46 protein-coding genes (2 of these 46 running past the window's edge) are annotated in these 57,671 nt (G+C 70.1%); 28 read left to right on the top strand and 18 right to left on the bottom strand.

Annotated features, from left to right (window positions below; all coding sequences use genetic code 11):
• Together ACZ7LU_RS00645 and ACZ7LU_RS00650 are read left to right on the top strand one after the other, a co-directional pair.
• Nucleotides 1–38: the 3' end of a ferrochelatase gene (locus ACZ7LU_RS00645; RefSeq protein WP_471148510.1), read on the top strand. It extends 1,090 nt beyond the left edge of the window; 38 of the gene's 1,128 nt are visible here — the last part of the coding sequence; the start codon falls outside the window, past its left edge; its stop codon occupies nt 36–38.
• Nucleotides 39–56: 18 nt separating this feature from the next.
• Nucleotides 57–854, top strand: a complete 798-nt coding sequence (locus tag ACZ7LU_RS00650) for an inositol monophosphatase family protein (RefSeq protein WP_471916446.1) — start codon at nt 57–59, stop codon at nt 852–854.
• 77 nt (nt 855–931) lie between these two features.
• On the opposite strand, the gene ACZ7LU_RS00655 is transcribed toward ACZ7LU_RS00650, so the two are convergent.
• Complete coding sequence (locus tag ACZ7LU_RS00655; protein ID WP_361731879.1) at nt 932–1,105, bottom strand: hypothetical protein; 174 nt, start codon at nt 1,103–1,105, stop codon at nt 932–934.
• Nucleotides 1,106–1,417: 312 nt separating this feature from the next.
• On the opposite strand from ACZ7LU_RS00655, the gene ACZ7LU_RS00660 reads away from it, so the two are divergent.
• The 4 genes from ACZ7LU_RS00660 (at nt 1,418) to ACZ7LU_RS00675 (ending at nt 4,968) form a co-directional block, all read left to right on the top strand.
• On the top strand, nt 1,418–2,071 hold the full coding sequence (locus tag ACZ7LU_RS00660) for a response regulator transcription factor (RefSeq protein WP_365354778.1): 654 nt from the start codon (nt 1,418–1,420) through the stop codon (nt 2,069–2,071).
• 6 nt (nt 2,072–2,077) lie between these two features.
• Nucleotides 2,078–3,325: a sensor histidine kinase gene (locus tag ACZ7LU_RS00665; RefSeq protein ID WP_398305215.1), complete on the top strand. Its 1,248-nt coding sequence runs from the start codon at nt 2,078–2,080 to the stop codon at nt 3,323–3,325.
• A gap of 394 nt (nt 3,326–3,719) precedes the next feature.
• The gene (locus ACZ7LU_RS00670) at nt 3,720–4,016 is read left to right on the top strand and encodes a DUF4193 domain-containing protein (protein ID WP_055544889.1); all 297 of its coding nucleotides are present in this window, start codon (nt 3,720–3,722) and stop codon (nt 4,014–4,016) included.
• 13 nt (nt 4,017–4,029) lie between these two features.
• Nucleotides 4,030–4,968, top strand: a complete 939-nt coding sequence (locus ACZ7LU_RS00675) for a hypothetical protein (protein WP_471915227.1) — start codon at nt 4,030–4,032, stop codon at nt 4,966–4,968.
• 71 nt (nt 4,969–5,039) lie between these two features.
• Here the strand turns inward: ACZ7LU_RS00675 and ACZ7LU_RS00680 are convergent, their stop codons facing one another.
• Nucleotides 5,040–5,492: a DUF3093 domain-containing protein gene (locus ACZ7LU_RS00680; RefSeq protein ID WP_471915228.1), complete on the bottom strand. Its 453-nt coding sequence runs from the start codon at nt 5,490–5,492 to the stop codon at nt 5,040–5,042.
• A gap of 58 nt (nt 5,493–5,550) precedes the next feature.
• On the opposite strand from ACZ7LU_RS00680, the gene ACZ7LU_RS00685 reads away from it, so the two are divergent.
• From ACZ7LU_RS00685 to ACZ7LU_RS00735, 11 genes are all read left to right on the top strand, one after another.
• A complete protein-coding gene (locus ACZ7LU_RS00685; protein WP_398305224.1) occupies nt 5,551–6,135 on the top strand; it encodes a PaaI family thioesterase in 585 nt (194 codons plus the stop codon).
• Nucleotides 6,135–6,692: a dUTP diphosphatase gene (gene dut / locus ACZ7LU_RS00690; RefSeq protein ID WP_398306027.1), complete on the top strand. Its 558-nt coding sequence runs from the start codon at nt 6,135–6,137 to the stop codon at nt 6,690–6,692. The genes ACZ7LU_RS00685 and dut overlap by 1 nt, the downstream gene beginning before the upstream one ends.
• A gap of 1 nt (nt 6,693) precedes the next feature.
• Nucleotides 6,694–7,476 carry a DUF3710 domain-containing protein gene (locus tag ACZ7LU_RS00695; RefSeq protein ID WP_398305227.1) on the top strand — a complete coding sequence of 261 codons (783 nt, stop codon included), beginning with the start codon at nt 6,694–6,696 and terminating at the stop codon, nt 7,474–7,476.
• 129 nt (nt 7,477–7,605) lie between these two features.
• Complete coding sequence (locus ACZ7LU_RS00700; RefSeq protein ID WP_471915229.1) at nt 7,606–10,893, top strand: FtsX-like permease family protein; 3,288 nt, start codon at nt 7,606–7,608, stop codon at nt 10,891–10,893.
• 87 nt (nt 10,894–10,980) lie between these two features.
• Nucleotides 10,981–13,824 carry a hypothetical protein gene (locus tag ACZ7LU_RS00705; RefSeq protein WP_471915230.1) on the top strand — a complete coding sequence of 948 codons (2,844 nt, stop codon included), beginning with the start codon at nt 10,981–10,983 and terminating at the stop codon, nt 13,822–13,824.
• The gene (locus tag ACZ7LU_RS00710; protein ID WP_471915231.1) at nt 13,817–14,740 is read left to right on the top strand and encodes an ABC transporter ATP-binding protein; all 924 of its coding nucleotides are present in this window, start codon (nt 13,817–13,819) and stop codon (nt 14,738–14,740) included. The genes ACZ7LU_RS00705 and ACZ7LU_RS00710 overlap by 8 nt, the downstream gene beginning before the upstream one ends.
• Before the next feature lie 14 nt (nt 14,741–14,754).
• Nucleotides 14,755–15,423, top strand: a complete 669-nt coding sequence (locus ACZ7LU_RS00715) for an ABC transporter ATP-binding protein (RefSeq protein ID WP_471916447.1) — start codon at nt 14,755–14,757, stop codon at nt 15,421–15,423.
• 170 nt (nt 15,424–15,593) lie between these two features.
• Nucleotides 15,594–18,140: an ATP-binding protein gene (locus ACZ7LU_RS00720; protein ID WP_398305239.1), complete on the top strand. Its 2,547-nt coding sequence runs from the start codon at nt 15,594–15,596 to the stop codon at nt 18,138–18,140.
• A gap of 70 nt (nt 18,141–18,210) precedes the next feature.
• Complete coding sequence (locus ACZ7LU_RS00725) at nt 18,211–18,894, top strand: response regulator (protein ID WP_362992807.1); 684 nt, start codon at nt 18,211–18,213, stop codon at nt 18,892–18,894.
• 133 nt (nt 18,895–19,027) lie between these two features.
• Nucleotides 19,028–19,426 (top strand): OB-fold nucleic acid binding domain-containing protein, encoded by a 399-nt coding sequence (locus ACZ7LU_RS00730; protein ID WP_362992781.1) that lies wholly within the window; start codon nt 19,028–19,030, stop codon nt 19,424–19,426.
• A gap of 3 nt (nt 19,427–19,429) precedes the next feature.
• Nucleotides 19,430–20,158, top strand: a complete 729-nt coding sequence (locus ACZ7LU_RS00735) for a DUF3159 domain-containing protein (protein ID WP_398305242.1) — start codon at nt 19,430–19,432, stop codon at nt 20,156–20,158.
• Between the two features lie 156 nt (nt 20,159–20,314).
• Here ACZ7LU_RS00735 and ACZ7LU_RS00740 read toward each other — a convergent pair whose 3' ends face one another.
• The 4 genes from ACZ7LU_RS00740 to ACZ7LU_RS00755 form a co-directional block, all read right to left on the bottom strand.
• On the bottom strand, nt 20,315–20,983 hold the full coding sequence (locus tag ACZ7LU_RS00740; protein WP_362992296.1) for a potassium channel family protein: 669 nt from the start codon (nt 20,981–20,983) through the stop codon (nt 20,315–20,317).
• A complete protein-coding gene (locus ACZ7LU_RS00745; protein WP_356249822.1) occupies nt 20,983–21,651 on the bottom strand; it encodes a potassium channel family protein in 669 nt (222 codons plus the stop codon). The genes ACZ7LU_RS00740 and ACZ7LU_RS00745 overlap by 1 nt, the downstream gene beginning before the upstream one ends.
• A 128-nt stretch (nt 21,652–21,779) precedes the next feature.
• Complete coding sequence (locus tag ACZ7LU_RS00750; protein WP_398305244.1) at nt 21,780–22,019, bottom strand: hypothetical protein; 240 nt, start codon at nt 22,017–22,019, stop codon at nt 21,780–21,782.
• Nucleotides 22,019–22,369 (bottom strand): ArsR/SmtB family transcription factor, encoded by a 351-nt coding sequence (locus ACZ7LU_RS00755; RefSeq protein ID WP_398305246.1) that lies wholly within the window; start codon nt 22,367–22,369, stop codon nt 22,019–22,021. The genes ACZ7LU_RS00750 and ACZ7LU_RS00755 overlap by 1 nt, the downstream gene beginning before the upstream one ends.
• Before the next feature lie 238 nt (nt 22,370–22,607).
• Here ACZ7LU_RS00755 and ACZ7LU_RS00760 point away from each other — a divergent pair, with 238 nt between their 5' ends.
• From ACZ7LU_RS00760 to ACZ7LU_RS00770, 3 genes are all read left to right on the top strand, one after another.
• Nucleotides 22,608–25,022: an MMPL family transporter gene (locus ACZ7LU_RS00760; protein WP_471915232.1), complete on the top strand. Its 2,415-nt coding sequence runs from the start codon at nt 22,608–22,610 to the stop codon at nt 25,020–25,022.
• Between the two features lie 60 nt (nt 25,023–25,082).
• Nucleotides 25,083–27,137, top strand: coding sequence for an APC family permease (locus ACZ7LU_RS00765; protein WP_398305252.1), 2,055 nt, complete (start codon nt 25,083–25,085; stop codon nt 27,135–27,137).
• 136 nt (nt 27,138–27,273) lie between these two features.
• A complete protein-coding gene (locus ACZ7LU_RS00770) occupies nt 27,274–28,638 on the top strand; it encodes a class I SAM-dependent RNA methyltransferase (protein ID WP_468562685.1) in 1,365 nt (454 codons plus the stop codon).
• Between the two features lie 444 nt (nt 28,639–29,082).
• Here ACZ7LU_RS00770 and pcp read toward each other — a convergent pair whose 3' ends face one another.
• From pcp to ACZ7LU_RS00785, 3 genes are all read right to left on the bottom strand, one after another.
• Nucleotides 29,083–29,733, bottom strand: coding sequence for a pyroglutamyl-peptidase I (pcp, locus tag ACZ7LU_RS00775; RefSeq protein ID WP_471915233.1), 651 nt, complete (start codon nt 29,731–29,733; stop codon nt 29,083–29,085).
• A gap of 44 nt (nt 29,734–29,777) precedes the next feature.
• Nucleotides 29,778–30,083, bottom strand: a complete 306-nt coding sequence (locus ACZ7LU_RS00780) for a hypothetical protein (RefSeq protein WP_471915234.1) — start codon at nt 30,081–30,083, stop codon at nt 29,778–29,780.
• A 445-nt stretch (nt 30,084–30,528) separates the two neighbouring features.
• Nucleotides 30,529–30,744: a hypothetical protein gene (locus ACZ7LU_RS00785; RefSeq protein WP_471915235.1), complete on the bottom strand. Its 216-nt coding sequence runs from the start codon at nt 30,742–30,744 to the stop codon at nt 30,529–30,531.
• Nucleotides 30,745–31,266: 522 nt separating this feature from the next.
• Between ACZ7LU_RS00785 and ACZ7LU_RS00790 the strand changes: the two genes are divergently transcribed.
• The 3 genes from ACZ7LU_RS00790 to ACZ7LU_RS00800 all read left to right on the top strand — a co-directional run bounded on the left by ACZ7LU_RS00790 (nt 31,267) and on the right by ACZ7LU_RS00800 (nt 37,559).
• Nucleotides 31,267–32,748, top strand: a complete 1,482-nt coding sequence (locus ACZ7LU_RS00790) for a sigma-70 family RNA polymerase sigma factor (protein WP_471915236.1) — start codon at nt 31,267–31,269, stop codon at nt 32,746–32,748.
• 181 nt (nt 32,749–32,929) lie between these two features.
• On the top strand, nt 32,930–35,317 hold the full coding sequence (locus tag ACZ7LU_RS00795; protein WP_471915237.1) for a non-reducing end alpha-L-arabinofuranosidase family hydrolase: 2,388 nt from the start codon (nt 32,930–32,932) through the stop codon (nt 35,315–35,317).
• Between the two features lie 52 nt (nt 35,318–35,369).
• Complete coding sequence (locus ACZ7LU_RS00800) at nt 35,370–37,559, top strand: WD40/YVTN/BNR-like repeat-containing protein (RefSeq protein ID WP_471915238.1); 2,190 nt, start codon at nt 35,370–35,372, stop codon at nt 37,557–37,559.
• Nucleotides 37,560–37,655: 96 nt separating this feature from the next.
• On the opposite strand, the gene ACZ7LU_RS00805 is transcribed toward ACZ7LU_RS00800, so the two are convergent.
• The 5 genes from ACZ7LU_RS00805 to ACZ7LU_RS00825 are packed head-to-tail and all read right to left on the bottom strand — an operon-like array spanning nt 37,656 to nt 48,229.
• Nucleotides 37,656–38,150, bottom strand: a complete 495-nt coding sequence (locus tag ACZ7LU_RS00805; protein WP_471915239.1) for an acyl-CoA thioesterase — start codon at nt 38,148–38,150, stop codon at nt 37,656–37,658.
• A 3-nt stretch (nt 38,151–38,153) separates the two neighbouring features.
• Nucleotides 38,154–44,147: an SDR family NAD(P)-dependent oxidoreductase gene (locus ACZ7LU_RS00810; protein ID WP_471915240.1), complete on the bottom strand. Its 5,994-nt coding sequence runs from the start codon at nt 44,145–44,147 to the stop codon at nt 38,154–38,156.
• A 4-nt stretch (nt 44,148–44,151) separates the two neighbouring features.
• The gene (locus tag ACZ7LU_RS00815; RefSeq protein WP_468562672.1) at nt 44,152–45,210 is read right to left on the bottom strand and encodes an enediyne biosynthesis protein; all 1,059 of its coding nucleotides are present in this window, start codon (nt 45,208–45,210) and stop codon (nt 44,152–44,154) included.
• Nucleotides 45,207–47,171, bottom strand: coding sequence for a CRTAC1 family protein (locus ACZ7LU_RS00820; protein ID WP_471915241.1), 1,965 nt, complete (start codon nt 47,169–47,171; stop codon nt 45,207–45,209). Before ACZ7LU_RS00820 ends, ACZ7LU_RS00815 begins: the two co-directional genes overlap by 4 nt.
• Nucleotides 47,168–48,229 carry a DUF1702 family protein gene (locus ACZ7LU_RS00825; protein ID WP_471915242.1) on the bottom strand — a complete coding sequence of 354 codons (1,062 nt, stop codon included), beginning with the start codon at nt 48,227–48,229 and terminating at the stop codon, nt 47,168–47,170. The genes ACZ7LU_RS00820 and ACZ7LU_RS00825 overlap by 4 nt, the downstream gene beginning before the upstream one ends.
• Before the next feature lie 455 nt (nt 48,230–48,684).
• Here ACZ7LU_RS00825 and ACZ7LU_RS00830 point away from each other — a divergent pair, with 455 nt between their 5' ends.
• The 5 genes from ACZ7LU_RS00830 (at nt 48,685) to ACZ7LU_RS00850 (ending at nt 52,487) form a co-directional block, all read left to right on the top strand.
• Nucleotides 48,685–49,488, top strand: a complete 804-nt coding sequence (locus ACZ7LU_RS00830) for a helix-turn-helix transcriptional regulator (RefSeq protein ID WP_471915243.1) — start codon at nt 48,685–48,687, stop codon at nt 49,486–49,488.
• A 111-nt stretch (nt 49,489–49,599) separates the two neighbouring features.
• Nucleotides 49,600–50,994, top strand: coding sequence for a DHA2 family efflux MFS transporter permease subunit (locus tag ACZ7LU_RS00835; RefSeq protein ID WP_471915244.1), 1,395 nt, complete (start codon nt 49,600–49,602; stop codon nt 50,992–50,994).
• Nucleotides 50,966–51,364 carry an ArsR/SmtB family transcription factor gene (locus tag ACZ7LU_RS00840; protein ID WP_471915245.1) on the top strand — a complete coding sequence of 133 codons (399 nt, stop codon included), beginning with the start codon at nt 50,966–50,968 and terminating at the stop codon, nt 51,362–51,364. The genes ACZ7LU_RS00835 and ACZ7LU_RS00840 overlap by 29 nt, the downstream gene beginning before the upstream one ends.
• Before the next feature lie 122 nt (nt 51,365–51,486).
• Entirely contained in the window at nt 51,487–51,972 is a 486-nt protein-coding gene (locus ACZ7LU_RS00845) for a hypothetical protein (RefSeq protein ID WP_398305329.1), read from the top strand.
• A 59-nt stretch (nt 51,973–52,031) separates the two neighbouring features.
• On the top strand, nt 52,032–52,487 hold the full coding sequence (locus tag ACZ7LU_RS00850) for a pyridoxamine 5'-phosphate oxidase family protein (RefSeq protein WP_398305332.1): 456 nt from the start codon (nt 52,032–52,034) through the stop codon (nt 52,485–52,487).
• A 41-nt stretch (nt 52,488–52,528) separates the two neighbouring features.
• Here ACZ7LU_RS00850 and ACZ7LU_RS00855 read toward each other — a convergent pair whose 3' ends face one another.
• The 4 genes from ACZ7LU_RS00855 to ACZ7LU_RS00870 all read right to left on the bottom strand — a co-directional run.
• On the bottom strand, nt 52,529–54,031 hold the full coding sequence (locus ACZ7LU_RS00855; protein WP_471915246.1) for an MFS transporter: 1,503 nt from the start codon (nt 54,029–54,031) through the stop codon (nt 52,529–52,531).
• A 231-nt stretch (nt 54,032–54,262) separates the two neighbouring features.
• Nucleotides 54,263–55,369, bottom strand: a complete 1,107-nt coding sequence (locus ACZ7LU_RS00860; RefSeq protein WP_471915247.1) for a methyltransferase — start codon at nt 55,367–55,369, stop codon at nt 54,263–54,265.
• A gap of 69 nt (nt 55,370–55,438) precedes the next feature.
• Nucleotides 55,439–55,801, bottom strand: coding sequence for a VOC family protein (locus ACZ7LU_RS00865; RefSeq protein ID WP_398305341.1), 363 nt, complete (start codon nt 55,799–55,801; stop codon nt 55,439–55,441).
• A gap of 35 nt (nt 55,802–55,836) precedes the next feature.
• Nucleotides 55,837–57,671, bottom strand: the 3' portion of a protein-coding gene (locus ACZ7LU_RS00870) for an ATP-dependent Clp protease ATP-binding subunit (RefSeq protein ID WP_471915248.1). 604 nt of this gene lie beyond the right edge of the window; only the last 1,835 of its 2,439 coding nucleotides appear in the window; the start codon falls outside the window, past its right edge; it ends in the stop codon at nt 55,837–55,839.

Genomic DNA, 57,671 nt, shown 5'->3' on the forward strand with positions numbered 1-57,671 from the left:
AGCCCGCCGCCGCGGGCGCCGACAGCCCGTACGCGTAAGGACCCGAAGTGAGTGACGTGACCGACCTCAAGGCAGAGCTCCTCGCCGTCGCCCTGGAGGCCGCGCACCGCGCCGGGGCCTTCCTGCGCGACGGCCGGCCCGACGACCTGGGCGTCGCCGCCACCAAGTCCAGCGCCGTCGACGTCGTGACCGAGATGGACCTCGCCTCCGAGAAGCTGATCACCGACTTCCTCGCCGAGCGCAGGCCGGCCGACGGCGTGCTCGGCGAGGAGGGCGCGAGCTCCGAGGGCAGCAGCGGTGTCCAGTGGGTCGTCGACCCCGTCGACGGCACGGTCAACTACCTCTACGGACGCCCCGACTGGTCGGTGTCCATCGCCGCCCGCAAGGACGGCGAGACGCTCGTCGGTGTCGTGCACGCCCCGATGCGCGGGGAGACGTACCGCGCGGTCCTCGGAGCGGGCGCCCACCTGAACGACCTGCCCGTCCGGGTGCGTCCCGCGCCGCCGCTCGACCAGGCGCTGATCGGCACCGGCTTCGGGTACGTCGCCGAGCGCCGCGCCCAGCAGGCCGAGGTCGTGCGCCACCTGATCCCGAAGGTGCGGGACATCCGGCGCGCCGGGTCGGCCGCCATCGACCTGTGCGACGTGGCGGCGGGCCGCCTCGACGCGTACTACGAGCGAGGGCTCAACCCCTGGGACTTCGCGGCCGGTGACCTCGTGGCGCGGGAAGCGGGCGCGCTGACCGGTGGCCGCCCCGGAGAGGCCCTTTCGGGGGAGCTGGCCATCGCGGCCCCGCCCGCCCTCTTCGAGACGCTCCAGGGCCTCCTGGAGGACCTCGGCGCCTGGCACGACTGAGCCGCCCACACCCACGGAAGGGCCCCGGCACCTGTCACAGGTGCCGGGGCCCTTCCGCTCATGTCCCGAGGCGTCGGTCAGGCGTGGAGTGCGCCCACCTCGACGCCGTGCTCGGCGGCCAGGCGGTGGAGATCCTCCAGCTCCGCCAGCTCGACCTCGGCCAGGAAGTCGTCTCCCGTCTCACGGGCCTTCGTGAGGTCGGACTCCGTGGCCTCTATGCGCTGCAGGAGACCTGCGGTGAATGCGTCCATGGTTGCGCCCCCTCGGCTGGGTCGTGGGTCGATGGCACGGGGGTGTGCCCTCAAGGAGTGGGGCGATCACGTCTCAAGCCGCTCTGGAAAAGCGGTTCGTGGCGCGCCACATACAAAGCGTGATCGCGGGTGTAAGGCCGTCCTCCCCTGGCTCCGTTCCGCAGAAACCTCAACCGGCGGAGAAAATCCCGCATTCCCGGGTGCCGATCCCGGAGCCAGGCCGCCTTACAGCCGGTTTATGGCCGAAAGGGGCAGGATGGAGGCCTACCCAAGACAGTTCTGCCCGCAGGGGCACAGAGGAAGGACAGCCACGTGCGCGTACTCGTCGTCGAGGACGAGCAGCTGCTCGCCGATGCGGTGGCCACCGGACTGCGCCGGGAGGCCATGGCCGTCGACGTCGTGTACGACGGAGCGGCCGCCCTGGAGCGCATCGGTGTCAACGACTACGACGTGGTGGTGCTCGACCGGGACCTCCCGCTCGTCCACGGCGACGACGTCTGCCGCAAGATCGTCGAGCTCGGCATGCCGACCCGCGTCCTGATGCTCACCGCGTCGGGCGACGTCAGCGACCGCGTCGAGGGCCTGGAGATCGGCGCGGACGACTATCTCCCGAAGCCCTTCGCGTTCAGCGAGCTCACGGCACGCGTGCGTGCCCTCGGGCGGCGCACCAGCGTGCCGCTGCCGCCCGTCCTGGAGCGCGCCGGGATCAAGCTCGACCCCAACCGCCGCGAGGTGTTCCGCGAGGGCAGGGAGATCCAGCTGGCCCCCAAGGAGTTCGCCGTCCTCGAAGTGCTGCTGCGCAGCGAGGGCGCGGTCGTCTCCGCGGAGCAGCTCCTGGAGAAGGCCTGGGACGAGAACACGGACCCGTTCACGAACGTCGTCCGGGTCACCGTCATGACCCTGCGCCGCAAGCTCGGTGAGCCGCCCGTCATCGTGACGGTGCCGGGCTCCGGCTACCGGATCTGACCGGCGGTGGCCGCGACCCCGGCGCCACCAGCCGCGCCCCCGAAGCCGACGTGGGACCCGAGGAAGGTCGAGCCGCCGTTCCCGTGGCTGCGCCCGACCATCCGTATACGGCTCACGCTGCTCTACGGCGGCATGTTCCTGATCGCGGGCATCCTGCTCCTCTCGATCATCTACCTGCTCGCCGCCCAGGCCCTGAACGTCGGCAGTGACCTGCCGTTCCGGGTCACGGGCAAGTCCACGGTCAGCAGCAGCACCTGTACCAACTTCCAGGGGCTCCCTGAGCACCCCTCGGAGGTGCAGCTCAACGCCGCGCTGAACGAGTGCGTCAACCAGATGCGCCAGAGCGCCCTCGACAACCTCCTGAGCCGTTCGCTGCTCGCCCTGCTCGGCCTCGCCGTGATCGCCTTCGCCTTCGGGTACGCGATGGCGGGCCGCGTGCTCTCGCCGCTCGGCCGGATCACGCGCACCGCCCGCAGGGTGGCCGGCACGGACCTGACCCGCCGCATCGAGCTGGACGGCCCGGACGACGAGCTGAAGGAGCTCTCGGACACCTTCGACGAGATGCTGGACCGCCTGGAGCGTGCCTTCACCGCCCAGCAGCGGTTCGTCGGCAACGCGTCGCACGAGCTGCGCACGCCGCTGGCGATCAACCGCACGCTCCTGGAGGTCCACCTCTCCGACCCCGGGGCGCCCCCCGAGCTCCACCAGCTCGGCAAGACGCTCCTGGCCACCAACGAGCGCAGTGAGCAGCTCGTGGAGGGCCTGCTGCTGCTCGCCCGCAGCGACAACCAGATCGTGGAGCGCAAACCGGTCGACCTCGCCGAGGTCGCCGACCGCGCCGTCGACCAGGTCAGCGCCGAGGCCGAGGCCAAGGGCGTGGAGATCCGCGGGGAGCGCGGCCCCGCGGTCGTGCAGGGCAACGGCGTCCTCCTGGAGCGGATCGCCCTGAACCTCGTCCAGAACGCCGTCAGGTACAACGTGCCGGACGACGGCTGGGTCGAGGTCACCACGGAGGCCCAGCACGGTCAGGCGGTCCTGGTGGTGTCGAACACGGGCCCGGTGGTGCCCGCGTACGAGATCGACAACCTTTTCGAGCCGTTCCGGAGGCTGCGGACCGAGCGGACGGGCAGCGACAAGGGCGTGGGACTCGGCCTGTCGATCGCCCGGTCGGTGGCGCGGGCCCACGGGGGCCGTATCATCGCGGAGCCGCGTGAGGGGGGAGGGCTCGTGATGCGAGTCACCCTGCCCCTCTGAGGCGCAGGATCGGACACACCGCCGTGTTCGCTTTGCGCGGAATTTCCAGGGGCCCTCCCCGGGGAAGAAGTGTGCGATCGATCACATGGCCGATTTTTCGGCCATCTACTCTCTGTGATCGTGAAAGTCGTCGGAAAGCCGGGAAAATCCGGGTTTTCGGGGGTCTTGATCACGGGAAGTACACGGGGTGGCGCCCGTGAAGTGCGACATTCGGACCGTGTACGGTCCGATCGCCATCCAACCCGAGCACCTCTTCGGGGGTGCGGTTGGGTGTCGATTGAGTAACAGACCTTGATGTGAGGCAAAATCTCCGCCTCGGGTCGGGCACAAGTCCGGCCTCTCACGCGTTACGTGCGCTGGAGACACCCGCAGACACCCAGAGGGGGAGAGCGACATGGCAACGGACTACGACACCCCACGTAAGACCGACGATGACGTCAACGAGGACAGCATCGAGGAACTCAAGGCACGTCGGAACGACAAGTCGACGTCAGCCGTAGACGTCGACGAGTTCGAGGCCGCAGAGGGCCTCGAACTGCCCGGCGCGGACCTTTCGAACGAGGAGCTCGCCGTCCGCGTGCTCCCGAAGCAGCAGGACGAGTTCACCTGCATGAGCTGCTTCCTGGTCCACCACCGCAGCCAGCTGGCCAGGGAGAAGAACGGCCAGCCGATCTGCCGCGACTGCGACTGAGGCGGGGTCGGCCGTGACTGGCTCGACCCCGTTCAGGAAGCGCCGCTTCCGCAAGGGCGGAGCGGACGAGGCCGGCGTCCAGGACGCCGGTGTACGTGATGACGGGCGAGGCTCTTCCGCCACCGGAGAAGCCTCGCTCGAACCGGCGAACGCCCTGGAGGCGGTGCCGGACGCGACGGCGGCCGACGAGGCTCCCAGGGCCACCCGGAAGGCGGGGGGCGGGTCCGGACTTGGCCGCGTTGCCGCCGTCACGCACGGAGTGAAGGAAGGCGTGCGCAAGGGCGGGCGCGGCGCCAGGGCCGGTATCGGATTTCTCGCCGACCGGCTCATCGAGAACGCCCCGCGGATCCCGGTCCGCGATCTCGCGACCCTCCGCAAGCAGTTCCCGGGCCTGGGCCCCGAGCAGCTCGCGGACAAGCTCGTCGCGGGCGCCGCCAACGCCACGTCCACCGTGGGTGCGGGAGTGGGCGCCGCCGCGATGATGCCGGTGCCGCCCGCGATGCCCGCCGAGCTCGCGGCGGAGATCACCGGCGTCGCCGCCATCGAACTGAAACTGATCGCCGAACTGCACGAGGTCTACGGACAGCGGCCCGGCGGCAATCTGAAGCAGCGCAGCACCGCGTATCTGAACTCCTGGTCGGAGGAGCGCGGCGTCGACGTCACGAAGCCGACGACCTTCAACGCCGCGCTGGGCGGCCAGATGAAGCGGGAGCTGCGGCAGCAGATCATGAAGCGGATGGTCCGGAACCTGCCGAACCTCATGCCCTTCATGGTGGGTGCCGCCGTCGGGGCGGTCATGAACCGCCGGGACACGAAGAAGCTGGCCGCGAAGGTTCGTGCGGATCTCCGCAGGAGCCAGGTGCCGTGGGATGCGTTGCCGGAGCTGCCGCCTCTGGAGAAGCCGGATGATCCCCTGCGGGTGGGGGGTCTTCCGAAAGAGCTCGGGAGCTGATCTGCCGTTCGGGCTGCGGGTTCGTCGTGGCTTGTCGCGCAGTTCCCCGCGCCCCTGAGGGGCGCCCTCGGTTACGCGGCGCCCTCGCGTACCGCCGCCAGGGCCTTCGCGAGCTCTTCCGGGTGCCTCGTCGAGACGTACGCGTACGGAGTCGGGTCGTCCGGGTCCGTGATCGGGATGCGCAGTGCCGTGGGGATGTAGGCACGCAGCAGCATGTACGCGCGAGGGTCGGCCTTGTAGCTCCGCCAGGCGCGGGTCTCCTCGCCGGTCAGGACCTCCGCGTCACCCAGCGCGGACACCGGGATCTTCGCGTCGCCCGCGACCAGCGAGCCCGCCACCACCCGGATCCGCACGGCGCCGTACGCGCTGGTGACGACGGCCGCCACGGCGGTGCCGCCGACCAGGCCGCCGAGGAGCGGCAGCGTGCCGAACGGCAGCATGATCAGGGCCATCGCGACACCCACCAGGACCGAGGCGAACCACCACGAACGGGGCGCGGTCAGGCGTTCTTCGTAAGGCTGCATGGAACCAAGCTTGGCACGGTGCGGTTGCCGCGCTGACGCGGAGGTAAGGTCTGCGCCTGTGAGTGGTACATCTGCAGCTCTGACGCCCCCGGCCGACGCGATAGCGCCCGTCCGCCACCCCGACGCACCCGCCCCCGGTGAGCTCATCGGCGCCCACTACGAGCACTGTTTCGGCTGTGGTGAAGGACAGGCGCACGGACTGCACCTCGCGGCGCGGGCCGGCGAGGGTGTCACCGTCACCGCCGAGTTCACCGTGCGCGAGGCGCACCAGGGCGCCCCGGGCCTCGCGCACGGCGGCATCCTCGCCACCGCGCTCGACGAGACGCTGGGCTCGCTGAACTGGCTGCTGCGCGTGATCGCCGTGACCGGCCGTCTCGAGACCGACTTCGTGCGGCCCGTGCCGCTGGGGACCGTGCTGTTCCTGGAAGCCGAGGTCACCGCCGTCGCCGGACGGAAGATCTACTCGACCGCCACCGGGCGGATCGGCGGCCCCGACGGGCCCGTCGCGGTCCGCGCCGACGCCCTCTTCATCGAGGTGAAGGTCGAGCACTTCATCGACAACGGCCGCCCGGAGGAGATCCAGGCCGCCATGAACAACCCGGACCAGATCCGGCGTGCCCGCGCTTTCGAGGTGAACCCGTGATGCCGCCCTCCGACGAGACGCCCTCCACCGAGCTGAACGTACTGATCAGGCGTGTCGACCCCGACGTACCGCTGCCCGCGTACGCGCAGCCCGGTGACGCGGGCGCCGATCTGCGGACGACGGAGGCCCACGAACTCGCGCCCGGTGAGCGGGTGGTGCTGCCGACCGGAGTGTCGATCGCGCTCCCGGAGGGGTACGCGGCCTTCGTGCACCCCCGTTCCGGGCTCGCCGCCCGCTGCGGTGTCGCTCTGGTGAATGCCCCGGGGACGGTGGATGCCGGGTACCGTGGAGAGATCAAGGTGATCGTGGTGAATCTCGACCCGCGCGAGACCGTGCGGTTCGAGCGCTTCGACCGGATTGCCCAACTGGTCGTCCAGCAGGTCGAGAAGGTTCGCTTCCAGGAGGTGGCGGAGCTTCCCGTATCGGCGCGGGCCGAGGGGGGCTTCGGGTCCACCGGTGGCCATGCCGCCGTGGGCGGCGGTCCGGGCGTGAGCCCGGGCGAACAAACGGGTGGGAATCGATACGCATCGGTCGTATCCGACCGGGAAGGACAGTGACGTGTTCGGACGTCGCAAGAAGGACAGTGCCGCCGAGGACGCGGCGGGCGCGGACGAGCAGGTCGTCGACGGCGTGCACGGCGACGAGTCCGCCGACGCCGCTGACTCCGGCGTGGCGCGGTCGCGCGTGAGGCTCGAGCCCGAGCCCCGCCCCGACGGTCCCTGGGACCTCTCCGAGGTCCGCGAGCCCGGCGAGGGCCGGGTGGACCTCGGTGGCCTCTTCGTGCCCGGTGTCGAGGGCATGGAGCTGCGGGTGGAGGTCGCGGGCGACGCGATCGTCGCGGCCACCGTGGTGCTCCAGGACAGCGCCATCCAGCTGCAGGGCTTCGCCGCCCCCAAGAGGGAGGGCATCTGGGGCGAGGTCCGCGAGGAGATCGCCTCCGGCATCACCCAGCAGGGCGGTGTCATCGACGAGGTCGAGGGCCCCCTCGGCTGGGAGCTGCGCGCCCAGGTGCCGGTGCAGCTGCCGGACGGCACGGGCGGCGTGCAGGTCGTGCGCTTCATCGGCGTCGACGGCCCGCGCTGGTTCCTGCGCGGAGTGATCTCCGGACAGGGCGCGGTGCAGCCGCAGACCGCCGGCCTCCTGGAGCAGATCTTCCGGGACACCGTGGTCGTGCGCGGCGACGGCCCGATGGCGCCGCGCGACCCGATCGTCCTGAAGCTGCCGGACGACGCGCAGATGGTCGCCGAGGGCAGCGTCCAGCAGGAGCAGCAGGAGGGCTCGCGCTTCTCCGGTGGCATGGGCCAGCTGCAGCGCGGCCCCGAGATCACCGAGGTGCGCTGACCCGTCGAGGTCCGCTGACAGGTACTCAACTGCCTGGTGGCCCGCAGTGGTTCCGGTTCGTCCGGACCATTGCGGGCCACTTTCGCGTGCGCCCATACTGTGCCGGTCACTCGGGGGGAGACCGGTGCGGTGAGGGGACGACGCCTGCCCGCGGCAGTGCGGGGGAGCCGGCACCACGGACTTGTGCTGGGCGCGGCCGGGCTCGCCGTGTTGCTCGCCGCCACCGTGCTCGCCGCGCTGGCGGCGCTGTCCGAGAAGGCCGTCGAGGGCGGGGTGCAGCGCAGGCTCGCCGCCGACCGCGAGGCCGTCGTCGAGGTCGCGGGACCCCACAGGGCCGCCGGCGCGGGGCAGGTGGACCGGGACGTACGCACCGCGCTCGACCGCACGTACGGCGACGTGCCCCACCGCACCTGGTCCGCGCTGCGGGCACCCGCCGCCCGCAACGACGAACTCGCCGTCACCGAGGCCGCGGGCCGCCCGCGCGAGGACGCCACCCTCTCCGTCGTCGCCCTGCAGGGCCTGGGACGGCACGCCTCACCGGTGGCCGGGCGGTGGCCGCGCCCCGGAAACGGGCCGGTCGAGGTCGCGCTGACCGAGGTCGCCGCCGCGGAGCTCGCCGTGCGCCCGGGCGACCGGATCACGGTGCGGGGCGGGGACGAACGGCCGGTGACGCTGCGGGTCGTCGGGCTGTACGCCGCCGAAGAGCGCTCGCCCGCCCTGTGGGCCTCACTGAGCAGTACGTTCGGGACGCCCGACTCGATCGCGGTCGTGCCGCGCCGGGCCTTCGCCGGGAGCGGCGGGCTCGCCGGGGACGCCACGGCGCTGTGGCTCGGGGTGCCCGAGACGGGCGGGCTGCGGCTCGGGGACATCGGGGCGCTCCAGGAGCGGGCCGACCGGTTCGCGGGCAGCGACGCCTCACGCTCCGTGTCGCGCGGGGCGGCCGGGGACGATCTGACGCTGTCGGCCGGGTTGCGCAGGGCGCTCGACCGGCTCACCACGCCGATCGCCGTGGCCCGCGCCGGGCTCTACGTCCCCGCGATGCTCCTCGCCGCGCTCGCCGTGGCCGCCCTCGTGCTCACCGCGCGCCGGCTCGTCGAACACCGCCGCCCCGAGCTGGCGTTGCTGGCCGCGCGAGGGGCGGGCCCGCGCCGGATCGCCCTGTCGACGGCCGCACAGTGGGCCTGCGCCGCCGTGCCCGCCGGGCTGGCCGCGCCGTTCCTCGCGGGCCCGCTGCTCCACGCGCTCGAAGGCGCCGGGCTCGTCGAGGGCGAGGTGCCCGCGTCGGCGGTGACCGGCGCGGGGTGGGCGGCCGTCGGGGGCGCGCTGGCCGTGCACGGCCTCGCGGTGCTCGTCCCGACCGTGCGGATCGTGCGGGACCGGCGGGCGGTGGCCCGGCTCCGGTGGCGGATCGCGAGGTTCGCCGGGGTCCAGCGGTTCGGGGCGGACCTGGCGCTCGCCGCGGTCGCCGTGCTCGGCTGGCTGCAGCTGCGGCAGTACCGCTCGCCGGTGACCGGCGGTGGCGTCGGGGGCATGGGCGGTGTCGATCCTGTCCTCGTGTTCGCGCCCGTGGCGATGACCGTGGCGGCCGCACTGCTCGTCCTGCGGTTCCTGCCGCTGCTCGCCCGCGTCGTCGATCCGCTCGCGCGGCGTGGCCGCGGTCTCGTCCTGCCGCTCGGCGGCTGGCAGATCGGCCGGCGCGCGGCCCGGCACGCCGGACCCGCCCTGGTCGTGACGCTCGCCCTCGCGGTCGCCGCGCTCAGCAGTACGGCCCTGGCCGTGCTGGACCGTGGCGACCGGGACCAGGCCGCCTTCCAGGTGGGTGCCGACCTGCGCGTCGAGCCGGGCGACGGGGTGCCGCCGGGCGAGCGGCGCGCCGCGTACGAGGCGCTGCCGGGCGCCGAGTCCGTGACGCCCGTGATCACTTCGGAGGGGTACGTCGGACAGGACGCGGTGGCCGTCACCGGCATCAACACGGAGCGGGGGCCGGTGCCTTCGCTGCGCGGCGACCTCGCGGACCGGCCCGTACGGGAGCTGGTGGCGCCGCTCGGCAAGGGGATCCCCGTGCACGGTCTGCCGGTGGAGGGGGCGGGGCGGCGGCCCGAGGGCGAACTGCCGCTCCGCGTACGGATGTCGGCCGACGGCGGCGGCACCGTCGTACCCGTCCGGCTCACCGTCTTCTTCGAAGACGGCGACGGGCTTGTCCACGAGAGTTCCGTGGTGATCGAAGAGGGCGGCGCCAGGACCGTGCCGCTGAAGGTGGGGGCGCGCGGCGACGGCGTCCGCATCCTGCAGATCGACCTGAGCATGGTCGGCGAGCGGGTCCGGCGGACGTACCGCCTGACCGTCGACCAGGTGCCGGGGCTCTCGCGGGAGGCGCGCTGGCGCGACCTGCGGGCCGACCGGCCCGACCGGCGCGCGGCGGGGTGCCCGGGGGCCGCGCGGGAGCGTGCGCGGGAGCAGGGGCGCGAACAGGGGCGGCCGCCGTCCGGGCAGGCGCCCGGACCCGTCCTCTGCGCCGACCGGCCCGGCCGCGGAAAGCTCGTCGACGCGGTGCTGCGCGGCCCCGACGGGCGGCTGAAGTACCCCACGTGGAGCGTGCGGCTCGGCACGGACCGCGCCACGGGGCGCCCGGCCGCGCCCGCGCTCGCCGACGACGCGCTGCTGGCCTCCGGGGCGGTCCGGATCGGGGACACCGTGACGGTCCGAGGGAGCACGGGCGGGAGCGCGCGGGTCGAGATCGTCGGGCGGCTCGCGGCGGTGCCGGGGATGCCGCGCGACCGGCCGCGGCTGCTCGCCGACTCCCGTGCGATGGCCGCCCAATGGGCCCTGAGCGGGGCGTTGCCCGGGGCGGAGAGCGCCTGGTGGGTGGGGGTCCGTGGCACGGACGCGACGGCGGCCGCGGCGGCGGTGCGGGCGGACCCGTGGCTGGGGCACGCGGTGGACGTCCCGCAGGTCAGGAAGGAGCTGGCCGCCGACCCGCTGCGGCGCGGGGCGCGCGGGGCGCTCGTGCTGTGCCTGGCGCTCGCCCCCGCCTTCGCGGTCATCGCGTTCGCCCTGCACACCGTGGTCTCCGCACGGGCCAGGGAGCGGGAGTTCGGGTTGCTGCGGGCGCTCGGGATGCGGCGGGGACAGTTGGCGGCGTACTTGTGGACGGAGCAGCTGGCGCTGGCCGGCGTCGCGGCGGCGCTCGGCACGGTGCTCGGGGCCGCCCTCGCTTCGCTGATCATGCCGGTGGTGACGGTCGACGCGGAGGGGGAGCCGGTCTTCCCCGAACTGACCGCCTCCGTGCCGTGGGTGCGGGTGGTGGTGACGGCCGGGGTGACCGGGGCGGTGATCTGCGCGGTCGTGACGGTGGCGGCGCGACTCCTTGGACGGGTGGATCTGGCGCGGGTGCTCCGGGCGGGGGAGGACGTGTGAAGGGGCGCCGGTGGGGTGTGGCGGGGTGGTGGCCCGTGGGGTTCGGGGGGTCCGGGGGGCGCTGTGCGGCGTGAGTGGTGGCGGCGAGTGCCGCTGGTGGTGGGTCTCGGGATGGTGATCGGCGTGCTCGTGGCCGTCGCCGCTGCCGGTCCCGGGCTGTTCGAACGGCTGGGCGGGGACGCGCTGGCGGGCCGGTTCGAGCAGGTCCAGCGCGCGGCGCCCGGGGTGGTGCACAGCGCGCGGATCGACCCGGAGCAGCCCCGTCCGGGTGAGAAGGGCGAGCTGGGGGCCGATCTCGCGCGGTACGCGACCGTCATCGAGAACGCCTCGCCGGGCCGGCTGCGCGGTGGACTCGTCCACGACTCGACCCGGATCGAACTGCCCACGGTGGACGGGGACGTGGCGGGTGGCGTCTCGCTGTCGCTGGTGTACGCGTCCGACGCCCCGGGGCGGAGCGCGTACGTCGCCGGACGGGCGCCCCGCGCGCACGGGCAGGTGGTGGAGCTCGCCGTGTCCGAGCGGACGCGTGACGCGCTCCGGCTGCGTGTCGGGCAGCGGATCGGGCTGGAGGGCGGCGCCATGGCGAACGTCCGTGCGGTCGGACGGCTCGTCGGGGTGTTCCGGGCGGCGGGTCCGGGCTCCGGCTCCGGTTCGGCCGCGGGTTCTGACGCCGGCTCCGGTTCCGGGGCTGACTCCCGCTCCGGGGGTGACTCCGGCTCCGGCTCCGGCTCCGGCTCGGGATCCGGGGCCGACTCCCGCTCCGGCTCCGCGAAGGGCACGCGGCTCTGGGCCGAGCAGCCGCTGCTCGCACGGCCGGTGCCCGGCGCGAGAGGGGCCGCCCCGGACGTCGGCGCCCTCATCGCGCCCCGCGGCGCCGAGATCCTCCAGAACCAGGCGAACGCCGAACTCACCGTCGAGTGGAACATGCGGCTCGACCTGACGGAGGAGGTCGCGGGCCGGTTCGTGGGGGAGCGCGGCGCGCGGGACTTCCAGCGGCTCATGGCCCGCTACCCGCCCGCGGCCAAGGAAGCCTTCTGCGACATGGAGTCGTACGGCGGGAAGTGGTGCGTCCTCGGGTCCCATCCCGCGACGGAGCTGGAGAGCGACACCGAACTGGTCGACGTCTTCGAGGAGTTCCGGCGCCAGTGGCGGCAGGCGGGCGTCGTGATGTCGTTCGCCCTGGCCTCGCTGCTCGGCGTGGGGTTCGCCGCCGCCGTCGTGACCTCGCTCCTTGTGGTGCGGCGGCGGCTCGACGGGGACCGGCTGCTGCGGGCGCGCGGGGCTTCGGCCGCCGGGCTCGCCCTGGGGCGTGCCGTGGAGAGCGCACCGGCTGCGCTGCTCGGCTTCGGCGTCGGCTGCGCGGTCGCGGCGCTGACGCGGGCGCCGGGGAGTTCACCCGCGTACGCCGAGGGGCTGGCCGTCGCCCTCCTCTGCTGGCTGCTGCTGCCCGCCCTCACGTGGTTCGCGGTGCGGGACCGGGCCGTGCTGCGGGAGCGCGCGCCGCGGGGCGCCGGGCGCCGGATCGTGGTGGAGGCGCTGGTGCTGCTGCTCGCCGCGGGCGGGGTCCTCGCGCTGCGGGCACGGGGCACGGAGGGGGCGGCCGGGCCGGATCCGCTGCTCGCCGCGGTGCCCGTGCTGCTGGGGCTCGCGACGGTCGCCGTCCTGGTGCGGTGCTACCCCTGGCCGGTGCGCGCGGTGGCGCGATGGTCGGCACGGGGGCGGGGCACCGTCGTCCTCGTCGCGCTGTCCCGCGCCGCCAAGGAGGCTCCGGCGCGCGGCCTCGCGCTGCTCGTCCTGGTGGTGACGCTCGCCGGTGCCGTCTTCGGAGGGCTCGTCTCGGGGACGCTGGTGGAGGGGCGGCGCGCCGCGGCGGCCTGGCAGGTGGGCGCCGACGCCTCCTTCCTGGGCGCGGACCGCGACCCCGGCACGGCGGAACGGCTGGCACGCGCGCGTGGAGTGCGGAAAACGGTGACGGTGCGGCAGCTGAGGGTCGATCCGGTGAGCGGGAAGGACGGCGGGCGGTACGGGATCTCCAGCCTGGTCGGGGTGGACGGGGCGAAGTTGCGCGAGGCGGCGCGGGGTTCGGCCGCCGCCCGCGCGCTGGACGACGCGGGCCTTACCCGGGGCGGGGGCGGCCGGGACATCCGGGTGCTCGCCTCCGAGGGGCACGCCGGTGACCTGCTCACCTTCACCTTGCACGGCAAGGAGGCGCGGCTGCGGGTCGTCGGTCCGCTGCCGGAGGATGCGGCGCGCGACGCCGCCCTCGGACCCGTGCGCGGCGCCACCGAGTCCCGGCAGCACCTGCTCCTCGCCGACAACCGCGACCTGCGCGCCTTGGCCGCCTCGGACTTCGAGGAGTCCGCGCTCCTGCTGTACGGCGTGCGCATGGACACGGAGGCGCTGCGTTCCCTCGTACCGCGTGCCGCCCCCGGAGCGACCGGCGGAGAGCTCCGCATCCGCGCCGAGGAACAGGCCGAGGCCGCCGACGACCGGCTGACCGCCGCCGTGACCCTGGCGCACACCGCCTGCACCGCGCTCGCCGTGCTCCTCGCCCTCCTCGCCCTTGTGCTCGAACTGCTCCTGTCCGCTCCCGCGCGCGGACGCACCACCGCCTACCTGCGCACTCTCGGTCTCGGCGGGCGTGCCGCGGCCGCGCTGCAACTGCTGCAGCTCCTGCCCCTGGTGCTCGCGGCCGTCGTGGGCGGCGTCGCGCTCGGCCTCGTGCTGCCCGCGCTGCTCGGTCCCGCCCTCGACCTGCGGGAGTTCACCGGCGGGCCCACCGCGCCCGCCCTGCACGTCGACGCGCTGTTCACCGCGGCCCTGAGCGCGGGACTCTGTGTCCTGGTGGCCGCGGCGGTGGGCGTGGAGACCTGGCTCGGACGGCGCCGGGGGCTCGGCGCCGTCCTACGACTCGGGAGAGCGGATGACTGAACTGGCCGAGCTGGAGGCGCGGGCGCGCGCCGCCGGGCGTACCGCCGCCGACGAGGGCCTTGTCGTCTGCGACAACCTCGTCCGCGTCTACCGCACCGAGGAGGTCGAGGTGCAGGCGCTCCAGGGCCTGGACCTGGTCGTCGCGGCCGGGGAGTGCGTGGCGCTGGTGGGCGCGTCGGGGTCGGGCAAGTCCACGCTCCTGTCGATCCTCTCCGGCCTGGACCTGCCCACCGCGGGACGCGCGAAGGTCGCGGGCCACGATCTGCTCGCGATGGGGCGCCGGGAGCGCCTCGGCTACCGCAGGAGCACCGTGGGCTTCGTCTGGCAGCAGACCGGGCGCAATCTGCTGCCCTATCTGACCGCGCTGGAGAACGTGGCGCTGCCGATGAAGTACACGCGCGTGCCGCGCCGCGCACGTCGGGAGAGGGCCGCCGAACTGCTCGGCGTGCTCGGCGTCGCGCACTGCCGCGACCGGCGGCCGACCGAACTCTCCGGCGGCGAACAGCAGCGCGTGGCCGTCGCCGTCGCCACCGCCAACTCCCCGCGCGTCCTCCTCGCCGACGAGCCGACCGGCGAACTGGACACCGCCTCCGGAGAGGACGTCTTCGCCGCCCTGCGCCGCGCCAACGAGGAGCTCGGCGCGACCGTCCTGGTCGTCACCCATGACCCTCTCGTCTCCGAGCAGGTCCGTCGCACGGTCCGTATCCGTGACGGCCGTACGTCTACGGAGACGCTTCGCGAACAGGGCGGCACGGGTGAGGAGTTCACGGTTCTGGACCGGGCGGGGCGGCTGCAGCTGCCGGGGGAGTACGTGGAGCGGTACGGCCTGCGGGGGCGGGTACGGCTGACGGCGGAGCCGGACCACGTGGGGGTGTGGCCGGACGGGCCCGGCACCGGACAAGGGGAGGCGCGGTGAGGGTGGTCGACGCCATGGTCGTCGTAGAGGATCTGCACCGGACCTACGGCAGCGGTGCCGCCGCCGTGCACGCCCTGCGGGGCGTCTCCTTCGCGGTGCCGCGCGGGGAACTCGTCGCTCTCAAGGGCCGCTCGGGGTCCGGCAAGACCACGCTGCTTAACCTCGTCGGCGGGCTCGACGTCCCGGACCGGGGCAAGGTCACCGTGGACGGCGTGGGGCTCGTGGGCCTCGGGGAGAAGGGGCTGCTGGAACTGCGCAGGGACCGTCTGGGGTTCGTCTTCCAGTCCTTCGGACTCATCCCCATCCTCACCGCCGATGAGAACGTCGGCGTTCCCCTGCGGCTCCGCAAGGCCGAGCCACGCGCGCGTGAGGAGCGGGTCGCACTCCTCCTCGCTCTCGTCGGCCTCGCCGACCACGCGGGTCAGCGGCCCGGCGAGCTCTCCGGAGGGCAGCAGCAGCGCGTGGCCATCGCCCGCGCCCTCGCCAACAAGCCCGCCCTGCTGATCGCCGACGAACCCACCGGACAGCTCGACGCGGAGACCGGTCTCGCCGTCATGGAGCTGCTGCGCGCTGTCGTCCGCAGCGAGGGCGTCACCGCCTTGGTGGCCACGCACGACGCCGCCCTGCTCGACCTGGCCGACCGGGTCCTGGAACTGCGCGACGGAGAAATCGTCGCGAACTGAACACATGCGGCCCACCGACCGCACCGACCGGGGCACGAGGCCGTCCGGCGGGCAAGGCATCAGGGTTGTGTCAAGGACCCCACCCCCGCACCCCCTCATCCGTAATGCCGGAATTGTTGGCCGTAAGGTCGACGCTGCGTACACAGCAGTTTCGGGAAGACAATGAGGCCATGGCACGCGGCAAGCTTCGGATCTACCTCGGTGCGGCACCGGGCGTCGGCAAGACGTACGCGATGCTCTCCGAGGCCCACCGCCGCATCGAGCGCGGCACCGACTGCGTGGTCGCCTTCGTGGAGCACCACGACCGGCCGCGCACCGAGGTGATGCTGCACGGCCTCGAACAGGTGCCCCGCAAGGAGCTGGAGTACCGCGGCACGGCGTTCACCGAGATGGACGTCGACGCCACCCTGGAGCGCGCCCCGGCCGTCGCCCTGGTCGACGAGCTCGCCCACACGAACGTCCCCGGCTCGCGCAACGCCAAGCGCTGGCAGGACGTCGAGGAACTCCTCGCGGCCGGCATCGACGTCGTCTCGACGGTCAACATCCAGCACCTGGAGTCACTCGGCGACGTCGTCGAGTCGATCACCGGAGTGCGCCAGAAGGAGACCGTCCCGGACGAGGTGGTGCGCCGCGCCGACCAGATCGAACTGGTCGACATGTCGCCACAGGCGCTGCGGCGCCGCATGGCGCACGGCAACATCTACAAGCCCGACCGCATCGACGCGTCCCTCTCCAACTACTTCAGGCCCGGCAACCTCACGGCGCTGCGCGAGCTCGCGCTGCTCTGGGTCGCCGACCGCGTCGACGAATACCTCCAGCAGTACCGCGGCGAGCACAACATCCGCTCCACCTGGCAGGCCCGCGAGCGCATCGTCGTCGGCCTGACCGGCGGCCCCGAGGGCCGCACGCTGATCAGACGCGCGTCCCGGATGGCCGCCAAGGGCTCGGGCAGCGAGATCCTCGCCGTTTACATAGCCCGCAGCGACGGCCTGACCGGCGCGTCCCCCAAGGAACTCGCCGTCCAGCGCACCCTCGTCGAAGACCTCGGCGGCACCTTCCACCACGTCATAGGCGACGACATACCGGCCGCGCTCCTCGACTTCGCACGCGGCGTCAACGCCACCCAGATCGTCCTCGGCTCCTCCCGCCGCAAGACCTGGCAGTACGTCTTCGGGCCCGGCGTCGGCGCCACCGTCGCCCGCGACTCGGGACCCGACCTGGACGTGCACATCGTCACGCACGGCGAGGTCGCCAAGGGGCGCGGGCTGCCCGTCGCGCGCGGGGCGCGCCTCGGCCGCTCCCGGGTCATCTGGGGCTGGCTGGTCGGCGTCGCGGGCCCCACGCTGCTCACGCTGCTGCTCACCCATGTCGACGCCGACCTCGGCCTCGCCAACGACATGCTGCTGTTCCTGACGCTCACCGTCGCCGCCGCGCTGGTGGGCGGGCTCTTCCCGGCGCTCGCCTCGGCGGCCGTCGGCTCGCTGCTCCTGAACTACTACTTCACGCCGCCGCTGCACCTCTGGACCGTCTCCAACAACAAGAACATCGTCGCCATCGCGGTGTTCGTCGGCGTCGCGGTGTCGGTGGCCTCCGTCGTGGACCTCGCGGCCCGGCGCACCCACCAGGCCGCCCGGCTGCGGGCCGAGGCGGAGATACTGTCCTTCCTCGCCGGCAGCGTGCTGCGCGGCGAGACCAGCCTGGAGGCCCTCCTGGAGCGGGTCCGCGAGACCTTCGCCATGGAGTCCGTGGCCCTCCTGGAACGCGCGGGCGACACCGACCCCTGGACCTGCGCGGGCAGCGTCGGCGACGGCCGCCCGCTGGAGCGTCCCGAGGACGCCGATGTCGACATGCCCGTCGGCGACCACATGGCGCTGGCCCTGTCGGGCCGGGTCCTGCCCGCCGCGGACCGCCGGGTCCTCGCCGCGTTCGCCGCGCAGGCCGCGGTCGTCCTCGACCGCCAGCGCCTGCAGTCCGAGGCCCACCAGGCCCGCACCCTCGCGGAGGGCAACCGCATCCGCACCGCCCTGCTCGCCGCCGTCAGCCACGACCTCCGCACGCCGCTCGCGGGCATCAAGGCAGCCGTCTCCTCCCTGCGCTCCGACGACGTCGAGTGGTCCGACGAGGACGAGGCCGAGCTCCTGGCGGGCATCGAGGAGGGCGCCGACCGGCTCGAACACCTCGTCGGGAACCTCCTCGACATGTCCCGGCTGCAGACCGGCACGGTCACCCCGCTGATCCGCGAGATCGACCTCGACGAGGTCGTCCCCATGGCCCTCGGCGGCGTACCCGACGGCAGCGCGGAGCTGGACATCCCCGAGACGCTGCCCATGGTCGCCGTCGACAAGGGCCTCCTGGAGCGGGCGGTCGCCAACATCGTCGAGAACGCCGTGAAGTACGCCCCCGAGGGCGCGCCCGTGAAGGTCTCCGCCAGCGCCCTCGGCGAGCGCGTCGAGATCCGCGTCGTGGACCGCGGCCCCGGCGTCCCCGACAGCGCCAAGGACCGCATCTTCGCGCCCTTCCAGCGCTACGGTGACGCTCCACGGGGTGCCGGTGTGGGCCTCGGCCTCGCCGTCGCCCGCGGCTTCGTCGAGGCCATGGGCGGCACCCTCGCCGCCGAGGACACCCCAGGCGGCGGCCTCACCATGGTCCTCACTCTGCGGGCGGCCGCCGGCCGGCCGCCGGTCCGCCCCGAGCTCTCGTCCCGGGCCACCTCGTGACCCGGAACCGGAACCCGGACCCAGAACACAAGCCGTGCTCCAGAACCAGAAGCCGGAAAGGCAGGTACGCATGACCCGGGTGCTCGTGGTCGACGACGAGCCGCAGATCGTACGCGCCCTCGTGATCAACCTGAAGGCGCGCAAGTACGAGGTGGACTCGGCCCCCGACGGCGCCACGGCGCTGCAGGTCGCCGCGGCCCGCCACCCCGACGTGATCGTGCTCGACCTCGGTCTGCCCGACATGGACGGCGTGGAGGTCATCCGGGGCCTGCGCGGCTGGACGCGCGTCCCGATCCTGGTCCTCTCCGCCCGGCACAGCTCGGACGAGAAGGTCGAGGCGCTGGACGCCGGCGCCGACGACTACGTGACCAAGCCCTTCGGCATGGACGAACTCCTCGCCCGGCTGCGCGCCGCCGTCCGCAGGGCGGAGCCCACCGGCCCCGGCGACGACGACGTCCTGGTCGACACCGGCGACTTCTCCGTCGACCTGGCCGCCAAGAAGGTCAACCGCGGCGGACGCGACGTACGCCTCACCCCCACGGAGTGGCACCTCCTGGAGGTCCTGGTGCGCAACACCGGCCGCCTGGTCAGCCAGAAGCAGCTGCTCCAGGAGGTCTGGGGCCCCTCGTACGGCACGGAGACCAACTACCTGCGCGTCTACATGGCGCAGCTGCGCCGCAAGCTGGAGGCGGACCCGGCGCACCCGCGGCACTTCATCACGGAACCGGGAATGGGATACCGGTTCGAGAAGTGACCGGAATACCGGCGGCCGCGACACTGACCGGATTCCTCGCTTCAGCGGCCCCCGGAGCGGGTACTGAGCGGACATAAGCACAGATGAGCGCACCCCTGTCCCTGGTGTCGGCGCCCACCGGTACGCTTCTTGTATGAGTGCTGTTTCTGGTTCCGACAAGCCGGCGGGCCGTTTCCGGCGCATGCTCGACCGGCTCTCCTCCTCCCAGGAGGACCTGGAGTCGGAGGAGCTGCGGGAGGACGCCGAGACAGCGGGCTGCGTCCGTATCGGCGACTGCCAGGACCGCCAGATAGTCACCGTTACTGGTACCTTGCGCACGGTCACTCTGCGACCACGCGCCGGGGTTCCCGCCCTGGAGGCCGAGCTGTTCGACGGCTCGGCGGCGCTGGACGTGGTGTGGCTCGGCAGGCGCTCCATCGTCGGGATAGAACCGGGGCGCAGGCTGATCGCATCGGGCCGGATCTCGATGAGCCGCGGCCGCCGGGTGCTCTTCAACCCCAAGTACGAACTCAGACCCCTCGGACGGGAGTAACCGGTGACGTCCCTCGACAAGCCGACGGACCAAGGGAGCGCCGATCAGGACGCCGATTCCAGGGCCGTGACCGAGGCAGCGCTCTTCGAAGCCTTCGGCGGCGTGCGGGGCATGGTGGAGACGGTCGTCCCCGGCCTGCTCTTCGTGACCATCTTCACGATCAACAAGGACCTGCACATGTCGGCCATCGCGGCCCTCGCGGTGTCCCTGGTGCTCGTCGTGGTCCGCCTGGTCATGAAGGACACCGTCAAGCACGCCTTCAGCGGCGTCTTCGGTGTCGCCTTCGGTGTGGTCTTCGCGATGATGACCGGCAACGCCAAGGACTTCTACCTGCCCGGCATGCTCTACACCCTGGGCCTCTCCCTGGCGTACATGATCACGACCCTCGCGGGCGTCCCGCTGATCGGCCTTATCCTCGGCCCGGTCTTCAAGGAGAACCTCTCCTGGCGCACCCGCAACCCTGGCCGCAAGAAGGCGTACGCGAAGGCCAGTTGGGCCTGGGGCCTGATCCTGCTCGCCAAGTGCGCGATCCTCTTCCCGCTGTACTGGTGGGCGGACACCACGCAGTTCGGCTGGGTCCTGGTCGCCCTGAAGATCCCGCCGTTCCTGCTCGCCGTCTATCTGACGTGGGTGTTCCTCGCGAAGGCCCCGCCGCCGATCGACGTGTTCGCCGAGATGGAAGCGGCGGAGAAGGCGGAGGAGGAGCGCGAGCGGGAGCGCCGGAGCGCCTGAGGCTGCCCCGCAGGGGCGCTTCAGGGGCGCGGGGAACTGCGCGCCCAGCCCTAACGCACCCGCAGCAGAAGTACGAGAGCGCACCGTCAGCAGACGTACGAGAGGGGGGCGCCCGGAAATCACCGGGCGCCCCCCTCTGCGTACCGAGCCCAGAGGCTAGCTCTCCCGCCGCACCGACAGCAGATCCTCCAGCTGCTCCTCACGGGCCTGCGCCGCGACGAAGAGAAGCTCGTCCCCCGCTTCGAGGGAGTCGTCCGCGGTCGGCGCGAGGACGCGCGTACCGCGGATGATCGTGACCAGCGAGGTGTCCTCGGGCCACTGCACGTCGCCGACCTGCGTGCCCGCGAGGGCCGACTCGGGCGGCAGCGTCAGCTCCACCAGGTTCGCGTCGCCGTGGCTGAAGCGCAGCAGCCGGACGAGATCGCCGACGCTCACCGCCTCCTCGACGAGCGCGGACATCAGACGCGGCGTGGAGACCGCGACGTCGACGCCCCATGACTCGTTGAAGAGCCACTCGTTCTTCGGGTTGTTGACGCGGGCGACGACCCGCGGGACGCCGTACTCCGTCTTGGCGAGCAGCGAGACGACGAGGTTCACCTTGTCGTCGCCGGTCGCGGCGATCACGACGTTGCAGCGCTGGAGCGCCGCCTCGTCGAGCGAGGTGATCTCACAGGCGTCGGCGAGCAGCCACTCGGCCTGCGGGACGCGCTCCACCGAGATGGCGGTCGGCGCCTTGTCGATGAGCAGGATCTCGTGCCCGTTCTCCAGGAGCTCACCGGCGATGGAACGGCCCACCGCGCCTGCTCCGGCAATGGCGACCCTCATCAGTGACCGCCTTCCTCGGGGCCTTCGGCGAACGCCGCTTCGACCTTGTCGACCTGGTCGGTGCGCATCATGACGTGCACCAGGTCGCCTTCCTGCAACACCGTCTGCGAGGTCGGCAGGACCGCTTCGCCCAGCCGGGTGAGGAAGGCCACGCGGACGCCGGTCTCCTCCTGCAGCTGGCTGATCTTGTGCCCGATCCACGCCGCCGAGGCGTGCACCTCGGCGAGCTGCACACCGCCGGTGGGATCGCGCCACAGCGGCTCGGCACCGGAGGGCAGCAGCCGGCGCAGCATCTGGTCGGCGGTCCAGCGGACCGTGGCGACCGTCGGGATGCCGAGGCGCTGGTAGACCTCGGCGCGGCGCGGGTCGTAGATGCGGGCCGCGACGTTCTCGATGCCGAACATCTCGCGGGCCACGCGGGCGGCGATGATGTTCGAGTTGTCGCCGCTGGAGACGGCGGCGAAGGCGCCCGCCTCCTCGATGCCGGCCTCGCGCAGGGTGTCCTGGTCGAAACCGACGCCGGTGACGCGGCGGCCGCCGAACCCGGAGCCGAGGCGGCGGAAGGCGGTGGGGTCCTGGTCGACGACGGCGACCGTGTGCCCCTGTTGTTCCAGGTTCTGGGCGAGAGCGGACCCGACTCTCCCGCAGCCCATGATGACGATGTGCACCTGTCCTTTACCCCGCACTCCTGGTCATCCCGCTGACCTGCGAAAACATCGTGCTCACTCTTCTCTCTCACTCTGGTGGCAACCACGGGGCAACAGCGTGCGGCGTTGCCAAGAGACGAGCTTAAGCCTCAGTCGACGCTGCGCAGCAGCCCCTCGACCTTCTCCAGCCGGTGGCCGAGCTCGACGAGCTGGAGGCGGGTCGACTCCTGCTCGGACCTGGCCCGCTCGACGGCCTCACGGTACCCCTGCATGGCCTCGGCGTACTGCCGGTCGCGCTCGCGGTTGCGCTGCGTCTGGAAGTACGCGACGGCGACGATCGCGCCGGCGAGTATCAGGAAGAAAGCGACGGGAATGATCACGTCGTCCACTAGGGCGTCCCCTTTGCTGAGTGCTGTCCGTCATCGCCCGACCGGCCTGGCTGACCCGACTGGTCGTGGCGGACGGCCGCGACGATCGTATCCACGTTCAACTGCACGTCGAACGGCGCCAGTTCGAAGTACTTGAGCGCCTTGCCGTCGTCGGAGAGCTCCAGGTGGCCGACGACGAGGCCGGCCTTCTCCATGCGTTCGAGGTGCATGTAGAGCAAGGGGCGGGACACCCCGAGCCGCCGGGCCAGCTCGCTGACGTACAGCCTGCCGGACGCGAGCTCGGTGATGATCCGGATGCGCTGTGCATGGCCGACCGCCGCGAGAAAAGCCAGCAGCTCCTCGCTGTCCATGGTCCGCCTTCGCGCTGCTCCGAAACCTGTCAGTCAAGGCTTACGTATGACGGGATCCGCTGTCAATCCGCGGCCCGCCGACTCCTTCCCGCGCCCCCTGCGGCAGTCGCATGACAGTTGACGGCTCGATCCTTCACCTGTCAGTGTCTTCTTACACGTGAAGCACATGAGGCACCTGAAGCATGCGTACATCCGTACATGGCACGGCAGGACGATGCCGAAAGGGCGGGGGACGGACATGAGAAAGCGATCGGTCACGGTGCGCGTGGCCCGGTGGAGCGCGCTGCACCCATGGCGGGCGATCGTCGGCTGGCTGGTCTTCGTGGCGCTCTGCCTCGGCGGCGGAATCGCCGCCGGGACGAACAGCGCGACCTCGGAGGACTTCCGCGTCGGCGAGGCGGGCCGGGCCGAGGCCCTGGCGACCGGCGGCGGCATCCCGCTCCGGTCCACGGAACACATACTGATCCGCGCCGCGGCGGGCTCCTGGGACAAGCCGGGGCCGCTGGACAGGGCGGCGGCCGACGCCGCCGTCAAGGACATCACCGACCGCATGCGGGCCCTGCCCGAGGTCGCCTCGGTCAAGGCCCCGGTCCCCTCCGCCGACGGACGCGTCCTGCGGGTCCCGGTGGAGCTGACCGGCTCGGAGCAGGACGACCAGGACCGCGTCCCGCCGCTTCAGGCCCAGACCGAGAAGGCCGCCGAGGCCCACCCGGGCCTGCGGATCGAGGAGACCGGCGACGCCTCCGTGAGCAAGGGCGTCGACGGCCAGCGCGACAAGGACCTGAAGTTCTCCGAGGCGATCACCCTGCCGGTCACGCTGATCACGCTCGCCGTGGTCTTCGGCTCGGTCGTCATGGTCGGCGTACCGCTGCTGCTCGCCATCACCTCGATCATGGCGACGATGGGCCTCGCGATGGCGGCCTCGCACCTCCTGCCCGACACCGGCGTCGGGATGAGCATGATCCTGCTCATCGGCATGGCGGTCGGCGTCGACTACACGCTCTTCTACCTCAAGCGCGAACGCGAGGAGCGGGCTCGTGCGGGCGGCCGCCTCACCTCGGAAGCCCTGGTCGAGGCCGCCGCCGCGACGGCGGGCCGGGCGATCGTGGTCTCCGGGCTCGCGGTGATCGTCTCCACCACCGCGCTCTTCCTCGCCCGTGACGTCATCTTCGACTCACTCGCCACCGGCACCATCCTGGTCGTCGCCGTCGCCGTGGCCAGCTCCGTGACGGTCCTGCCGGCGCTCCTGGTCACGCTCGGCCGACGGACCGAGCGCCGCGCGGCCAAGCGCGCGGCGCGGGGGAAGCCGGTCCGGTCGCACGGGTCGCAGGGGCCGCGGGGGTCGTACGAATCGGATGTTTCGGACGGATCTGACGTGTCGTACGGATCGGACGTGTCGTACGGCGAGAGGAAGCCCGGCCGCGCCTGGAGCGCCCTGCTCGCCCCCGCCCGCAAGCACCCCGCGCTCACCCTCTGCGTCTCCGTCCTCGTCATGCTGGGCCTCGCGCTGCCCGCCCTGGACATGAACCTCAAGAACCCCGCGCGGGACAGCTTCTCCCGCGAGATCCCGGCGATGCGGGGGTACGACACGCTGCTCGAAACCTTCCCCGAACAGCGCCTCCGCCACCTGGTCGTGGTGCGGGCCGAGGCCGCGCGGGCCGCCGACGTGAAGGCGGCCCTGGAAGAGCTGGACCGCAGGGCACAGGACGACCCGCTCTTCTCGCACCCCGCACGCACCCCGCTGCTCCGCACCTCCGAGGACCGGCGGACCACCACGCTGGAACTCAACGGTCCGCACCCGACGTACTCGAAGAAGGCCGAAGACTCGCTCGACCGCATCCGTCACGACCACCTCCCCGCGACCGTCGGCAGGCTGCCCGGCGTCGAGACGGCCGTCACCGGTGAGGTCGCGCGCGGCGTCGACTACGTAGGACACCAGAACGAGAAGCTGCCGCTCGTCCTCGGCTTCCTGCTCCTGATGACCTTCGTCATGACGGTCTTCGCGTTCCGCTCGGTCGTCCTCGGACTGCTCGGCGTCGTCCTCAACCTGCTCTCGGCCGCGTCGGCGCTCGGCATCCTCGTCCTCGTCTTCCAGGGCGAGTGGGCCGAGGAACTGCTCTCCTTCATCTCGCTCGGCGGAATCTCCTCGCGCGTGCCGCTCTTCCTCTTCGTGATCCTCTTCGGGCTCTCGATGGACTACCAGGTCTTCGTGGTCAGCCGCATCCGCGAGGCCGCCCTGAACGGCGTGCCCACGCGGCAGGCGGTCATCGAGGGCATCACCTCCTCCGCCAAGGTCGTCACCAGCGCGGCGATCGTCATGGTCACTGTCTTCGCGAGCTTCGTGATGCTGCACATCCTGGAGATGAAGCAGATGGGCCTCGTCCTCGCGGTGGCCGTCCTGCTCGACGCGTTTGTGATCCGCGTCATGATCCTGCCCGCCGCGCTTCTCCTGCTCGGCCGCGTCACGTGGTGGCCGTCCGGCGCGATCCGCCGCGCGGAGGCGCGGGCCGCGGAGCGCCGGGGGACGGGAGAGCAGGTCGCGGGGGAGCAGGTCGTGGGGGAGCGGGCCGGGACGGAGCAGGTCGCGGGGGAGCGGCACACGGGGGCGGACCACGCCCGTCCGGAGGGGCGCAGGATCGCACAAGGCCGATAGTCGGAGCAGTTGGGGGTGGTGGGTGGGCGCGCCCCCATTCGAACGCTTACGATCCTCTCCGTGTCCAAACTGACCGACGTGCCCAAACGGATCCTCATCGGGCGCGCACTGCGCAGTGACCGGCTCGGAGAAACGCTCCTGCCGAAGCGCATCGCACTCCCCGTCTTCGCCTCCGACCCGCTCTCGTCTGTGGCGTACGCGCCGGGAGAGGTTCTTCTCGTCCTCTCCATCGCGGGTGTGTCGGCCTACCACTTCAGCCCGTGGATCGCCGTCGCGGTCGTCGTGCTGATGTTCACGGTCGTGGCGTCCTACAGACAGAACGTGCACGCGTACCCGAGCGGTGGTGGCGACTACGAGGTCGCCACCACCAACCTCGGCCCTCGCGCCGGACTCACCGTCGCGAGCGCCCTGCTCGTCGACTACGTCCTGACCGTGGCCGTGTCGATCTCCTCGGGCATCGAGAACCTCGGCTCGGCGGTCCCGTTCGTGGTCGAGCACAAGGTGCTCTGCGCGGTGGCCGTCATCGTCCTCCTCACCCTGATGAACCTGCGCGGCGTGAAGGAGTCCGGAAAGCTCTTCGCGATCCCGACGTACGTCTTCGTGGCCGGCGTCTTCCTCATGATCGCGTGGGGCGCCTTCCGGGGCATCGTCCTGGACGACACCATGAAGTCGCCGACCGCCGACTACGAGATCAAGCCCGAGCACCAGGGCCTCGCGGGCTTCGCGCTCGTCTTCCTGCTCCTGCGGGCCTTCTCCTCGGGCTGTGCGGCGCTGACCGGCGTCGAGGCGATCAGCAACGGCGTCCCGGCCTTCCGCAAGCCGAAGTCCAAGAACGCCGCGACGACCCTCGCGCTCATGGGCGGCCTGGCCGTCACGATGTTCTGCGGCATCATCGGCCTCGCCATGGCGACCAACGTCCACATGGCCGAGAAGCCGGCCCACGACCTGATCCACAACGGCGTGCCGGTCGGCAGCGACTACGTCCAGAACCCGGTGATCTCCCAGGTCGCCGAGGCCGTCTTCGGCCACGGCAGCCTGCTGTTCATGATCCTCGCCGCGGCCACCGCGCTGGTCCTCTTCCTCGCGGCCAACACCGCGTACAACGGCTTCCCGCTGCTCGGCTCGATCCTGGCGCAGGACCGCTACCTGCCGCGCCAGCTGCACACCCGCGGCGACCGCCTCGCGTTCTCCAACGGCATCGTGCTGCTCGCCGGCGCGGCCGCGCTCCTCGTGGTCGTCTACGGCGCGGACTCGACCCGCCTCATTCAGCTCTACATCGTCGGCGTCTTCGTCTCCTTCACGCTCAGCCAGATCGGCATGGTCCGGCACTGGAACCGCCACCTGGCCACCGAGAAGGACCAGAACAAGCGCCGCCGCATGGTCCGCTCGCGCGCGATCAACACGTTCGGCGCGTTCTTCACGGGCCTCGTCCTGGTCGTCGTCCTGGTCACCAAGTTCACGCACGGCGCCTGGGTCGCCCTGCTCGGCATGTGCATCTTCTACGCGACGATGACGGCGATCCGCCGCCACTACGACCGCGTGGCAGAGGAGATCGCGGCCCCGGAGACCCCGGGCGACGACAGCGTGCGCCCCTCCCGGGTCCACTCGATCGTCCTGGTCTCCAAGATCCACCGCCCGACGCTGCGCGCGCTGGCCTACGCGAAGCTGATGCGCTCCAACACGCTGGAGGCGCTCAGCATCAACGTCGACCCGGTGGAGACCAAGGCCCTCAAGGAGGAGTGGGAGCGCCGCGGCATCACGGTCCCCCTGAAGGTCCTCGACTCGCCGTACCGCGAGATCACCCGCCCGATCATCGAGTACGTCAAGAACCTGCGCAGGGAGAGCCCGCGCGACGTGGTCAGCGTGATCATCCCCGAGTACGTGGTGGGCCACTGGTACGAGCACCTGCTCCACAACCAGAGCGCACTCCGCCTCAAGGGCCGCCTGCTCTTCACCCCGGGCGTCATGGTGACCTCCGTCCCCTACCAGCTTGACTCCTCGGAGGCCGCGAAGAAGCGGGCCCGCAGGCGTTCGGAGTGGAACGCGCCGGGAGCGGTGCGGCGGGGCCCGGTGGAGAAGCCGAAGCGCGTGAAGGAGCCGAGCAAGAAGGCCTGACGCGGTCAGACCCACTGCACGCTCCTGGTAAGGCGGCCGGACGACACCCACGTAGACTGGTGGGCTGTGGTCCGGCCGTCTGCGGTCCGGCCGTTCCCCGCCCTCTTTCCCCCTTACGTTGTGGAGTCACCCCGCCATGCAGGCAGAACCGAAGAAAACGCAGGCGGGGGACTCGTCGGCAGCGTCGGCCTCACTGGTCGGCAAGGAGTACGAGGTCGAGATCGGCCCCGTCGCGCACGGCGGCCACTGCATCGCCCGCACGGACGAGGGCCAGGTGCTCTTCGTACGGCACGCGCTGCCCGGCGAGAAGGTCGTCGCACGCGTGACCGAGGGCGAGGAGGGCGCACGCTTCATCCGGGCCGACGCGGTGGAGATCCTGACGCCCTCCAAGGACCGCGTGGAGGCCCCCTGCCCCTACGCGGGCCCCGGCCGCTGCGGCGGCTGCGACTGGCAGCACGCGAAGCCGGGTGCGCAGCGCCGCCTCAAGGGCGAGGTCATCGCCGAGCAGCTGAAGCGGCTCGCGGGCCTGACCCCGGAGGAGGCGGGCTGGGACGGCACGGTCATGCCGGCGGAGGGCGACAAGCTCCCGGCCGGCGAGGTCCCGTCCTGGCGCACGCGCGTCCAGTACGCGGTGGACGCCTCGACCGGCAAGGCGGGGCTGCGCCGCCACCGCTCGCACGAGGTCGAGCCGATCGAGCACTGCATGATCGCGGCGGAAGGCGTCTCCGAACTCGGCATCGAACAGCGCGACTGGTCGGGCATGGCGTCGGTCGAGGCGATCGCGGCGACGGGCTCCCAGGACCGCCAGGTGATCCTGGCCCCGCGCCCCGGCGCCCGCCTCCCCATCGTCGAACTGGACAAGCCGGTCTCGGTGATGCGCGTGGGCGAGAAGGACGGCGGGGTCCACCGGGTCCACGGGCGTCCCTTCGTCCGCGAGCGGGCCGACGGCCGCACGTACCGGGTCGGCAGCGGCGGCTTCTGGCAGGTCCACCCGAAGGCGGCCGAGACCCTCATGCTGGCCGTCATGCAGGGCCTCACCCCCCGCAAGGGCGAGTCGGCCCTCGACCTCTACTGCGGCGTCGGCCTCTTCGCGGGCGCGCTGGCCGACCGCGTCGGCGAGAAGGGCGCGGTGCTCGGCATCGAGTCCAGCAAGCGCGCGGTGGAGGACGCCCGCCACAACCTCGCGTCGTTCGACCGCGTCCGCATCGAACAGGGCAAGGTCGAATCGGTCCTCCCGCGCACGGGCATCACCGAGGTCGACCTCATCGTCCTGGACCCGCCCCGCGCAGGCGCCGGCAAGCAGACGGTCCGCCGACTGGCGGGTCTTGGCGCACGACGCATCGCTTACGTGGCCTGCGACCCGGCGGCGCTGGCGCGGGACCTCGGGTATTTCCAGGAGGGCGGGTATCGGGTGCGGACGTTGAGGGCGTTTGATTTGTTTCCGATGACGCATCATGTGGAGTGCGTGGCGATTCTTGAGCCAGCCGCGAAGGGCTCCTGACCTGCAGTCTTACCCGTGCGCATGATGCGCGGTGTGGGCGTTACGGGTGATATCTCGACGCCCACTCGCGGCACCCTGGACAACACCCGGGCCGCCATCGATCAACTTCGCCCGGCGGCGCCAGCAGCCCGACCGGTGCGGGCAGCCACGATCTACGGGATGAGGTCCGGCAGCTGAACCGGGCGACAGGGCTTGCGCCGGGCCTCGTAGTCGTCCGGGTCTTCCTGGTGGCACTCCAGCCCTGTGCTGCTGCGGGAATTGAATCGGCATTCGGTGGAGTATCCGGGGAAGCGGGCGCAGGAGCAGCGCAGGCTGGTGCCGGTGATTGCCAGGCCGCACTCCGGGTCGGTGAGCAGATCGATGTACCCCTCGTGAGGCAGTGGGGGCCATGCTCGTGGCATCCGCGCCGAGCACCCGACGCGGGCCCGCAGGTGGAGCGGTAGGTCAGTGGGTGGCGCCGCCGGGGACAGTGATGTCCGTGTCGTGGGCCAGTGCGGTCGACAGGACGACACGCAGCCCCCTGACCGTGTCCTCCACCGGGAGCGAGGGAACGGACTGGTTGGCGGCGGCGGGCATCTCCGGGGTGTGCGGAATGTGTACGAAGCCGCCGCGCCGCTGCTTGTCCTCGGTGGCCAGCAGGTGCATCAGTCCGTAGAAGACGTGATTGCACACGAACGTCCCGGCGGTCTGGGAGACCACGGCCTTCAGGTCGGTCTGCTTCTGCACCTCTGCGACGCAGCGTTTGAACGGGAGCGTGGAGAAGTAGGCGGCGGGGCCGTCGGCCACGATGGGTTCGTCGACCGGCTGGTGGCCGGCGTTGTCGGGGATGGGGCAGTCGTTGACGTTGATGGCGACGCGTTCGACCGAGATGCCGTCGCGAGGGGAGAGACCGATTGACACGACGAGCGCCGGGTCCGTCTCCAGCACGGCTTCCCGCAGCACCTCCAGGGATTTACCGAAGACGCAGGGGAGTTGTACGGCTGTCACCTCCATGCCGTCCGGTGGGGAATCCTGGAGGAGCTGGGCCGCGGCCCAGGAAGGGTTGTAGGTGTCCTGGTCGAACGGATCGAACCCTGTCACCAGTACACGGGGCATGAGCATGTCCTTTGTCAGCGATGCGGCGGAAGTGTCGTCCGGGGCTAGTCGATGGAGACGGAGGAGCCGTTCATGGTGGCCTGGCCGCCCGGTGCCACCCAGCCCTCGGGCTGGCCGAAGCAGCCGCCGTTCGGGTAGACGTTCACCGTCCGGTCCGTGCGGTTGACGACCGACACGAGGAAGCCGTTCGACGGGTAGCAGCCATGCGGGTCGGTGTGGGAGACGCCGTTGACGATCAGGGTGCCCGTGGCTGCGCCGTTACCACTGGCAGCCGCTGCGGGAACAGCGCCGCCGGGGCCAAGCGTGGCGGCGGTCAGAGTGACGCCGACGACGGCGAGGAAAGTCCGCATGGTGGTCCTCTCGGTTCGTTCTTCAGCGCGACTGATCCCCGTTGGCTCGATCCGGATTACCTGCCGCATCACGTGTTCACCCGAGTGGATCTCCCTGCAGGCGTGAGGACGGATCCGTGTGCTTTTGCGGCCTGTGATTCCGGCAGCGCTGGAGCGGCCCGTCGATCCTCCGGGCGCGTTCCCCAGGAAGCCGCTCGTTCTTCCGGGCGAAATCGTGGGTGAGATGAGGCCCTCCAGGACGCCCTCGCTCCGCTTGGCGGCGGATGAAAGGGCCAGTTGATGAGTTCGGGGTAAAGGCGGCGGGTGTCCACAGCGGACCCACGCCCGGCAGGATGTGGCCAGGCAGGTGCTGGCACCGCGCCCCCCTTCCGTGGTCGAAGTCAGCGACGTGGGACGGCGGTTCCGGGGCGGGCAGCTGGGGAGACGGGTTCGGGCTCGCGTCTTCTCAGGAGACGACGACGCTGCCCGCAGGCGAGACGTTGGCGCTCCCGCTGCCTCCGCTGATGGACGTGGTCACGTTGCCCTGGCCGTCCCGCTCGGAGTAGACGGTCACCTGCCCGTTGATGTTGTAGGTGATCTCTGCCTGATCACCTTCGATGTTGTAACACCCCTCGGGATTGGTGTGGGTGTGCCCATTGATCGTCAGGGTTCCGATTGCCATAAGACCTTTTCCTTCACTGTGCGGCGCTGATCCTCGCGCCTACGTGCCTTGTCCAGCCGTGTTGCGGCGGGTGGGTCGGGGCGCGCAGGATCGAGGGTCGGCAAAGCCGATGGCAGTACCGCAAGCCGATCCTTGCGGTGCTGGAACTACCCGGCCGGCACCTGCTGTGCCGCAATTGAGGCAGTGATCTTCAGGTTGACTGCCCCTGTCAAGGGCCGCAACCTCGGCCGGGTGAGGCGAGTGAAACGCGTGCCGGGCGCTCCCGGCTCACTCGGCCAATCCGGGGTCTCTGCTCACAGGTTCCAAGCACCCGAAGGCCCCCCTGGTGACGTGTTTCTATGACGCACCATGTGGAGTGCGTGGCGATTCTTGAGCCGGCCGCGAAGGGCGACTGACCCGCCCGTCGCATGATCGTTACCCCCTGGGGGATGGCCTCGTGGTCCACACGGTTAAGGTGTGGCGCCGTACTCGGCGGATCACTTCCCTGGAGAGATGGGACTGGCGCTCATGGATGCGGATCACGTGAGGCTGGTCGTCTCGGCGCAGGGTGGTGACGAGCGGGCGCGCGAGGAGCTCGTTTCCGCGTATCTGCCGTTGTTGTACAACATCGTCGGGCGGGCGCTGAGCGGTCATGCCGACGTGGACGACGTGGTCCAGGAGACGCTGCTGCGCGCGGTGCGCGACCTGCCCGCCCTGCGGGCCCCGGAGAGCTTCCGATCGTGGCTGGTGTCGATCACGCTCCGGCAGGTCAATACGTACTGGCAGCGGCAGCGCACACTCGCCGACCGGACCACGCTCCTCGACGAGGCGCTTCCGGTGCCGGACGCCGCCGCCCCTCTGGAGGACACGACGATCCTGCGGCTGCGCATGTCGGAGGAGCGCGGACAGGCCGTCGAAGCCAGCCGTTGGCTCGACCCGGAACACCGGATGCTCCTTTCGCTGTGGTGGCAGGAGTGCGCCGGGCTGCTCAGCCGCCAGGACATCGCCGACGCGACAGGCCTCGGCGTCTCCCACACCGGGGTTCGCCTGCAGCGCATGCGCGAGCAGTTGGAACTGAGCCGGACGATCGTCGCCGCGCTGGCGGCCGACCCGCGCTGTCCCGGCCTGAGCGCGACCGTCTCCGGCTGGGACGGTGCGCGAACGTCCGTGTGGCGCAAGCGGATCGCCCGGCACACGCGCGACTGCGCGACATGTACGGCGACGGCGGCCGAGCGGGTACCGGCCGAGTTGCTCCTGTCCGGCCTCGCGCCGCTGGCCGTGCCGGCGGCGCTCCTCGGGGCGCTGGTCGCGAAGGGCCTGCTGTCGGGTACGACGGTCACGACGGTGACGACGGCAGCAACCGCCGGCGCCACGGGTACGGCGGCAGGCAGCGGCGCTCTGTTCGGCAAGCTCCACGCGGTGACCGCCCATCCGATCGCGGCCCTCGCCACCGGTGCGGTGCTCGTCACCGGGACTGCCACGTATGTCGCCTGGCCCGAACCGGAGCGCCGGGCGCCCGGTGTCGCCGCCGCGCCGACGGCCGGTCCGACTGCCCCGGCTCCGTCGACCACCCCGACTCCGTCGGCCACGCCGTCGCCGTCGTCGTCGGGTCCGGCCGTGGTTCCGCTGGGGCTGCGGTCCCTCGAGTCCGTGGACCGACCCGGCCAATTCCTCACGTACGACGGTGACTTCGCGGCGCTCGGCAGCGGTGCGGCCACCTTCACCGTCAGCAAGGGGCTCGCGGACAGCCAGTGCGTCACGTTCCGGGCGGCCGACGGCCGGTATCTGCGCCACCACTACCTGCGGCTGCGCCTGAGCGCCGACGACGGCAGCCGGTTGTTCCGGGAGGACGCCACCTTCTGCCCGCGCCCCGGGACGGTCGACGGATCGGTGACTCTGTACGCGCACAACTACCCGGGCTCCGCCCTCCGCCCCCGCGACGGATCGATCCGCCTCGACGGCTTCAACGGCACGCGTACCTTCACCGGCCAGGCATCTTTCGTCGTCCGCGCGCCGCTGACGTGAGCGCAGGGACCCGCTGACACCAGGACCGCGCCCCGCATTACGTTTTTCTGCCGCGAGATTCGTCACCGCGCGGGCGCGCGCATTTTTCGTTACGCCGTCCCACCTTCCCCGGCCTCCTCTTCAGGGGTGCTCCTTCACAGGCGTCCCCCGCTGATCTGTCCCCTGAAGAAGGCCACTGCCCATGACCAGACACACCGACGAACCCCGCAAAGGCCTGCACCGCCTCCGCCGGCCCCGCCGGGCGCTGACGATCGGCCTGACAGCCTCGGCGCTCGTGGCCGGGGTCGTGACGATGCTCCCCAATTCCGCCGGGGCCGCGAGCCTGGAGGACGAGGCGTCCTCGTCGGGCCGGTACTTCGGCACGGCGATCGCCGCGGGGCGGCTGAGCGACTCGACGTACACGTCGATCGCCGACCGGGAGTTCAACATGATCACCCCGGAGAACGAGATGAAGTGGGACGCGGTCGAGCCGTCCCGCGGCACCTTCCGGTTCGCGGCCGCCGACAAGATCGTCAATCGGGCCCTGGAGCGCGGCCAGCGGCTGCGCGGCCACACCACGGTGTGGCACTCGCAGTTGCCGGACTGGGTGAAGGCGATCAACGACCCGAGCACGCTGCGCGGCGTCACGAACAACCACATCAAGACCACGATGGGCCGCTACAAGGGCAAGATCTACGCCTGGGACGTCGTCAACGAGGCCTTCCAGGACGGCGGCAGCGGTGCGCTGCGCGACTCGGTGTTCAAGAAGGTGCTCGGCAGCGGCTTCATCGAGGAGGCGTTCCGCACCGCCCGCGCGGCCGACCCGGCCGCGAAGCTCTGCTACAACGACTACAACATCGAGGACTGGTCGGCCGCCAAGACCCAGGGCGTGTACCGCCTGGTCAAGGACTTCAAGGCGCGCGGTGTCCCCATCGACTGCGTCGGCTTCCAGAGTCACTTCGGGGCTGGCGGCCCGCCCGCCAGCTTCAAGAAGACCCTCGACAGCTTCGCAGCCCTCGGCGTCGACGTGCAGATCACCGAGCTGGACATCGCCCAGGCGTCCCCCAGGCACTACGCGAGCGCGGTCAACGCCTGCCTCGGCGTGAAGCGTTGCACCGGCATCACGGTGTGGGGCGTCCGCGACAGCGACTCGTGGCGCGCCGACGAGAAGCCGCTGCTCTTCGACGCGGCCGGCAAGCCGAAGCCCGCGTACGACGCCGTCAAGGAAGCGTTCGACGCCGGGTCGGCGTCGGGTACGACCCCGGCCGACTGGGGCGACGGCACCGGCCAGATCAAGGGCGTGGCCTCCGGCCGCTGCATCGACGTCCCCGACTCCACCACCGCCAACGGCACTCAAGTACAGCTGAGGGACTGCAACGGGCAGTCGAACCAGAGCTGGACACGCACCGCGGCCAAGCAGCTGAAGGTGTTCGGCAACAAGTGCCTGGACGCGAAGGCGAAGGGCACGGCGAACGGCACCGAGGTGGTCATCTGGGACTGCAACGGCGGCACGAACCAGCAGTGGAACGTCAACACCAACGGTTCGATCTCCGGCGTCCACTCCGGCAAGTGCGTGGACGCGGTCGGCGCGGGCACATCCAACGGCACCAAGATCCAGCTGCACACCTGTGCAGGCGTCGGCAACCAGAAGTGGACCGCCCCCTCCGGGTCGGCCGGTGGCACGTGCGCGCTGCCGTCCACGTACAAGTGGAAGTCGACCGGAGCGCTCGCGCAGCCCGCGGGCGGCTGGGCCTCGCTGAAGGACTTCACCCACGTCCCGTACAACGGCAAGCACCTCGTCTACGGGTCGATGTCGACGGGCACCTCGTACGGCTCGATGGCGTTCGCCCCGTTCAGCGACTGGTCCGGCATGGGGGCGGCCAAGCAGACGAAGATGAGCCAGAACGCGGTCGCGCCCACCCTCTTCTACTTTGCGCCGAAGAAGATCTGGGTGCTCACGTACCAGTGGGGTGCCTCGCCCTTCAGCTACCGCACCTCCGCCGACCCGACCGACCCCAACGGCTGGTCCGCGCCGCAGCCCCTGTTCACCGGCGGCCTGCCCGGTGCCGGGACCGGTCCGATCGACCAGACGCTGATCGGCGACGACCAGAACATGTACCTCTTCTTCGCCGGCGACAACGGCAAGATCTACCGGGCGTCCATGCCGATCGGGAACTTCCCCGGCAACTTCGGCTCGTCGTACACGACGGTCATGAGCGACACGGTCAAGAACCTCTTCGAGGCACCGCAGGTCTACAAGGTCCAGGGCCAGAACCAGTACCTGATGATCGTCGAGGCACGGGGTGCCAACGAGAACCGCTACTTCCGCTCCTTCACGGCGACCAGCCTGAACGGCACGTGGACCCCGCAGGCCGCCACCGAGTCCAACCCCTTCGCGGGCAAGGCCAACAGCGGCGCGACCTGGACCAACGACATCAGCCACGGCGACCTGATCCGCTCCAACCCGGACCAGACCATGACCGTCGACCCGTGCAACCTCCAGCTGCTCTACCAGGGCAAGGACCCGAAGTCGGACGCCCCCTACGACGCCCTGCCGTACCGGCCGGGCGTTCTGACCCTCAAGCGCTGAGCAATTCCGCGCACAGCCAGCCCATCACGTACTAGGAGCGCAAGTCCCCTCCATGAACACCTCACCCCCCACCCGCACGAACTCCCGGCGGCGCGGTCTGCACCGTCGCCGCCGGGGCGCCCTCGCCCTGCTGCTCGCCGTGCCCGCCGCGGCCGTGCCATACCTGCTGCTCACGCAGGACGACTCCCAGGCCGCGAAGGCGCGGCCGTCCGCGGCAGCACCGTACAAGTGGCAGAACGCGCAGACCGTCGGCGGCGGTTACGTCCCCGGCCTCGTCTTCAACCAGCGCGAGCGGGGTCTGCTGTACGCCCGCACCGACATGGGCGGCGCGTACCGCTGGGACGCCCGCGCCGAGAAGTGGATCCCGCTGACCGACTGGCTCGGCGAGAAGGACTGGAACCTGCTCGGCATCGACTCCCTCGCCACCGACCCCGTCGACCCCGACCGGCTCTACCTCGGCGCGGGCACGTACACCAACGACTGGGCGGGCAACGGCGCGATCCTCCGCTCCACCGACCGCGGCCGCACCTTCAAGCGCACCGAGCTGCCCTTCAAGCTCGGCGGCAACGAGGACGGCCGCGGCGCCGGGGAACGCCTCGTCGTCGACCCGTCGAACCACGCGAACCTGCTCCTCGGCTCCCGTAAGAACGGGCTGTGGCGGTCCACCGACTACGGCGCGACCTGGCGTCAGGTCGAGTCCTTCCCGGTCAAGGACGGGGCGGGCAGCGGTGCCGGCATCTCGTTCGTGACGTACGGGCCGAAGGGCAGCGGCGTCGTGTACGTCGGTGTCGCCGACAAATCCACGTCCCTTTACCGGTCGACCGACGGCGGAGGCACCTGGCAGCCGGTCGCCGGGCAGCCGACCGGCCAGCTGCCACAGCACGGTGTCGTCACGGGCGACGGCACGCTGTACGTGACGTACACCGACAACCTCGGGCCCAACGGCGTCACCGGTGGCTCGGTCCACAAGTACGCGCCGAACCACGCCCGTTGGCAGAACGTGTCCCCCTCGCAGGGCTCGTACGGCTTCGCGGGGCTCGCGGTCGACCCGCGCAAGCCGTCCACGGTGATGGTCACGACGCTGGGCCGCTGGTACCCCGAGGACGAGATCTACCGCACCACGGACGGCGGTTCGAGCTGGAAGGCCCTCTCCGGCAAGTCCGTACGGGACGCCTCCGGCGCGCCGTACGTCGGCACCCACACCGGTCACTGGATGACGGCCCTCGCGATCGACCCGTTCGACTCCGGGCACGTGCTGTACGGCACCGGCAACGGGATCTGGCGGAGCGAGGACGCCGACGCCCGTACGAGCCACTGGACCGCAGGGGCCAAGGGACTTGAAGAGACGGCGATCCTTGACGCCATCGCCCCGCCCGGCGGCGCGACCGTCCTGACCGCCATGGGCGACCAGGGCGGATTCCGCCACACCGACCTGACGCGGGTGCCGTCCGGGCGGATGAAGAACCCGCTGATGAGCAACAGCACCGACATCGACTACGCCGCGTCGAAGCCGTCGGTGATGGCGCGGGTCGGTACGGGCGGCAAGCAGGACGGCGCCTACTCCACCGACGGCGGCGTCACCTGGCGGGGCTTCGCCGCCGAACCGGTGGCCGGCGCCCACAGCGGCCGTATCGCCCTCGCGGCGGACGGCTCCACGCTGGTGTGGACCCAGTCCGGGCAGGCCCCGTACCGCTCGACGGACAAGGGAGCGACCTGGGCGAAGGTGCGGGGGCTCGGCACGGGGGCAGAGGTCGTCGCCGACCGCTCTGCCGCCCGCACCTTCTACTCCCTGACCGGCGGCACCCTCTACGCAAGCACCGACGGCGGCGCGACCTTCACCGCCCGCGCGACCGGCCTGCCCGCCGACGGTCGCCTCAAGGCCCTCCCTGGCCGGGCCGGCGACCTGTGGATCGCGGGCGGCGGCAAGGGCCTGTTCCACTCCACGGACGGTGGCGGCACGTTCACCCGGCTCACCTCGGTGACGTCCGCCTCGGCGGTCGGCTTCGGCAAGGCCGCGCCGCGCGCCTCGTACCAGACGCTGTACCTGATCGGCACGGTCAAGGGTGTCACCGGCGTCTTCCGCTCCACCGACAAGGGCGCCACCTGGACCCGCGTCAACGACAAGGCCCACCAGTGGGGCGCCATCGGCAGCCAGGGCGTCGTCACCGGCGATCCCGACACGTACGGCCGCGTCTACGTCGGCACCAACGGACGCGGCCTCCAGTACGGCGACCCGTCCTGACGCCAGTGCAGCACCCGTGACAACGGGCCGCCCTCCTGACCGAGGCGACATCACGGTCAGGAGGGCGGCCCGCCGCGCAACCGACCCGTTGCGCGGCTACTGACCCGCGCCGGGCACTCCAGCTCCGGGCACTCCAGCACCGGACGCCACAGCCCCGCCCCTCGCGACCCCATAGGGTTCCAGCGCCCGTCGCAGGCTCTCCGGGACGCGGGTCGGCGTGGCTTGGTCGCCGTCGCCGCGCATGCACGCGACGCGTTGGCGGCCTTTTGCGACCAGGTGCTCGGTTCCGCTCGGCTCGTCGATCTTGACGTAGGTGAACTCGAACTCGATCTGGGTCTGGGTGAGGTCGACGAGCGTCATGCGGATGGATATGTGGTCGAATGCCGTCAGTTCGGCGAAGTACTCGCATTCGCACTTGATGGTGAACAGCTTGAGACCGTGGGCGATCTCGTGCAGGACGTCCGGGGCCTTCTCCTTGAGGAACATCTCCCTGCACCGGCCCTGCCAGCGGAAGTAGTTCACGAAGTAGACGTTGCCGACGAGGTTGGTTTCCTCGAAGCCGACCAGGTGCGGGATGTCGAAGCTCGGCACGGTTCAGCCCTTCTCCGTCACGGCGATCACGATGACCTCGTCCGGGGTGGGCGCCGCCAGCGTGGCGGCGAACGTCCACACCAGATCGCGCCCATGACGCAGCACGAGCCAGCCGTTGTCGTGGGATCGCCCGTCCAGGATCAACTTGGGCCGCGTCACGGTCACACCGAGCTTCATGACCGCCTCGCGGGCGCTCCAGACTCTGGTGGCCGCGGTGGCGAACGACTCGTTGCCCGCGGTGCTGCACATCTCCGCGAGCGCGACGCCGGACAGCCCGAGCAGGTCGCGCCACTGCTCCATGGTGCGTTCCCGGACCGCTTCGATGTCGCAGCCGACCGGACGAGAGGAGGCCACGGCGGCGGTGAGGCCGGACCCGTGGGTCGCGCTCATCGGTTCGGTCGTCTCGGGCCTGCCGTCGGGGCGATGCCGCAACGCCACCGGGTGTCCGAACGCGGCAGCCAGCGCGCGCTCCGTGGTGGCCCGTCGACTAGGCATGCGCCGGGCGCTGCCGGGACCGGCGGTCGCCCCGCTGCCGCGGAGCGAACCCGAGGACGCCGAGGGGCGATCGCGAATGATCGCGAGACGCAGCGGTTCGGGGAGCACACCGTCGAGATGACGCTGCAGGTACGGACCGAGCAGCTCGGGTGTCCACGCGCGGCCCGTGCGGTGTGACGGGACAGCGGTCAGTTCGAGCGACTCCCAGATCGCGACCGGCGCCCCTTGGTCGTCGCGGACCATGACGTCGTAGACGTAGGTGTTTCCGTCGTGGGCGCGTTCGGTGGCCGCCAGGGTGACTTCTCCGGTCTTCTGCCGGTGGGGGAACGACCGTACTCGGCCGATCTTGGACGGCAGCAGGGTGGCGTCGGGGACGCACACTTGCAGCGCATGCATGAACGCGTCCCTCGCAGCCGGGTCCGCGAGCAGCAGCGCGCCCGGCAGGACGGGAGAGAACCAGCGGCTGTCGGAGCAGCGGATCCGCGCGACACATCGCCGCGCCGACATCAGGCGGAAGTCGGTCACCGAGCGGAACCGGGGGCCGTGGAACATGATCCGGTCGTAGAAGTCGACTTCGATGTCCATCGTCGTCGGACCGATGTCCGCGGCTCGGTCGGCAGCCTTGATCAGCGGGTCCCAGCGCTGCGTCCCGGCCGTCGACCCCCACGCCTCTTGGCGCCCGGTGCGCGAGAGGTCGGGATCGTCTCGGCGTAGGCACACTCCACGGAAGTGATCGACTTGGAACAGCGTTTCGGCCGATCGGATCGCGACCTGGACTTCATCACCGGTCCGCAGCGCGGCGAGCCGGATCGTCGTCGTCCCGTCCGCGGAGACCCCGATGGGGCGGTTGAACTCGATGTCGCGGAACTCGACCGGGCTTTCGTCACCGAACAGGGCCGCCGCGACCTGAGCCATCGCCTCCATGCCCATGACCGCCGGGAACAGCGCATGCCCGGACAGCCGGTGGTCGTCGAGATACGGGTCGGCCGTCGAGGAGAGGTCGGCCTCGACGATCAGCTCGATACCGGGGAAGTGCAGGAGCGGACGTTCGAGGAAGCGCAGCAAGGGCAGTTCGGTCGGCGCGAACGTGATGGTCGGGAGACCGATGGCCCTGCCGAGCACCACCACGTTCGACGGGGCCGACCGCGTGCGCAGCAGATCCAGCAGGGCGGTGACCCCGACGTCCGTGGGGATCGGCTCGATCCCTTCCCGGGTCAGTACGTCGAGCACGCCGAGTCGTTCGCCCATCCCGGTGCCCGACCACACCGACCACTCGATGTTCAGGCAGCGGCACTGCGGCAGTTGTGCGTCGAGCGAGTCGATCGCCGACCGCAGCCAGTCGTTCGCGGTGGCGTAATGGCCTTCGCCGCGCAGCCCCGCGCGTCCGATGATGCTGCCGAACCCGACGACGAGCCGCAGGTCGGAGGGGTCCACATGGTTCAGGACGTTGCGGAATCCGTCGACCTTGACGGCAACGGTGCTTTCGAGTTCGTCGTACGTCAACGAGCTTATGGAAACAGGGGTGTTGATACCGGCGCCGTGGAGGATCCCGGTGATGTCGCCCAGTTCCTTCCGGATCGCCTCGGTGGCGGCGGCCACCTGTCGTACGTCGGTGACGTCGGCGGAGTAGTAGCTCACCTTGGTGCCCGAGTCCCGCAGACGAGCGACGTTCGCAGCGACCTCCTCGTCGGCTGCGGCGTCGGCCCGCCCCATCAACGCCAGCGTGCAGCCCGTCTCGTCGGCCAGGGCGGCCGCGCACTCGACCGTGATGCCGCGCGCGCCCCCGGTCACGACGACGACGTCGCCGGCACCGACGGGATAGCCGTCGTGCCCGGTGGTCAGTTCACGGAGAACGGGTTCGGTCCGCCGAGCGTCGCCGTCGTAGGAGACCTCGCGGAAGGAACGCGTGGTGGCCACCTCGGAGCAGACCAGCCGCGCCGCCTGGTCGGGCGCGAGGCGGTCGGCGAGGTCCACGATCGTCGTACGTACCACCGGTGCCTCCAGATGGACCGTCTTGGCCAGGGCGGAGGCACTGCGGTCGCGGTTGACGACGACGAGTCGGGTACCGCGCTCGACGGCCAGCCTTGCCGCGTCGACCATGCGGGCGGTCATGCCGGCGGGGTCTTCGTCCTCGGATGCGCCGCTGACGAGCAAGATCCCGTCGCCGACGGGGGCGGCCTCCAGTCGCTGCCGAACCGCTTGCGCGAGTGGTTCACCCGCGTCGTCCGGGGGAGCGAACACCTCCCACGTTCCGGGCCGTTCCTCGTCCGGGACGGGCGGCAGCGGGGTCGGGGCGTGCTCGACCACGAACGGCCGAACCCAGGTACCGACGCCCGTCAGGTCGTCTGCCGCCTTGCTGTCCGCTCCGTCACCGGCTGTGTGAGCGAGGTCGTCGATCGCCTCCGCCAGCTCCGCGATGGTGGCGGTCGCCACGCTGGTGCTCGGCTCGGGTACCGGTGCGCCGAACGTCTTGAGGACTTCGCTCATCAGCTGGGTGATCGTGATGCTGTTCAGGTGCAGATCGTCGAGGGGGCGGGTCTCGGGTTGGATCTGGGCGACCGGAAGCTCGACGTGGTCGGCTATGAGGTGGCGCAGTGTGTCCAGGGGGCTCCGCACGTCGGCAGAGACACCGGCAGGCGCGTCGGCAGGGACGTCTGTACGGTCGGCCCCGGTCCGGCGAGGCCGGGCCGCTGCCCGAGGGACATGGGAGACGTCCGGCGCCTGTTCGCAAGGGCTCTCGATGAAGGTGAACTGCTTGTCCAACGAGATGGGCCGGTTGAACCGCTCGGCCGCGAGGGCCACCAGATCAGGGCCCGAGCCCAGCACATAGCATCCCGCGAGCGTTCGGAGGATGCCGGCGACCGAGCTGTCGTCGGTGTCCATCGAGACGACCGGAACGGTCGGGCACACCTCGGCCGCAAGGCCGGACAGGATCGTGCCCGGCCCCACCTCGATGAGCAGGTCGCACTCGTCGGCGAGCCGCTCGAGGGCGTCGGCGAACCGCACCGGTGCCACGACCTGCCGTGCCAGGAGATCGACGACGCTCGATCCGGGCTCCACCGGTTCCGCCGTGACCGTCGAGAACAGTCCCGTCCGTTTGACCTCGCCGATGCGGATCTCGTCGAGGTATCCGCGCAACTCGTGGGCGGCCGGGGCGACCAGCGGTGTGTGGAAGGCATGGGAGACGGCGAGCTTGGCGCCGTGCAACCCGGCCCTCCTCGCCGCGTCGACCACCGCGTCGACATCGTTCGCGGGGCCCGCGACGACAGTCTGGTGCGGGCCGTTGTAGCCGACGACGGTGACCTGAGTTCCAGCGAGCAAGGGCTCGACCTGTGCCGCGGAGGTGCGGATCGACGCCATCGAGCCGGCCTCGGACGGCGCCTCCCCGGACTCGGTTCCCGCAGGTCCTGAGGTCGCGTTGCGCATCGCTTCGCCGCGGAAAGCGGCGATCTCGACGGCCGACCTCTCGTCGAAGACCCCCGCCCAGTACAGGCCGGTGAGTTCGCCGAGGCTGTGCCCGACACAGCCGGAAGCCGACACCCCTGCCCGGTCGAGGATCCGCAACCCGGCAAGGGAAGCAGTGACGATGCGCGGCTGAGCGTCCTCGGTCGCGGCGCCCGCGGGCCGAGTGCCCACCTGCTCGTAGAGATCCTGGACGACTTCGAACCGGTGCGCGGGGCCTCCGCCGTCACCACGTCCTGGGGCGCCCTGGCCCGGGAACAGGAACCCGATCCGGGGCGCCTTCGCGGAGTGGGCCAAGAACTGACCACGATGTGGCGCGAACACATGAGTTTCGCCTGCCGCGATGGCATCGGCGAGCGCGCGGAGACTCGACGCCGCCGCCGCGGGCTCGGCCGCGACCACCGCCGCCTTGTAGGCGAACTCGGAGTCGGTGCGCGTGAGTTCGGCGGACAGGTCGCCGAGTTCGGCGTAGGAACAGACGGCCGCGGCGTCCGCGGTGTGCCGGAGTCTGCCCTCCAGGTCGTCGAAGCAGGATGCCGACAGCACCAGCAGTTCGGCGTCTTGGGGCGTGTGTGCCAGATGCCGGTGGAGAGCCGCCGGAAGTGCTTCCGCCGGCTGGGTGGACTCCAGGGCGACGTGGGCGTTGATCCCTCCGAACCCCAGCGACGACGTGCCCGCGCGGCGCGGCCGCTCACCTGCCCCGCTGCCCGGTGGACCTGAAGGAGGCGACGTCGGCCACGGCCGCGGCGTACGGGGAAGCCGCAGCCGCGTGTCGGGGCTGTCGAACATCGGGTGCGGCTCGCTGTTGCCGGCGATGGGCGGGATCGTGCCGTGGTGCAGGGCAAGGACGGCCTTCATCAGGCCGGCGACGCCGGCGGCGGCCTTCGTGTGCCCGATGTTGCCTTTGATCGTGCCGAGGTAGACGGGCTCGCCGTCGGCCGGCCGGTCCGCGCTCACGCGGTTGAACACGTCGAGCTCGGTCCGGTCGCCCAACGCCGTACCGGTGCCGTGCCCCTCGAAGTAGTCGACGGTCTCGGCACCGAAGCCGGCCATCCGATAGGCGCGTTCTATGGCGAGCAGGTGACCGTCCGCCTCGGGCCGGGAGATACCGCCGTGGCCGTCGGACGACACGCCCCAGCCCGCGATGGTCGCGTAGATCCGCATGCCGCGCGCGACCGCGTCCTCCTCCCGGACGAGAACCAGGATGCCGCAGCCTTCGCCCGGCCAGAAGCCGTTCGATTTGCGGTCGTAGACCGACATCTGCGAGGTCGCGAGTGCTCCGGCCTTGGCGAAGCCGACGAGCTCGAACGGGTCGATGGACGTGTCGACTCCGCCGACGACGGCGGTGTCGATCTGCCCCGCGGAGAGGGCGTTGCCGGCGTTCGCCACGGCGAGCAGGGACGACGAGCAGGCCCCGTCCACGATGAAGCCGCCACCGCCGAAGTCGAAGTGGTTGCAGATGCGTCCCGCGATGGTGTTCGCGAGGCCGCCGGCCAGGCTGTCCTCGTTGATACCGGGGTAGGGGGCCTTGTACAGGGTCTCGTACGCGTCGAGGAAATCGGCGATCTCGTCGACCGGCCAGTCCTTGTCCTCCAGGGCCTTCGCCAAGGTACGTCGTACGTAGGGCCACCTGAGCCGCATGCCGGTGGCCCGAGTCATGTCTCCGGTCAGCGTGTTGCCGAGGATGACGCCGGTGCGGGAACGGTCGAGCCGCTCGCCTTCGGGGAAGCCGGCGTCCGCCAGCGCTGCCGCGGCGGTGTCCAGGGCCAGCCAGTGCGCGATGTCGGTGGACCGGTACACGCTCGCGGCGACGCGGTGTTTCGCCCGGTCGAACTCCCAGCCCTCGAGGACCGCGGCATGAGTGGCGTAATGCCGGTCCGGTGTGGCCGGGTCGGCGGAATAGTAGTCCGCCGTGCTCAGCCGCACGTCCGGCAGGCGTCGGAACGCCCGGCGTCCGGCAAGAACGTTTTCCCAGAGCTGCCTCGGGGTCTCCGCGTCAGGGAATGTGCAGGCCATCCCGACGATCGCTATGCGTGTCATGGAGCTAGGCCTCCTGCGCGCCTCGCCGACGGTTCGGTGTTGCGGACGACTCGGCCACGGCCCTGCGCCTGGCGATGAGTACGCCGATCCACACGGAGATCCCGCGGATCGCGCACACGATCGTGAGGGCGAAGAACAGCGTGTAGACGACGTTCAACACCATCAGCACTCCGTAGACCATCGCGGTCGAGGCGCCGAACATGAACTGGGCCCGTGGCTTGAACGGTGTGGTGCCGGGGTCGGTGATCATGTAGTTGGTGAACAGGAGGAAGGCCGTGCCGGTCATGGTGCCGAGCGCGGCCATCAGCGCGACGTCGAACAGCTCGTGGCGCAGGATCGCCTGGATCACGAACCCGCCGAGCCACCCCACGATCAGCGGAATCTTGCCGGTGAGCTTCGCGTTCAACACCGTGCCGGCGGTGGCGAGGATGACGGGGATCGCGATCCTGAACAGCGAGTTGATGTTCTCACCGAACTGATAGGGCGGCGCGACGCTGACCCAGGACCCGAAGCACAGCAGCGCGACGCTGATGCCGAGGTTCGACGGGTTCATGTAGTGGCGCATGCGGCCACCGATCGGCGCCTGGAACACATACTTTCCGGTGACGGCGACGGCGACGCCGAAGAGGACCGGCCAGAACTGGTTGTTGGCGTACAGCAGCATGTTCACCGCGAGTGCCGTGATGTGCGCGGGAAGCAGGAACTCGTAGACCCCGCGCATGCCCCGGCCGCGGAAGCGGGGTGCCCGGCGCTGTGCCCACGCGCTGAGTGTCTCGAAGGCCAGATCGATGGCGTACGCGCTGGCCACCGCCAGGAACGGCCACAGGGGCGGCTGTTCGAACCCCAGCAGGGTGTAGCCCAGGATGTTGAAGACCGTGATGGAGAGGGCGAAGTTCCGCAGTGCGAGGTAGCGCGGATCCTTACCGGGGGCCGGGGCAGGCGGCTTCGAGTCGGCGCGGGGTGGCTTGGCGGGCGATGACGTGGGTGACGGTGAGGTCGTTTCGGGGAGAGGAGACTGTTCCCGGACGTTCCGGTCGACGGGCTTGGGACTCTGGGTCGTCACGGGGCGCTGACCTCCTCGGCCGTGTCGGTGAGCATGAAGGTGTGCGTGCCCGGGGTGAGCCGGACGGTCTTCCGGTGGCGCTCGCCCTGGTTGTCGAGCCATGCGAGGGTGGCGCTCACGGGCTGGTTCTCGGTGCCCAGGCCGAAGTGCACGTCGAAGCCCCGCTTGCCGCTGTGCCCGCTGCCGCCGTCGAGTTGGCTCCGCATCGTGCGGCCGTCGGCCGTCCGTACGGTGACGGTCGCGTTGTAGGCGGGCGTTCCGGGCGCTGACAGGGCGCCGCTGTCCTTCTTGGCGGCGGGCCGGTACAGCTGGAGTTTGAGGTAGCGGCCCATGTCCGGTGAATCGTTCCGGTAGAAGGCCGGCGGACCCCACTGCCGGGCGACGGCGAAGTCCAGCGTCCCGTTTCCACGGGTGTCGCCGACGGCGATCCCACGGGTCGGGGTCTTGGAGTCGATGCCGACCTCGTCGGCGATGTTGACGTACTCGCCGGAGTCGGTCGGTGCGTACACGGCCATCGGCTGGTGGCCCGCGATGTCGTCGTCGGGGCCCACCTTGGGCCACATGCCGGGCTCTCGCAGGAGCACGTCGTTGCTGGTCGCCAGTTCCTGCAGCCACGGCCAGCGGTTGTGCTTGGCGCCTTGGACGAAGCCGGCGGTCTGCAGGACATCGAGCTTGCCGGAGTTCTGCAGATCGGCACCCTTGATGTCCCAGGCCCAGCCGGACCAGGCAAGGCCGGCCTCCTGCGCCTGCTGGGAGAAGGGGGCATGGCCGGCGCCGAGTTCGGTAGCCATCTTCTTCGGGGTGCGGGCGTCGTTGCGCCACACGTAGTTGCTCTCTTCGAGGCCCCATGCCGTCGCGATGTTGCTGGCGATCATGTCGAACTTGCCGCGGCCGTAGAGGTCGACGAAGTCCACGCCCATGCCTTTGAAGGAGTCCTGGCCCAGGACGAACGACTTGGGTGTGGTCCAGCCGCGCTCGCCGGTCGCGGTGCCGAACCGGATGTTGCCGGGCGTCGACTTGTTGTAGAAGAGGTGGTCGTGCCCGAAGTCGTTCGCCGCATAGACCTCGGGGAGAAGGTCGTCGGTGAGGTCACCACTGCCCAGGGCGAGGGTCCAGCCGGTCGCGTCGTCGTACGGGACGGCTTTCTTGTCCTCCGCGTACACCGGGCGCCCGTCGTCGTTGCGCACCCAGCGCAGCATCCGGATGCCGCCGCCGTTCTTCGCGTTCGACATGGAGTCGTTCATGACGACGTCGTCCTGGCCGTCGGGGTCGAGGACGGAAGAGTTCGGGAAGTAGTTTCCGATCATCAGATCGGGGTGACCGTCCCCGTCGTAGTCGGCGATCGACACGGCGTTGGTGTTCCACTGTTCGCCCGTGTACCTGTCCACACCCTTGGCTGACGGGACCACTTCGGTCGGGCGGTACGCCGGAGAGCGGCCCGGTGCGGATTCGTCCGCCATGAACAGAATCGGTGTGCGTCCCCAGTAGTAGACCAGCAGGTCCATTCGCCCGTCGCTGTCGAAGTCGCCGGGCGCACAGCCCATCGGCGCCATCGTCGAGTCGATGTGGAGAGGGGCGGCATCGAGGGTGAAGGGAGTGAAGCGGTCGGCTGCCGGAGCGGTCGGAGTGTGGGTGACGACCACCGAGTCCGTGCGGGTGTCCACGAGACACACGCCGTTCGCCCGCCCGTGCCCGGTCAGGTCGTTGATGGCGACACTGGCGCCGACGGACGAGATCCACGAACGGATCTTGTGATAGGAGGGGTTGACCTCGCGGACCTTCTTCTTCGGAAGCTTCTCGTAACCGGGCGGCATCGGGAGCGACATGGAGGTGAACTTGTAGTCCGGTGCCACCTCCTTCGGATCCGGCGCCGCGACCGCTGCTCGGGTCACCGCGAACAGGGAAGCGGCGAGCAGGACGGCGCAGAGGGCAGGCGTGAGCGTTCGGATGCGTTCTCTCATGAGCCGTCCTTCACCCCGTCGGTGTCGGGCTGTCGAGATGTCGAGGGCTGTCGGGATGTCGAGGGGGCACCCGCCCCGTCGGCCGCTGTGTCGTCGGTGGCCCAGCGCCGCATGATGCGGCGACGCCACACCTCGAACGCCACCTGCCCGTCGACCGTGTGTCCCGACGGACGGCTCTGCGTGGCGATGGCGGCCGCCTCGGTGACGCGCAGCCCCGCGATCGCCCGGACCGCGGTCTCGGTGTGCGGCTGTGTGATGTGTGCCCGTGTCCGTGCTTCGGCGGCGAATACGGATCCTTGTGCGAGGGCGGCCCGGTGCCTGCCCGCGCGCTCGGCGAGTTCTGCGAGCTCGGCGGGGGGCGCTCCGCCCGCGTAGGTCGCGGCCAGCCCGAGTCCGGCGAAGAGATCCTCGTGCCGCCGCGGTGAGAACGCCTCGATCAGCCGCACTGCCCGGTTCGGATCGGCACCCGCGACGAACCAGAGGGCTCGTCCGATTCCCTGGTCGATCGCGTGCGGGGCGTACTCGGGGTGGTGGTTCGTCGGCACGGGCGGATCGGGGTCGATGTACTGCCGCTTCACGTACTTGTCCGTGTGAAAGAAGGCCTGATGGAAGCCGTAGCCGTCCAGGGCCAGCCACGTGAGGGTGGGGTCGGTCAGGCCGGCCGCCGCCGCGCGCCGCAGCGGCCGGGGGAGTCGGGCGAACGACCAGCCGACGCCGACGTGAATCATGTAGATGTGGTCGTCGGCCGCTTCGAGGAGGTCGGAGACGTGGTGGCGGTGGCCCAGCGGCAGCGCGTCGCGTATGGCCATGGCCATGGCCGCGCCCTCGAAGGCGAATCCTCGCCGGATGCCGTCGATCCTTGCCAGCGTGACGGTGGCCTCAGCGGCGGTCGAACTCTGGGCCGCGACGCCGAACCCTTCGATGAACGATCCGCCGGCCATCTCCAGGGACGTCTTCGCATGAAGGTCGCGTTCGGGGAAGCCGCGTTTGCGTAACAAAGCCTGATTCGCGCCGGGAGTGAGCGATATACGACGGATGTGTCCTAACCACGAAACCATGCCAGCACCTCGCGTCCGACTGCGCCACGTCACCCAGAGACTCGCATCGAACAGCCGTCGAGCGTTTCTCTCTCATTGCTCAATTGAAAAAAGGTTAGTAATCTCTCTCCCTCACGGCCGTTGACGGGCCGGCGCGCAGAGCGAGGTCGGCGCTGGTCAGGGGCGGCTCGCGCGGAGCGTTACGAGGGAGTCGGGGGAGGGGGGCGACCCGGCGCGTGGTGGAGGGGATGTGGATTCCCCGGTTCCTGTTCCGGCAGGGTCAGCCGACTCACCCGGGCCTTGCACAACCGCAATCGTGCCGCAGCAGAACATCATTCAGCTGTACGTCTGCCATTTCCGTCAGAGCATTGCGCGGCAGCACAAGTGGCGCCGTGCGACGGCGAGCTGTGCCTATTTGTAGAAACGCACCTTGTAGATCCCCTGGCAAATATTCGATCACGCGATCGGAGGTAGCCATGTCTGATCCAGTTGCGGACAGCATGATCTACATGTGGGAGAACTGCGGATACCCACTGAGTCTCGGCGACATCGCAACGTTCGTCAGGTACAGCAAGTTTCATTTCGCCCGGAAGTTCAGACGAGAAGCGGGATGCTCACCCGGCCGCTTTCTCTGCGCGGTCCGGATGGCACGGAGCAAACAGCTTCTGTCGACAAGCGTGGCAACGGTGTCCGACGTCGCGTCCTCGGTCGGATACCGGAGCCTCGGGACCTTCACGACTCGGTTCACCGATGTCGTCGGGCTCACCCCGTCCCAGTACAGGCGGTCGTCACGAGCCGATCTCACGCTCTTCGACCTGGTCGTGCCAGGCGTCGTCCACGATTTCAACCCCCGTGGCTGCGTCATGGGCCGGCTGATCGGTACTCCACGGAATCGCGGGACGCGCACCCACGTGAGCGTGTTCTCGAGCACGAGGCCCCTTATGCCGCCGATCGCCGCGAGGTTCGTGGACCCCGAAGAGGGTTTCTCCTTCGGCGGCCTGCCGTCCGGCAAATGGCTCATGCGGGCGATCGCGGTCGAGAGGGGATCCGAGGACTCATTGGCGGAAGCTCTCGTCGGCGTGAGCGAAGAGTTCGACGTCCGCCCGGCCGGCCGGATCAGCGCCGACGTCGTGCTGCGGAAGCCCACGACGGGGATGGCGCCCTCGCTCCTCTCGGTCCCGGGGCTCGATCGTTACCTCTCCAGCCTCCTGTGGAGCAGCACGCGAGCTCCCGTGGCGCAGGCGCGCGTGCGTGACTGCCCTGCCTTGACTCACATGTAAGTCCTCACTAACGTAATAAATCGTTAGGGAGCCGTCCTTGGGCGTTCTGCTGAGGTGCAAGACAGGAGCAGTGTGATGCAGCCGGCACGAGACACATTTCCCAAACAGCAGGTGGCCTGGACGATCGCCCTTGCTGCACTCACCAACTTCATGGTGAGTCTGGACAACCTGGTCGTGGCCACCGCTTTGCCGACGCTGCACGAGGACCTCGGAGGGGACGCGGGCAATCTGAGCTGGGCGGTCAACGCGTACACGTTGGCCTTCGCGTCACTGATCCTCACGGGCACGACCTTGGCCGACCGCTTCGGCCGCCTGCGGGTCTTCTCGATCGGCCTGACGGTCTTCACGGTCGGCTCCATCCTGTGTGCCGTCAGTCCGTCGCTGGGGTTCCTCATCGGCGCGCGGGTCGTGCAGGGCATCGGTGGCGGGATCGTTCTCCCGCTGACCCTCGCGCTCATCACCTCGGTGACCCCGCCCGAGGAGCGAGGAAAAGCCATCGGGATCTGGGGTGGCGTCATCGGCATCGCCGTCGCGTCCGGACCGGTCGTCGGCGGCGCGATCATCCAGGGCTTCAGCTGGCACTGGATCTTCTGGCTCAACGTGCCCATCGGGATCGGCGTCGTCGTCCTCGCCCGCATGCACGTGCCCGAGTCCTTCGGCGGCTCGAGGAAGATCGACCCGGTCGGCCTCCTCATGGCCACCTCCGCGGTCCTGCTCATCGTGCAGGCGCTCATTCGCGGTCCGGAGCGGGAGTGGACCGATGTCACGATCCTCGGAGGGCTCATCGTCGGGCCGCTCCTGCTCGTGTGCTTCGTCCTGTGGGAGCGCCGGGTGGCGGAGCCCATGATCAATATGAGCCTGTTCCGAAATCAGAACGTGTCCGCGGGGTGCGTATCCAACTTCATCCTCAATGCGGGAATGTTCGGTCCGGCGTTCCTCCTCACCCAATACATTCAGCTCGGGCTGAGGCACGATCCCATCGAAGTCGGTGTACGCCTGCTGCCGTGGACGGCATTGACTCTGGTGATTTCACCGTTCGTCGGTCAGCTGGCGGACAAGATCGGTGAGCGATACCTGGTCACCGTGGGCCTGCTGTTGCCCGGCGTGGCATTTATTTGGATCGGAACAGAAATGTCCGATTCGGCGGTAGGGTACGGCAGTCTTTGGCTTCCGCTCCTCTGTGCCGGCGTGGGTACCGCGATCGCGTTCCCCTCGGTCTCTTCCGCGGTGATGCGGTCGGCGACTCCCAAGCAAGCCGGGATGGCTTCCGGGTCCAGTGAGACGTTCGCGTACGTCGGCGCGGTATTCGGCGTCGCGATGGTAACCGCGTGGTTCGCCGCATTCGGCGACTACGGCACTGCTGCTAGTATGGCCGAAGGGGTTAGTCCCGCCTTGGTCGGGATCGGCGTGCTCAGTATCTTCGGAGCGATTGTCGCCGTACTGGTCATCCGACAGCAGAAGACGGCGGCGCCGGACCATGATGAGGCTCTCGAAACAGCCGGATGAAGCATCGACCGTAGCGGTCCTGCGGGCGTTCTCGGACGAGAACCGCCGCACCATGCTCGAACTGGTGGCCACAAAGGAATTGTCCGCCGGTGAGATCGCGGGGCACTTCACGGTCACCCGCCAAGCCGTCTCGCAACACCTTCGAGTTCTCAAGGAGGCGGGACTAGTCGAGGAGCGTCGCGCCGGAAGAAACCGGCTCTACCGAACACGGGCCGACGGAATCGCGATACTGCACCAATACTTCAACGACCTGTGGTCCAACAGTCTCGCGCTTGCCAAGGAAATCGCGGAGGAAGCCGAGAGAGACACGCACGGCGACAGCGACCACGGCGACGAATCGGCCAGTCCCGGGAAAGGGATGCCGGTCTAGAGCACGGACGGTATCCTGGCGGCGTCGCGGACTGTCAAGGCGAGCTGCTGCTGTCGAACGGTGTCGTGCGGACATGACGCCGGGACACGCACCGTTGCCGAACAACACCGAGGGCTAGGTTGATGAGCTCAGCAAACGCCGGGCACCCGAGTGTCGTAGCCGACCAGCATGTTGTGCGGGCGAGTGTCGTCGTGAATTGCAGCCAGGAGTCTGCGTTCTCGACGTTCGTCGGCCGGGTTGCGGACTGGTGGCCGCTGCAGTCCTACTCGCTGGGGCGGGACCAGATCAAAGAAGTCGTCGTGGAGAAGCGTGTCGGCGGCCGAATGTACGAGGTCAGGGCGGACGGCGAGGTCAATTGGGGCGTAATCACCAGCTGGAATCCGCCTCATGGATTCGTGCTTCAGTGGGATGTGATTCCCGGCTCCGCGACCAATGTCGAACTGATTTTCCAAAAGCTGACCGACCGCTCGACGCGTGTGTCCATCGAGCACACCGGCTGGGAGAATGTCGACCCCTCATCGCTGCCCACGGACTGCAGTTACGGGGAAGGGTGGCGGGTCACCCTGTCCCATTTCGCCGAGGAATGCGCGAAGCAGTCCGAGCAGTAACGAGACCCGATCTCGGCAGTAACTAGTGACCTGATCTCGGGGGCGCTCGTTGTCTGGATATGCCGACGCCTCGTACCCATGACGAACGCCTGGCGGTCGCCCGCCACCGGCTCCAGCAGGAACGGCAGATGTGGCTGTCGACCGGTGGGCGCTCCGGGCCGCACCTGATTCCCGTTGCGTTCGTCAGCGATGACGACGCCATCGTCACTGCCACCGGAGAGAACAGCAAAACCGTCCGCAACCTCCGGGAGACCGGGCGGGCACGCGTGGCAGTGGGCACCACGGCTGATGTGGTGATGATCGATACCGTTCTCGACGGTCTCGTGCAGGTTCCAGAGGTCGCCACGGACCTCGCCGACCGCTTCGCCGCCGTCTCCCATGACCCGCGGCAGATGCAGGGCTACCTCTACATCCGGCTGCGCCCTCGCCGCGTTCAGGTGTGGAACGGATTTCACGAGCTGCGTGGCCGGACAGTGATGCTCAAAGGGGAGTGGCTGCCGTACCCCGTCGACTGAACTCGGCTGCGGCGACCGCTGACTGACGTGAAGACAGGTGCTCAGCGGTCTGCCGGCGAAGCGGCCTCGGTGGCCAGCAGCTCGCCGGTGATCTCCTCGACGCTTCGGTGCTTGGTCTCGGGCCCGAACCACAGGAACATCGCGGCCGCCAGGAGCAGCGGCACGGCTCCGATGAGCGCGGTCGCGGCGATCGAGGGGACGGTGGTGCTGGCCACGACCACCGCGATGATCAGGACGCCGCCGAGCTTGGTCATGCCGGCCGCGAGACCCGAGCCGCGCGAGCGCAGCATCGTCGGGTACACCTCGGCGGCGTACGCCGAGACGACCGCCGTCACCGAGCTGACGGCGGAGAGCGGCACGATGAGCAGCAACGAGAGCGCGAGGTGGTGGTCGGCCAGCGAGTCGCCCGCCACCACGAAGCCGCCCAGCGCCAGCGCCGACACCACCGAGAGCGTGATGATCGTCTTGCGGCTTCCCCACCAGCCGTAGGCCACCGCCACGAGCACGGTGAAGGGGAGTCCGAGCAGCGCCGCGTTGCGCACGACGTAGTCCGACTTCACCGACGAGTATCCGAGGTGCTGCAGATTGGTCGGCACCCAGAGCTGGAAGCCGAACGTGATGAGGCCGGCGCCGGCGGCGAGGACCAGGATCGCGAGCGTGGAACCGGCGAACGGACGCCGGAAGAGCTGGTGATAGCCGCGCAGGGCGGGCGTCTCCGAGGCCGCTGACTCGCTCGGGGTCTCCTGCACCTTCGCGCCGTACCTGGTCATGATCGCCTTTGCCTCCTCGTTCCGGCCGCGGGCGATCAGATAGCGGGGCGATTCGGGGATCCAGTAGTTCAGCGCGATGAACAGCACCCCCGTCGGCAGGCCGATGAGCCAGAGGATGCGCCAGCCGTAGGTCGGGGTCAGCCAGCCGGAAAGCCAGCTCGTGATGAGGTACGCGCCGGCGATGTCACCGCCGATCAGGACCATCAGCCAGCCGCGGTGGCGTGCGGGGATCGTCTCGGCCATCAGCGCGAAGGCGATCGGGATCATGCCGCCGACGCCGAGCCCCATCATGAAGCACATCAGCAGGTTCCACTTGAAGCCGGGCATCGCGCCGCAGATCGAGGTGGTGATGAACAGTATTCCGGCGAGGAGGATCGAGGAGCGCCGGCCGATGCGGTCGCCCAGCACGCCCCAGATCAGCGAACCGATGACCGTTCCGGTGATCCCTGCGAGCGGGAGCCAGGAGATGGGAATGTCCCCGTGCGGATTCGCCGGGGATTTGAGCCCGTACTCCTGGGCGAAGCCGGGCGCGACGAACGCCAGCGTCGCGGGCTTCATGACGTCGATCGTGATCGCGACGGCGAGAACGATGAGCAGTGCGATGTGCTGGCCCCGTATCGGGGCGTCGTCGATGGCGGTGACGCGGATGGACCGCGCCGAATTCCTGATTTGGGCCCCGCGTCGGGGCAGCAGGCCGTAGACGACCGCGATGAGTCCGAGGACGATGAGCACCATTCCGGTGATCATGGCGGCGTCCGGTTGCATTCCGGACATGACGTAATTCATGTGGTGCGCCGAGAAGTACATCGGCAGGTGGAGCGCGACGCCCGTGGTGCACGCCAGGACTCCGAGCCAGAATGCAACGGGGTGTTCGAAATCCCCCCGGATGAGACCGAGTCCCCTCATCGCCATGAGCATCCCCCTCATCAGTCGAAACCCTGATGAGATTAGCGGGCCGCGGTGGCGAGCGTCCTCGTCCCGGTTTACCCGATCGCATTACAGCAATCAGGGAGAAGTCGGTGGCTCCGGCTGACGGGAGGTGTCCGACGTGCAGACGAGAATGCTCAGCGGACTCGGTGTCGCGATGATCTCGTCGAGTTGAAGATCGGCATTCCTGAGGAGTTCACGGAACTCGTCGGCCGTACGCTCCGCGCCGTTGAGGTTGATGAGCATGTTCAGGTCCTGGAACTTGCTGAGATCGGGTTCGTTCGCGGGCCGGACCACACGCGTGATGATCAGTAGCGTCGCCCGGTCGACCATCGCGTCCCGGCAGGTACGGAGCAGCTGCGTCGCGCGTTCGTCGTCCCAGTCGTGGAGAACCGACTTCATGATGTAGCAGTCGGCTCCGGACGGGATCGTGGAGAACATGTCCCCGGCTATCGCCTGGCACCGGTGCCCCAGTCCGTTCGCGACGAATTGGTCGCGGGCCTCGCGGGTCACCTCCGGCCGCTCGAAGAGGATGCCTTCCACGTGCGGATACTTGTCGACGATCGCGGCCAGGAGGTGTCCCTGTCCGCCGGCGACGTCGACCACCGTGACGGCATCCGAGAAGTCGTAGTTGTCGAGGATCGCGCGGACTTCGGCGATGGAGAACGCGCTCATCGACGCGTGGAACAAGGCGTGCGCGTCCGCGTGTGTGGCGAGGTACTCCCACATCGTCATCCCGAAGACGTGCTCGAACGCCGGCTCCCCCGTTCTGACCGTGTGACCCAGCTTGCCGAGCGTGGGCCACTGAAGGTCCGAGCCGATCAGCCGTGCGATCGGCTGCAGCGACCCGGGGGCGTCGGAGCGCAACAAATCGCCCGTGGCGGTGAGTTCGAAGGAACCGTCGTCGCGTTCGTGGAACACCCCGATGCCGGCCAGGGCCCGGAGGAGCCGGTGCATGGCCCGGGCATCGCACTGCGTGTCGCGGGCGAGGTCGGACGGCCGCTGCGGCGCCTCGTGCAAGTGGTCGGCGATCCTTAGATCAGCGGCCACCGCGAGGCACTGTGAGGCGTAACAACCCATCAGCAGCGAGAACATCTGCTGTCGAGGGCTTGCGCCAGGAGCAGCGTGACTGCCCGCAGGTGACGCCGACGATGATCCCTTGCGGCCACCAGGCTCTGAGGTCATGGTTGCTCCGATCCCTGATCAGGTCGTCGTCACAGGCCGGTCCCGCTCGCCCGCCCGGGCGCCGGCGAGTCAGGCGGAAGGCTGATCCCACAGGCCGATGGTGTTTCCGTCCGGGTCGGCGAACGCCGCGACGTTGCCGAAGCCGGGCAGCTCGGTCGGCTCCATGACCCTCGTGCCTCCCAGCTCCTCGGCGCGCTTCAGCGCGGCACCGAGGTCGGGCGCGTGGAAGTACACCCGGACGCCGGCCTCGCCCATGGCCGGACCGATCCCGCCGGTCACGGAGCCTTCGCCGGACTGGGTGTCGACGAGGGCGTACCCACCCATGTCGGGCACCTGGTTGACGGTCCAGCCGAACAGGTCGGCGTAGAACGACTGGAGACGCTCGGCGTCCTCGGACGAGGTGATTTCGAAGTACGCGAGTCGCTGGCCCATCCCGTGCTCCTCCCAGATAGGTATCACTTCTTAAGTCAGTCTGAACTTACCTTACGGTCTTTCGGAGCGTCAACGGCGCACTCCGCCGACGGCTGGGAGGGCTCGATGTCGCCGTTCGCCTCGATGACGATCTCGCTATCCAAACTGTCGCCATCCATGGCGGAAGGCGGATTCAGAGGGGTCAGCGTGAGCTCGCCGGAGTCCGCGTCGGTGTCGATCCGGACTGTCTGGCCGGCGGTGACCCGTTCGGTGAGCACCATCTCGGTCAGCGGATCCTCGATGTGGGTCTGGATCGCTCGACGCAGCTGCCGCGCCCCTTCCTTCGGGTGGTGCCCGTGGTCCGCCACGTGCGCGCGGGCGGCCGGGGTGACTTCGATCGAGATGCCGTTGGCGCTCAGCCGGGCGTCCAGGCCGCTCACCAGCAGGCCGACGATGGCCAGGATGTCGTCGCGCGTCAGCTCGGGGAAGACGATGATGTCGTCGAGCCGGTTGAGGAATTCGGGGCTGAAGTGCTGCTTGAGCTCGGCGGTCACCACTTGCTTCAGATGCTCGTACCGACGGTCGCGGTCGCGGTCGCGATCACTGCCGCTGCCGCTGCCGCCGTCGCTTTCGGTGAAGCCGAGACGACCTCTGGCGAGGTCGCGCGAGCCGAGGTTGGTGGTGAGGATGATGACCGTGTTCGTGAAGTCCACCCGGCGGCCCGCGGAGTCCGTCAGATGCCCTTCGTCGAGCACCTGCAGCAGCGTGTTGAACACATCGACGTGGGCCTTCTCCACCTCGTCGAACAACACGACCGAGAACGGCTTGCGGCGGACGCGTTCGGTCAGCTGGCCGCCCTCGTCGTGGCCCACGTACCCGGGCGGCGCACCGACGAGTCGTGAAGCCGTGTGACTCTCGCCGAACTCGGACATGTCGAACCGCACCAGACTGTCCTGGTCGTCGAAGAGGAACTCGGCCAACGCCTTGGCCAGCTCTGTCTTGCCCACACCGGTCGGGCCGGCGAATATGAACGAGCCGGTCGGCCGGCGCGGATCACGGATTCCCGTGCGGGCGCGTTTGATCGCCTTGCTGACGGCCTGGATCGCCTCGTCCATGCCGACGACGCGCCGGTGCAGCCGGTCTGCCATCTGTCCGAGCCTCTGCGACTCGTAGCGGGACATCGTCGACACCGGTACGCCGGTCTGCTGCGACACGACCGCCGCCACGTCGTCGGCCACCACCTCGGTCGACGTCGCGTCGAGCCGGAGCGCGACTTCCGCTGCGGCCTCGTCGATCAGGTCGATCGCCTTGTCGGGCAGGAACCGCGTGGGCAGATAGCGGCAGGACAAGTCGACGGCCGCCCGGATCGCCGCGTCGGCGATCGTCACTCGATGGTGCGCTTCGAAAAGCGGCCTGAGCCCGTTCAGGATGGCGACGGCGTGGTCCGGGGTGGGTTCGTCGACGCTGATCCGCTGGAAACGCCGGTCGAGAGCCGAGTCCTTCTCCAGCGACTTGCGGTACTCGTCGTGGGTGGTCGCGCCGATGAGCTTCATCTCGCCGCGGCTGAGCATGGGTTTGAGAATGTTCGCGGCATCGATCGACCCCTCCGCGGCACCCGCACCGACCAGCATGTGCACCTCGTCGATGAACACGATGATGTCGCCGCGCCCCAGAACTTCCTTGAGGACGTCCTTGATGCGTTCCTCGAAGTCGCCCCGGTAGCGCGAACCGGCGACGATCGACGCCAGGTCGATCGAGTAGAGCTGCTTGTCGGCAAGCGATGGGGGCACCGCACGATCGACGATGTTGCGGGCCAGTCCTTCTACGATGGCTGTCTTCCCCACGCCGGCGTCCCCGAGCAGCACGGGGTTGTTCTTCACGCGCCGCGAAA

The organism is Streptomyces sp. NPDC039462 (genome assembly GCF_055639375.1).

Excerpts from the sequence above, each read along its gene's own strand:
- ACZ7LU_RS00830 (WP_471915243.1), top strand. The coding sequence starts at position 48,685 with ATGTCTGATCCAGTTGCGGACAGCATGATCTACATGTGGGAGAACTGC.
- dut (WP_398306027.1), top strand. The coding sequence starts at position 6,135 with ATGCCGCCCTCCGACGAGACGCCCTCCACCGAGCTGAACGTACTGATC.
- ACZ7LU_RS00670 (WP_055544889.1), top strand. The coding sequence starts at position 3,720 with ATGGCAACGGACTACGACACCCCACGTAAGACCGACGATGACGTCAAC.
- ACZ7LU_RS00785 (WP_471915235.1), bottom strand. The coding sequence starts at position 30,744 with ATGGCAATCGGAACCCTGACGATCAATGGGCACACCCACACCAATCCC.
- ACZ7LU_RS00740 (WP_362992296.1), bottom strand. The coding sequence starts at position 20,983 with ATGAGGGTCGCCATTGCCGGAGCAGGCGCGGTGGGCCGTTCCATCGCC.
- ACZ7LU_RS00840 (WP_471915245.1), top strand. The coding sequence starts at position 50,966 with ATGATGAGGCTCTCGAAACAGCCGGATGAAGCATCGACCGTAGCGGTC.
- ACZ7LU_RS00760 (WP_471915232.1), top strand. The coding sequence starts at position 22,608 with ATGAGAAAGCGATCGGTCACGGTGCGCGTGGCCCGGTGGAGCGCGCTG.
- ACZ7LU_RS00825 (WP_471915242.1), bottom strand. The coding sequence starts at position 48,229 with ATGGTTTCGTGGTTAGGACACATCCGTCGTATATCGCTCACTCCCGGC.
- ACZ7LU_RS00820 (WP_471915241.1), bottom strand. The coding sequence starts at position 47,171 with ATGAGAGAACGCATCCGAACGCTCACGCCTGCCCTCTGCGCCGTCCTG.
- ACZ7LU_RS00845 (WP_398305329.1), top strand. The coding sequence starts at position 51,487 with ATGAGCTCAGCAAACGCCGGGCACCCGAGTGTCGTAGCCGACCAGCAT.
- ACZ7LU_RS00795 (WP_471915237.1), top strand. The coding sequence starts at position 32,930 with ATGACCAGACACACCGACGAACCCCGCAAAGGCCTGCACCGCCTCCGC.
- ACZ7LU_RS00800 (WP_471915238.1), top strand. The coding sequence starts at position 35,370 with ATGAACACCTCACCCCCCACCCGCACGAACTCCCGGCGGCGCGGTCTG.
- ACZ7LU_RS00770 (WP_468562685.1), top strand. The coding sequence starts at position 27,274 with ATGCAGGCAGAACCGAAGAAAACGCAGGCGGGGGACTCGTCGGCAGCG.
- ACZ7LU_RS00680 (WP_471915228.1), bottom strand. The coding sequence starts at position 5,492 with ATGCAGCCTTACGAAGAACGCCTGACCGCGCCCCGTTCGTGGTGGTTC.
- ACZ7LU_RS00655 (WP_361731879.1), bottom strand. The coding sequence starts at position 1,105 with ATGGACGCATTCACCGCAGGTCTCCTGCAGCGCATAGAGGCCACGGAG.
- ACZ7LU_RS00865 (WP_398305341.1), bottom strand. The coding sequence starts at position 55,801 with ATGGGCCAGCGACTCGCGTACTTCGAAATCACCTCGTCCGAGGACGCC.
- ACZ7LU_RS00755 (WP_398305246.1), bottom strand. The coding sequence starts at position 22,369 with ATGGACAGCGAGGAGCTGCTGGCTTTTCTCGCGGCGGTCGGCCATGCA.
- ACZ7LU_RS00725 (WP_362992807.1), top strand. The coding sequence starts at position 18,211 with ATGACCCGGGTGCTCGTGGTCGACGACGAGCCGCAGATCGTACGCGCC.
- ACZ7LU_RS00780 (WP_471915234.1), bottom strand. The coding sequence starts at position 30,083 with ATGCGGACTTTCCTCGCCGTCGTCGGCGTCACTCTGACCGCCGCCACG.
- ACZ7LU_RS00730 (WP_362992781.1), top strand. The coding sequence starts at position 19,028 with ATGAGTGCTGTTTCTGGTTCCGACAAGCCGGCGGGCCGTTTCCGGCGC.
- ACZ7LU_RS00850 (WP_398305332.1), top strand. The coding sequence starts at position 52,032 with ATGCCGACGCCTCGTACCCATGACGAACGCCTGGCGGTCGCCCGCCAC.
- ACZ7LU_RS00720 (WP_398305239.1), top strand. The coding sequence starts at position 15,594 with ATGGCACGCGGCAAGCTTCGGATCTACCTCGGTGCGGCACCGGGCGTC.
- ACZ7LU_RS00715 (WP_471916447.1), top strand. The coding sequence starts at position 14,755 with ATGGTCGTCGTAGAGGATCTGCACCGGACCTACGGCAGCGGTGCCGCC.
- ACZ7LU_RS00710 (WP_471915231.1), top strand. The coding sequence starts at position 13,817 with ATGACTGAACTGGCCGAGCTGGAGGCGCGGGCGCGCGCCGCCGGGCGT.
- ACZ7LU_RS00855 (WP_471915246.1), bottom strand. The coding sequence starts at position 54,031 with ATGTCCGGAATGCAACCGGACGCCGCCATGATCACCGGAATGGTGCTC.
- pcp (WP_471915233.1), bottom strand. The coding sequence starts at position 29,733 with ATGCCCCGTGTACTGGTGACAGGGTTCGATCCGTTCGACCAGGACACC.
- ACZ7LU_RS00810 (WP_471915240.1), bottom strand. The coding sequence starts at position 44,147 with ATGACACGCATAGCGATCGTCGGGATGGCCTGCACATTCCCTGACGCG.
- ACZ7LU_RS00860 (WP_471915247.1), bottom strand. The coding sequence starts at position 55,369 with ATGACCTCAGAGCCTGGTGGCCGCAAGGGATCATCGTCGGCGTCACCT.